Raw genomic sequence first — 57,671 nt, 5'->3', positions numbered from 1 at the left:
GCGGCAATCGCGCCATAGAATTTGAACAACGTCTTCGCGGTGCCAGCTATCTTGAAATTGCTCAGCGAGGTGGCGGCATAAAAGGCACCGTCGCCAGTACGCGAAGCGCGAGTAATGAAGAGTTACTCAAAAATGCCGTTAAACGAGCAAAAAGGCTATGCGAAGAAGGCGTCACAACGGTTGAAATAAAATCGGGATATGGACTCGATATCGACACTGAAGTACGCATGTTAAAAGTTGCCAAGCAGCTTGAACAATTACTGCCTGTTTCAGTTTGTACGACCTATTTAGGGGCACATGCGCTGCCTCACGAATTTGCTGATGATGCTGATGCCTATATCGATTTTGTATGCGAGCAGGCTATGCCACTTATGGCAACAGAGCACCTTGCCGATGCGGTAGATGTATTTTGCGAGACCATAGGGTTTTCAACGGCACAAACCGAGCGGGTGTTTAACAAAGCCCTTGAACTTGGACTACCCGTAAAAGCCCATGTAGAGCAACTTAGCGACAGCAAAGGTGCTTTACTGGCTGCGCGCTACAATGCGCTATCGGTGGATCATATTGAATACTTGGCTGACAGCGACGTCCCTGAGCTTGCCCAAAGCGGAACCGTTGCGGTGTTGTTGCCTGGGGCGTTTTATTACTTGAACGAAGTACAAAAGCCGCCTATTAACGCGCTTAGAAGCCATAATGTGCCTATGGCAGTGGCAACTGACTTTAATCCGGGAAGCTCGCCCCTTGCATCTATTTTAACGGCAATGAACATGGCCTGCGTCCAATTTCAGTTAACGCCTGAAGAGGCGCTGCGAGGTATTACCGCACATGCCGCAAAGGCACTAGGTTTAACCGACAGAGGCGTTATTGATGCAGGCAAAGTGGCGGATATCACGTTGTGGGATATAGATACCCCTGCTGAACTTGCTTATTGCATTAATGGACATCGCCCCACTGCCATTTATAAAGGAGGTGTTCATGTTTAACTGGCAAGGTCGTACTGACAGTGAAGATGGTGAAAAAGGCCTGCGATGGCATCAGCGCGTTAAGCATGACGTTGATCCTCAGGACTTCGCAAGTGATGCTGTCACCACGGATGTTGCGCTAGTAGGGTTTGCAAGCGATTTGGGCGTTAAGCATAACAAAGGCAGGCTTGGCGCCGCTGCTGGGCCTAACGCAATCCGCGGCGCCCTTGCCAATTTGCCGTGGCACTGGCCTTACGCTCAGTTGACTGATTTTGGCGATGTGGGCGTCGACCCTATTCGAACAGCTAATTCGCAACATAGCTCACATGGCAATTCAGATATCGATAACACGTCGCGTACCGCGCAAGAGGCAATACCACAATGTGCACTCTCCCAAGCGCAGAACCAATATGCAAACGCTATCAGTTATGCCCTTGCAGCCGATTTGCACACGAAGGCTAAGGGTACGACTAACAAGGAGCCTACCGACAATCAACGACTTGTGATTGGTTTAGGCGGCGGTCATGAGATAGCCTGGGGAAGCTACTTAGGGCTTTTTAATGCCCATGCTAACCATGCTGAACAGGCAACTGTCGCAGGTAAACGTTCAGGTAAGCGCATAGGTATTATCAATTTTGATGCGCACTTTGACTTACGTAAACCTGCCCCGAACACCAGTTCAGGCACACCATTCAGGCAAGTGTATGAACACTGCCAACTGCACAATGTGCCTTTTCGTTACGCCTGTGTCGGTGTTTCGAAAGCGGCGAATACTTCTGCGCTTTTTGAATTTGCTGACGCTTCTAATACGCGTTACGTTTTGGATACTCAGTGTAACTTTTCTACCATTTGCGACACCTTAGCGCCCATGTTGCAAGACATTGACTTGCTTTATGTCACCGTGTGTTTAGATGCGTTTCCAGCATCTGCAGCACCTGGCGTGAGTGCGCCAAGTGCACTGGGTATAGACCCACTTTTGGTTATTCGCGTGTTACGTTACTTGGCAGAAAAACAACAGGCCATGCAATACCAGTGGCAACTTTGCGATATTGCCGAAATGAACCCGCAGTTTGATATAGACAGTCGCACAGCCAAGCTGGCTGCACGACTTATTTTTGAAGTGACTGACGCGCTGGTTTAGTTTTCAGCGCGTTGACAAGCGGCTGCAGTAAACAACACATCGGTAGAGCTATTCAGCGCGGTTTCAGCAGAGTCTTGAATGACACCAACAATAAAGCCCACTGCCACTACTTGCATTGCAATTTCGTTAGGAATATTAAACAAGCTACAGGCAAGGGGTATAAGCAGTAGCGACCCACCTGCAACACCTGAACTACCACACGCCGATACAGCAGCAATAACGCTAAGCAAAACTGCCGTTGGAAAATCAACTGCTATACCTAGGGTATTCACCGCCGCGAGTGTTAACACGGTAATGGTAATGGCTGCACCGGCCATGTTAATGGTCGCACCCAGCGGGATAGACACCGAATACGTATCTTCATCAAGCTTTAAGCGTTTACATAGGGCCATATTCACCGGAATATTGGCCGCAGAACTGCGCGTAAAGAACGCCGTGATACCACTTTCTTTTAGGCACTTAAATACCAGTGGATAAGGGTTCTTTTTCGTCGCCAAGAAGACCAACAACGGGTTGGTGATAAGGGCGATAAACAGCATAGCGCCAACCAGCACAGTAATAAGTTGCCCGTATTCTACAAGCGCACTAAAACCGGTAGAGGCAATAGTGTTTGCCACTAATCCAAAGATACCAAATGGCGCAAGCTTTATTACAAAACTGACAACGCTGGTTACGCTGTCTGCCATGTTTTGAAGCAAGGCTTTAGTTGCTTCGCTGGCATGCCTAAGCCCTAATCCAAGACCTACAGCCCAGGTTAGAATGCCGATATAGTTACCATTAACCAGTGCGTTTACGGGGTTATCTACCATATTGTAAAGCAAGGTGGTAAGGACTTCTGACACGCCTTTTGGCGCAGCTTGGCTTACCTCTGACGTCACAAGGCTCAGGCTTGTTGGAAAAGCAAAGCTGGCGAGCACCGCTGTTAATGCAGCAATCAAGGTGCCTATTAAATAAAGGACAAGTACGGGCTTAATAAAGGTTTGCTCGTTTTGTTTATGGTTGGCAATTGATGCCATCACTAGAACGAAAACAAGCAGTGGTGCAATTGCTTTTAAGGCTTTGACAAACAGAGTTCCTAGTAAACCAGCCGATTGTGCTGACGAGGGCGACAAAGTCGCTATCGCAATGCCGCATACAATTCCGATGATAATTTGCAGTACCAAACTGCCGTTCATATAGCGCTGAAACAGGCTCGGGCGTGACGTTGAATCCATAAATATTGGTCCATTATTATTTTGACGACGCACCTTATAGGATTACGCGCCGCAAATGAACCTGTTTGGCCTCAGTTTCCTGCAAATTACCGTAAGCTGCCCGTTTATGAGTGTTTCCACATTGCGTATCTCGCGCACCTTCTAACAACAAATAAGCCATTGAATGTTGTAATAATTGTTTCTATTTCCTGACATGTTTCACCTGTACTTTAGTACAGCCTGCATAGAAGTAGGTCACACTAACAAAAGGAAATATAATGAAAAAATATTTAGCATTGCTGTTAGCACTAACTACGTTTAACACCCTCGCAGATAACTGTGTCTATCAATGCCCAACTGGGCTTTCTGGTCAAACGATCACAAGATCTATTTATACTCTCAACAATAACGGACAAACTAAGTTTGCTAACTGGGTAGCTTATCATGTTACACCAAGTACCATTGATGGACCTTCTCGAAGCCGCAACTGGAAAGCAGATCCTTCAATAAGTTCAGTAAACACACTTGAGCCTGGCGACTACACTAGTGCTTGGGCAACCATTGGTACGGACAGAGGACATCAAGTTCCGCTGGCATCGTTTAGCAACACAAGCGACTGGCAGTCACTGAATTATCTATCTAATATTACGCCGCAAGACTCCGACTTAAACCAAGGCCCATGGGTAGATTTAGAAAACGCAGTACGAAGCTTTGTTCGAAGTGGACAAGATGTTTACGTAGTATCAGGCCCATTGTACGAATGGTATTTTGCGACGCTTCCAGAGGCAGACGAATCTCATATTATTCCAAGCGGATACTTTAAGGTAGTCATTACAAATGTTAACGGTTGGGTAGAAGCGTCTGCATTTATTATGGAACAAAATGCATCGCGTAATGATAATTTCTGCGCTACGGAAGTAACCGTTAATGAAGTCGAATCGCGCTCTGGTCTAAACATTATGCCATCGTTACCAAGCTACAAAGAAAGTGCCGTTGAAGGCCGTTTAGGCGGCCTTACTCGTGAACTTGGCTGTTAGTCTAACGTAGCACATAGGCAAGGAAGCCTACACTTGCTTAAACAAGTAATAAACACTACGTCCAAAAGCGTCTTATTAATGACGCTGTAGCAACTGATATTTCAGTCTAAAGTGACTGCGTTTCTAATATTGATTGCGTATGCGAAATCCACTCGTATAGTGGAGTTTTATCATCGATGTAGTAATCAGGTTGTATACCCACGCCGTCTATAGCCATGTGGGGAATTCTCAGGCTTTTTGTAAGGCTGTAATGTAGTGTGAACGCACCGCTTGGCGACGTAGTTTGGTGCATGTTCGAGATATCAAGTACGCCGGCAGTAGTATGCCCAAATAGCTTCACTTTTTGGCTTTGTTTAGCGGCAAGTAAAAATTGTTCAGCGGTACTGCCGTTACTCGAATCTATGAGCACACCAATGCGCTTTGGCAGTGGGTGAACCTTGTCAAATGTCTCAACCGTCACATCTTCATCAATATTGATGTAAACACCTAAGTTCTGCTGAAGGGTTTCGTAACCCTCTCTAGCCCACTGCTTTTCTTCGTCACTAAAATGCGGATGTTCAAGAAAACCAAGCATTCGAGAGTTATTAAGCTCGGTAGATAAGTACTCCATTCCTACGGTGCGAATTGGGTTTGTATACATAATGGGTGTTAACGACGCGTAACTTACGTCGCTGCCGCCGCCGTTGCCGCGAATGTCGATAATGAGGTTTTCAGTTTTTAAGATGGTATCTAGGTTTTGCGCAACAACCGCATCGATATCATTTTTGAACACATGGTCGAACGAAGGTATACGCACTAATACAGTATCTTGCGAGACTCTTTCAAATAACGGTTTGCTAGCATCAAGCATGCGCAGATAGCGTTTGATATTAGCAGGCGACTCTGTTCGCGGCGCCTCACGAGACATTACGATAAAGTTATTTCCCAGTACCACCTCGTTTTGGCCTAAAAACGTAATAGTGTCTATTTCTCGTGGAGAATGGTCGCCCATAAAAAACGTGGCTTTATTTGCGCTTTTATCTTGAAAATCATGAATAATGAATTTCACTTGCCCTACTTTCCAAGCAGGGTTAGCGCTTTCAGTAATATAGCCTTTGTACTCACTACCTTCTTTTTTCAGCGCAACCGTATAGCTTGAGAATTGCCAAATACCTTCTAAATCTTCAATAGGTTTGTCTTTTAGATATTGCTTGAATGCGGGTATATCGACATTGTGTACCGTCGATGAGCCTGTAGCATCATTTGAGCTGTTGTTATTAATAGTTACCGCAACGTGGCCTTTGCGAAAAAACAGTACCCAATCGCGCAGCGCCTCGTGGCACTGGGCTAGGCTATTTGTGTTTTTTATCCGCGCCAATATCGCATTATTGTGTGCAGTATAGCTTTCCTGCCCTTTATTTGAGATGGCGTGATGAAAACCGGCATCGTTGTTTTCAAACGTAGTTTTCAGCCATTCAAATTCCTTTTCGCACTCAACTGCGCTGCCGTAAGAAAAGAAGGAAACGAAAAGGGGAAGAAGTGCTATTTTTTTCACTGTGCATGACATCCATATCTAGGTTTGGCCAGATAAAATAACACAAATTCAATATCTTGCTAGTAGTAACTAAGCTCCCCTATAAGCAGGGGTCTACCCCACCGCGTATTGTTTTTCTAACGCACTTAACCCAACGCCATTGCGCTTGATCACTTTTAGCTGAGTAGGAATGCGTTCTTTCATGGCTTCGATATGACTGATCACGCCGATCATTTTGCCGCTGGCGTTTAAGTTATCTAGCGCATCAAGCGCCACATCCAGCGTTTCAGCATCCAATGTGCCAAAGCCTTCATCTAAAAACAGTGAGTCGATACTGGTCTTGTGACTCACCAAATCAGAGAGCGCTAATGCAAGCGCTAAGCTCACCAAAAAGCTTTCGCCGCCTGATAAGGTTTTGGTATCACGCACAACGTCGCCCTGCCACGTATCCAACACACTTAATCCAAGCCCCTCGTTTTCCTTGCGAATAAGCTGGTAGCGACCGTGTAGTTTATCGAGCTGTTGATTCGCTAGCTGCACCAGATTGTCTAGCGTTAAGCCCTGCGCAAAGCGCCTGAATTTGTCACCGCTTGCCGAGCCAATTAACGAGTGTAAATAAGTAATGTCATCGTAGTAGGTTTCAAACGACGCCATTTCACTGACCAACTGCTGCTGCTTTTCTCGCGCTTGATTATTTGCCCTAACCTGCTGCTCTACCTGCCCTTGCTGTGAAAGCAACGTATCTTTTTGCGCCATTTTCTCTGCAAGTGCGTCTGACACCCACATGGCGCCCTTCTCATCAAGGCTTGCCTGCCACGATTTTGCATTCTCATGAGATAACAGCTTGTTTAATGCCTCTTCAGCATTGGATAAGCGCAGTTGCGCTTGACTGTGTTTTTCGACAAGTGTTTTTTCTAAACTGACAAGCCGTTTGCGTTCATCATCGTTAAGCAATGCGGCGGTAAAGGCCTTCTCATCATCAAACGGGCTTGCTGACAGCTTTTCGGTAAATTGTGCATTGGCCTGTTCAAATGCCGCTTTTTTCTCTTTTAATTGCTCGTGTAGCTGCGCAATTTCAGCTTCTAGTGTAGACACACGCGTATCGGCGGCATGCAATTGCTGCGTGGTGTCTTGCAGAGTTGATTCTGCTTTGGCTATTGCGTTACTTGCCTGGGTTCGTTGTGCATCAATGTCTTTCTCAGGAAACAGAGTGTCTCGTTTTTGTTTTAGCGCTACTATGGTTTCCGCTACTTTAACGCTCTCATCGTTCGCTTGTTTTAACTGCTTTGACACACTCTCAATATCGCGTTTCAGCTCGATAACTTTATTATTAAAGTCAGTGATATGCGGTGTTAATGCTTCGAATTGTTGTTTATTTTGCTTGTAGGTTTTAAGAGCCTCAGCCTTATCAGCCAGCCACTGCTGAAGGTTTTGTGCGCTGGGTGCTTGTACTTTTTCTTGTTCTGGCGCCTGTTCTAGCAATTCAGCTATACGTGTTAATACCGTCTGAGTGCGGCTGTCGAGATCACGCTGTTTTTTCTCTAACGCCTCGCTGTCATTGGTCATTTTTTGTTGTAGCGAAGTGACCTGTTGTTCAATCAACTGCTTTTCATTGGTTTTACTTAACAAGGTATTGTTTGTGTCCGTCACGGTAGACGTTGCGCCATTTAAGGCGGCTTCTGCATGAGCTATGCTCTCAAGCTGCGCTTTTATTGCCTCGCCTCGCGCTTTAAACTGGGCCACAAAATCTGACAGGCCCTTTTTGTTTGTAACATCAAGTGCAGGTAGCGTCTCATTAAACGACGCAAAGGCAGCGATGAGTTCCTCGGTAAGGCCACGCCATTTGGCAGTAAGCGATTCCTTAGACGCAGTAAGTTGGTCGCACTGCTTTTCAATTTGCGCAAGTGTGAGCTCTGCGTTAGTAACACTCTCTTTGGCTTTGGCACCTTCTAGCTCAATGCTTTCTAGCTTTTGCTTAAGGGCATCACGACGCGTAATAGTCTCTGGTACGTCTATCGCTACGCTTGATACAGGGTGCTCGTTTGCGCCACACACAGGGCACGGTTCACCGGCTTTAAGCTGTGCACGCAGCTGAGCCACTTCAGCATCAAGTGCGATAAGTGCTTCAATATCTTTAAGCTCAGTTCTGGTTTGCTTGTACAACTCGACAAGACGGTTTCGCTCAGCCTGCTGCTGATTAAGGGTTTCGTGATGCGCATGGTGTTGCGACGTCAATTCACTAAGCTGACCTTCAGCATCGCTATATTGTTGCTGTAAATGCTCTAGCTGAAGCAAATTGTTCCACTGCGCTAGCTTGCTATCACGCTCTTGCGTCAGTACCGCTTTATCACCGTTAACTAATAATGCATCAAGCGCTTGCTGGCATTGTGCGAGGTGTTGCTGTTCCTTTTCACACTGCGTGCTAAGCGCTGCAACAGATTGCTCAATGCGCTGCTGCTTTGCTTTAAGCTCGGCTAAACTATGGGTATCGGCTTCATGCTTTTGAGCCAACGCTGAAATTGTTTGATATTCATTGGCAATATGCCCTGCGCTTTCATGCCACCCGCTAATGTGTTCGGCCATAGCGCCTAGGCTTGCGTTCGCGTTAAGGTAGCTAGACAGCGCTTCTTGCTCACGCTTTTGACTTGCCACATCATGCTCTCGCTGCGTTTTTTGTTGCTCTAACGCGCTTAATTCACGGGTAAGCGTTTCAATAGATTCACGGTGATGACGCAGTGCTTTTTCACTGTGACCAAGTTCATTGTCTATAGGTAGAACATCGTTTGTAATGCGTTGCTCTAGTGCGCTACTTTGCGACTTGGCATTATTAAGCGCAGCATGGGCCTGTTCAACACGTTGGCCGGCTTGTTGTTTTTGTTGCTGCACATCTGGCAACAGCGCTGTTTTTTCATTCAGGCGCGTTTGATAGCTTTCTACATCTCGTTTGAGTGATTGCATACTCGCGTAAGGTACCCTAAGCGCTTCGGCAGGTTCACTGCGCCTTAAGCTATCGAGTTCATCTTTAGCTTCGCTTATTGCCGCATCAGCGTCGGCTTTGTCGTGCTTTGCCGTATTTACTGCGTTTTTGCTTTCTTGTAACGCTTGCTGCCAGTGCTTTTGTTGCTGTAAATATTCAATATCCGTATTCAGCGCCTTCACATTCACTTGTACTTCACTAAGCTGCTGCTCAAGGGCCGAAACTTGCTCTTCGCTAAGTAGGGTTACACCTTCTAATTTAAGCGAGTATTCTTTTTTAGTTTGCTTGGCCTCTGTAAATTGTTGATGCACCGCTTGTGATATTTGGCCATAAATCTCTGTACCAGTAAGCTCTTCAAGGAGCTCTGCCCTATCACCTTCATTAGCATTTAAAAATGCAGCGAAATCTCCTTGAGACAGCATCATCGATTTTGTAAAGCGCGCAAAGTTAAGCCCCGTTAAGCGCTCAATCTCGTCACTTTTAGGTCGCACTTGTGTGGCCAGCACTTTACCTGATTCAACTTCGGCAAGTTCTACATCGGCACTTTGCAAATTGCCATCAGCTTTGCCTCTTGCTCGTCGCATACTCCAAAACGCGCGGTACGCTTTGCCCTTAATATCAAATTCTACCTCAGCCAAACACTCGGCAGTACCGCGGGTCATAATGTCGTTGTTCGACACAGAAATCGCCCCTAGGCGCGGCGTTTGGTGGTAAAGGGCCAGACAGATGGCATCCAGTAATGTGGTTTTTCCCGCGCCAGTGGGCCCGGTAATAGCAAATAAACCATTGTCTACAAAAGGCGATTGTGTGAAATCAATTTTCCACTCGCCTTTGAGGGCGTTTAGGTTTTTAAGACGTAAATTGAGGATCCTCATGCTTTATCCTCCGGCTCATCAAAGAACAGCGAGGTTTGCTGTAAACTCACTGTATCTTCTGGCGGTGTATTTTCTGGCGTCTCGCCAAGCTCGCTACTTTGAACGCTCTTTTTGCCACCATCTTGAATACTCTTTTGAACACCTTGCTGACTATCGAGGTCTTCTTGATTGGTGTTGACCAACTCAACAGCGTCGGCAAATAAGTTGGATATTCGCGACATACGCTCAGGCGTGTCGTCAAAATTCTCAAGCTCAAGTCGCGCTTCGAACACCTCAGTAACTGACAGCTCACTTAGCTGCACATTCTGCTTTTCAGATAAGCGCTTTACTTGTTGTTTTCTCACCCGCTTAAGCTGCAAAATTTCAGCATGTTTACCGTCTAGCATTTGCTGAATGCGTTGCTGTAAGTCCGTCAGGTAGTCTTGAGTTTCTACTTCAATACACAGCCATACTGGCTGCGCTTCACTGGCATTAGCAATGTCGTCAGACGTAGTAATTTTTTGCTCTATGGTGGTAAGGTCGCCCTTTATAACTTGCATTGCCTGAAAACGAGGCACCGATATTGTGGTTATCTCAGGGCCATTTTCATCACCATCAAAATCCACCAGCACTACTTGTTTTTGCGTATTAAGCTCGTCAAAACTTAGGGGAATAGGCGAGCCAGAGTAACGAATGTGTGCTTTCCCGGCTACTTTCTGTGGTCGATGAATATGACCCAAAGCAATGTAATCTGCCGGCGGAAAGCCCGATGCATCAAAACCTTCTAACGTGCCAATGTAAATATCGCGAACACTTTCTGACTGACTTACGCCAAGTGCTGTCAAATGTCCCGTGGCTATGATGGGGAGCGTCTTATCACTTGCGCTTAAGCTCGCTTCACGCAGCGACACGGCCTTTTGAAACAAAGTGGCGTAATGCTGTTTTATGGCATCACCCAACGCTTGGCGTTTTTCAACAGCATCTTGCCCTGCGCTACTTATAATGACATCACGAGGACGAATAAATGGCACCGCGCACAAGATGGCACCGCAATTCCCCTGACTGTCTTCTAATGTAATGACCTGGTCGTCAGCATCGCCGAAAGTACTGGCGATAACGTGGCTATTTAAGTATTTCAGCAACGCTTTGCTTTCGTTCAGTACAGATACAGAGTCGTGATTTCCGCCCAGTACAATCAGCGTACATTTCTTTGTTTGCAGCGCACCAATAAATTCATGGTATAGCTCGCGGGCATAACTTGGCGGTGTACCCGTATCAAACACATCGCCTGCTACAATAAGCGCATCAACACTGTGTATTTCAACTTCATTAAGAAGCCATTTTAAAAAGGCAGCGTGTTCGTTCTTACGGCTTTTGGTAAAAAAGCTTTGGCCAAGGTGCCAATCTGACGTGTGCAGTATTTTCATGTAGCAGAGAAACCAGGAATGTAGTGTAGAGAATTAGCGCATCAAGACGGTTAATGCCTTGTCTGTATGAACTATAGAGATTTTCTATTTGTGTGACAACGACCTAATGACATTAAGGTGTATGGTTTTGGGTTTGAGTTTGGGTATTGAGGTGAGGGTTTGAGCTTTGAAGTTTGGGTTTTAGAATTTGGGAGCTTAAAGGCATTTACACTTTTTTGAGAACGGTGTGCGCTATATTGAGCAAGCCATTGCCCATTCACGATGACTGCTGGTGAATGGGCAAGGTTACGAAACGCCAACTTATTTGCTGTAAGAAACGTTAGCAATAGCCTGGCTTTCAATATTTAGGTACTTTTTAATTGCTTCACTGTTTGCACCGTATTGGTCAACAAATTCAGCAACAGACATGCCGTTACACGTCATTTCGCTGGCAACATACTGCTTATCAACAGCAGACAGTTTAAGCTCTTTATGCAATTTCCATTTATTACCCGTAGCTGCAGCAACACAAAGATTTGAAGTAACAGAGTCATCTGCTGCCTCAATTTGTGTAGAGGCCATAGCAGCACCAGTGAACATAGTAGCAATTGCAACAGTAGCGATAGATTTTACAAGCGTTTTCATAGCACGATTTCCTTATTGGATGACATTGAGTAATGTTTAGTGAATGCACTTGTGTGCAATTTGCTAAACTTACCTAGTCTATTTCAATGACCGCGCCAACTTTTAATTACTCAATAATTTCAAAAACTTAAACAAAAAACACCAAAAACAAAGCCAACCTCACTCTGTGCCAAAAACCATCAAAATACGCTATTGACTAACATTTGGCTATTTTGACCACTACGATTTTTTCGCCTTTGCAATGAACGTGAACTTGCTACGCACTTTGATAGATATTATCCCAATAATCGTCGAGTATTGCGCAAGCCTCATGCAATGGTTTTGCTTTAAATACGTCGTTTGATTGCGAAATAATGTTCATACGCACAAGTTTGTTAAGGGCATCGGCCACGTCGAAATCGAGTACGCATTGGTGCTGCTGCATAAACCAGTGCTCAATTTTCTCGTCGAGTTCCTCTGCGCTAATGCCCGCGCTACCGAAGTTAAGCAAAAAGGAATATGCCAATAGCGCCTCTTTGCAATCCTCTTCTTCTGCAGCATCGATAAGGGTATGAAAAACACCCGCGTAATTATCAAGGTTTTTAAAATAGAGATTGTCAGACAAGGCTTTCATAAAGCGAATTTTTCTGTTTTTAAACTTTGTCCATTCTTTGAAAACAAAGCTTCCGAACACGCCCATACCAATACCAAAGGTCATTAAACTTTGCGTGGTAAGCTTCACTTCTTCATCTCTTAACCCTAGCCAAAACGCCACTACTGACGCCATTAAAATAAGCGATGCGCCAAGCTTAGTAACCAATACTACCGTGCCTCCTACTGCCGCCGACGCGCCAATAATCAGCTTATCGAGTGGTCTCATGCGCACTTCGCTGTTGGGAAACAGCATTTCCAAATCGGCTTTTGGGACGTTCTGAAAAAGCTTCACTATGGTTGAGCCGGGCGTAAAAGTGAGTGATTTTCGGTTATTTTGATTAAAGTAATCTGCGTCTTTAAACGTAATATATACGGCTACGCGATCGTAGTGCGTAAACTCAATTTTTCTTTTTCTTAGCCCCCACCACTGACGAAGTGTTTCGGTTTTAACTGACTCTCCACGACGGTAAAACACAACATCTTCAAAATCGTCAAACTGTACTTCTAAGCGCACTTTAAATAACGACTCTTCATTAAGCGCTTCTCTTAGGTCCTCATCAGTGACTTTCTCGAAATTTGCAGCGTCGAGCAGTTCGGCAAAGCCCGACGAAAATGCCTGTTTGCTTGTCTGTAAGTCAGTATGAGTTATCTGACCTATCACCCGTGTATCACGGTTAGGATCAAACAACGCATAGTTATCTTTGAGGTGTTCTAATCGATTGTGATAATCGTAATGAATACGGCTCACCAAAAGCTTTGCGAACGTGTCAAATTGATTGGCATTCTCTGTATCTGGCCAATTAATCAGGTCTTCGCACAATGTAATAACGTCTTGCTTTCTAAAAGGAATGTAGCGTTCTCGCGTCATTGTATTTTTCTTATTCCCGAGCATTAACAAATGAGGTTATAGCAATGTGGTACAGCAAAGCTAGACTGAACTCAAGTTTCAGTTCCCAGTTTACATCTAAGGTATAAACGTCATCACTTCATAGATATTCATCATTTTATGTGCATCACGATTTGGTATACTGCGCCAATGAGTTATCCCGTTCCCGCCAATCAGGTTGAAACCCTGTACGAAATTAAAAAAAGCAAGTTTATTGCTTTTGCTGCCTTTGCGAATTCTCGCGAAAGTGCCATGGCGCTGTTAGACAGCGTTAAGCAACAATACCCGGACGCACGCCACCATTGTTGGGCCTATGTATTTGGCAGCCCTAGTATGCCCACTAGTGCAGCGATGGCCGATGACGGTGAACCGAGCGGCACTGCGGGGAAACCTATTCTTAATGTGCTACAACACAAAGACATTGGTGACATCATGATTATTGTCACACGTTACTTTGGTGGTATTAAGCTGGGTGCTGGCGGATTAGTACGAGCCTATTCAGCGGCTGCACAGCAAGCAATTGACGAATTAGAGATACGCCAAGAAATAAGCTTAGAAGATGTGTTTGTAGAGGTCGATTTTAAGCATGAACAATTTGTGCGCCACTTGGTAGAACAAGCTTCAGGCGATATAGCACAGTGCGATTATTCCCACTGTGTAGATATGCACATAAAGCTACCTGCCACCGAAGTGGCAGGATTTAAAGCGCACATGGCACCTGTCGCGATGAGTGTAAAGTCGTCGCGTTAGCTAGAGTGTTAAAACTGACTCACGCTATGCCTTATACGTGCCACGGATGGGGTAATTGTTGTCTGGATTTCTTATAAACTCTAACCCTGAAACCAATTGCTCTAGATCGGGGCGTACAAATGGTGCGTTGGCTATTTCAGCAATATGAATCTCGTTATTCTCGTTGAGCACAAATAACGCGGGTTCAGCAAAATTATGATCCGTTTCTTTTTCTGAACGAGGCGTTGAGATGTAAAGTCCTAGTGTCTCCATGTCTTGCTGAGTTAGGCCGTAAGCAATAGGAAAACTGATGGAGAGATCTTTCAGATGCGCTTCAAGTTGCGCTTTGCTGTCTCCACTAACAGCAACTAAGTCGACGTTTAATTCTCGTAGCCGACCTTTGAATTCTTCAAGCTTGTTGAGATATTTAGTACAGATTGGACAGTGCTTTCCCCGAAACACTACAACCATTTTCCAGTCACATCCTTCTTGCTTGTCAGCAAGTGCGACAACCTCATCTGAAGACGATTTAACCGTAATATCGGGAAATTGAGTAGCGGGGTGCAATTTCTGTGTATACATATCGAGTTCCTTAGCAATAATAATTCGTAAATCCTTCACAAAAGCGATGAATGCTTCACTTTTATTTTGAAGTATCATTTATTGCTACGCTGATTCGTCATAATAGATCGACACAATGAAGTAGCACCTACGAAAAGTGTGGAAAAACAGCGTGATATTTAAGTACTGTTTACGCCGTTTACTAGTGTGATTGAAAGCGCTGCGCAACACGATTCAGGTAAGTGCAGCCGGTATGTTTATCACTATACCGGTTAAAATACAGCGGCCAAAAGCCCGTATTTAGTCTGCATCACTGATTTGTTTTAGACGTGTAGCGCTGTTATCACACCAAAAGCAATTTTCTGCAGGCTTACGTTTAATCGCTTGGGTAAAAGCCTGCTTAGCCGGTGCATACTGCCCCTTTATAAAATACGCTTCCCCCAGACTGTCCCATAAATTACCGTCGTCGCTGTAGAGTTCGACATTCAGCAGCAACAGGGCTATTGCGTCGTTATATCGTTCATGATCCACTAACCGCAAACCGGCACGATTCAGAATACGCTTGTTATCAATCTTGCTGGCAAAATTTTTCTGTAACACTGCCTTTTTGTGCTCAGGGCTACCGGTTGTGTTTAGCGATAGTCCTACAATTTGGCTGGTGATGCCGGTCTCATAGACTGGTAACGGTTCCTTTTCAAAAAGGTACTGCTCGATGTTATAAGGCAAGGCCATGGTACTTTCCACCAATGCATTTGAGGCAAACAGGATTAATATTTTTTCATCTGGTAACCATCGAAAGTCAAAGTAGTAGGTACCATTTGAGCCATTGTGACCAATAAAAGTGGTTTCCCGTGGGGTTGGCATGACTGCCCAACCATAACCATAGTGGCTGGTGCCCTCCTCGTTTTCTGCTACATGGGGCTCAAAGAGCTGATCGCGGTATTTTGCAGACAACACCGATTCACTCTGTAGCGCTTGTGCCCACAGATACATATCATTCATGGTGGACAGCATGCCGCCATTTCCTTTCAGTGGCCAGGCGATAGCTGCATCCTCAAAGTACTTATCCCGGGTACTACCCGTCTCTACTTCGCCAAACAAATACCCTGCAGCCGCAGGGAGTTCCGCCAATACCGGATTAAGATAACCGGTATGGTACATACCGGCTGGCTCAAACAAGGCCTTTTGAAGGTACTCTTCGTAAGACACCCCGCTTACCAGCTCAATGATCCGCGCCAGAATACTGTAACCAGCATTTGAATAGGCATAGCCTTCACCTGGTGCAAAATAAAGCGGTAAAGCAAACAGCCGGTTAAAAAACTCATTGGTCGGGACGTGTGTAAAATCACTCGCTCCAATGCCATTGGCAATACCGGCTGAATGGGTAAGGAGCTGATGTAGAGTGATAGCTTGTTTATCTTCGGGCAGGCTGTTAAAAAACCGGCTAATTGGCGTTGCAGTGCTTAGTTTGCCCTGTTGTACAAGATGCATCACTGCAGCGGCGGTAAACTGCTTGGTTACAGAACCGGTATCAAACAAGGTATCGGCGGTAATAGGCGTACTCCCTTGTCGCTCTGTTTTTCCGTAACCTTTATTTAAACGAAGCTTACCGTCTTCAGCAATTAATACGGCGCCGCTGAAACCGTTGTTCTCAGCAGTCGTTAAATACTGATCGAGCTTATTTAAGTCGGATGCATCGGCGGCGGACACCATGGGGCTGATCGTTATCACCAGGGCAATCAGGACTATTTTGAGTAAACGCATACCAACTCCGTTTCAGTGCTTATTAATAGAGCCGCAGACGCAGACCAAAAAGTTTTTATTGTTGTTGCTTTTCTTTAATCAACTGCCACTGATTAATCGTCTGCCACTAAGAAACATAACAGTTGTATAGTGTCTGGTCGAATAGGTAAAAATCAATCTTAAGTGTGGATGCAAATTGTAAACAAGCATTAATGGCTACGCTTGCCGCTCAAACACGAAAAAGCTAAAAGCATCTGCCGGAACATTTATGAAACTTTATACCGACAGGATCTGTCAGCTATGGTTGGGATTAACTCTTGGAAATGTTGCTCTTTCTGAAAGTAAAAAAGCAGCCCTAAGGCTGCTTTTATTTTTTGTCTTTCGCAATTACTACTGAGAGAATTATTACTGAACGTAACCCTCGTTAGCTTTCACCGTCAGTGGGTGATAGCCCGGCTTCGCTTCTTCAAACGCACGTTTCGCAAAGGCTTTGCCTTCTGGCGTTTTAGACAATTCGCGATAAAGCGGCTTAACCAGCTTATTACGACCAATAGTGACTAAGTAGCTATATAAACGTTCAAAGGCAGGTTGGTAGTTGTTCTCAACTGCAATCATTAGCCAGCTGTGCGCTATTTCATTGTTTTGCGTTGACGTTAATGAGAATGCAGCATCAAGCTCTGCAAGCTGCTCTGCACTTAGCGACTCTGGCATGTTGTTAAGGAAGTATAACCACTCATGCACTGTCCACTGTGCAGTATCGATATCAGCCGCTTTCACTTCACCGGCTAGCCATGCATTGCGCGTAGTGTCTATTTTTGCAAAAGCATCTGATTCAGGCTTAGGGGCACCTTCTGGAATACCCGGTTCGAATATCCAAGTGTTAATACGCTTGGCATCTAGCTTGTCAGGATACTGTTTTAGTAATGTATCTTCTAAGTAAGTGATAAAGGTGTCGGTTGTAATGCTCTTGAACGCGAAGTCTTTAAAGTATTGCATTAAGAATGCATCAAAGTTTTCACGACCAATCTTGTGCTCAATTTCGCGTAAAAACAACGCGCCTTTTTCGTAAGGGATATTTGAAAATACGTCGTCTGGATTGCGGCCGCGTAGGTCGATTGCCAGTATCTCATCGTTGGCGTCTAGCGCAGCAACATCATTTTGTAAGTCTTGATATCCCAGCACCGTTTCTTTTTTAAAGCGATCATGACCGTAGATCATTTCCATAATGCGGTAGGTCAGATAGGTGGTGAAGCCTTCGTTTAACCACAGGTCGCGCCACGTTGCATTGGTTACGGTATTGCCAGACCAGCTGTGTGCAAGTTCATGCGCAATTAACGACACTAAGCTCTTATCACCCGCGATAACCGTTGGGGTGATGAACGATAAACGCGGGTTTTCCATACCGCCAAAAGGGAAAGAAGGAGGAAGAATTAACAAATCGTAGCGATCCCATTGGTATGGACCATATGTTTCTTCGGTCACTTCTAGCATGGCTTCCGTGTCTTCGAACTCTTTTGCCGCGCTTTCTAACAATGCAGGTTCAGCATATACGCCCGTGCGCTCGCCCATTGCTTTAAACTCTAGGTCGCCAATAGCTAACGCAATAAGGTATGACGGAATAGGCTGAGGCATAGTGAATTCGTACTCACCGTCGCGCTCTGTTGTTGGATCATTCGAAGCACTCATTACAGCCAATAACGATTTCGGTGTTTTAATCGTGGCATCATAAGTAACGCGCACTTGAGGCGAGTCTTGAAGTGGAATGAAACTACGCGCATGCACAGCTTGTGCTTGGGTAAACAAGAAAGGGTGTTGTTTACCGGCTGTTTGCGCGGGAGTTAACCACTGTACGCCCGACGCTTCTGGCGACGTTGAATAAGCTACCGTTACACTGTTTACGCCTTCTGGTAGTGTGATTGAAAGCGGTGTACCTAAATCATCATCAACCTTACCCATTTCAAATGCGATATCACTACCTTGCGCCGTTACACTCTTGATATCGAGTGCACGTGTATCAAGCACAAGCGTGTTGTTTTCAGGAGCAGTGCGTTCAACGTCTAAGGTCACTTCACCAATAAGCTGTTTGGTATCGAAGTCTGCTGTAAGGTCGATAGTTAAATGCTTTACTCGAACTTCGCCTGGATTAGCAAAGGAGTGATAATCAACACCAGAGGCAATCTCAGCGTGTGAGTTCAACGCTTGATCTGTACCCTGTGTTGTATCTCGCGTGGTATTTTGAACAGCGCTATCTTTGGCGCCTTGCGCTTGAGAGGCGACGTCGCTACTTTCGCTGCAAGCAAAAAGTACTGGCATGCTTATACATGCTGCCAGTAATCCATATTTATTCATGTGACTTCCTAAAGGTAGTGATAACACGGTTTATGTTATCAAGCCTTTAGGAATCACGCGAATATTAAGCGACCATTACACGAATAGTACGATGTATTTACTTAACTGAAATCTCTACTTCAATGTTGCCGCGAGTAGCGTTTGAGTAAGGGCAAACCTGATGCGCAGTGTCAACGAGTGCCTGTGCTTGCGCCTTGTCCATGTCGCCTAAATCAACCGTAAGTTTAACCGCAATAGCAAAGCCTTGCTCGATAGGACCAATGGCTACATCACCCGTTACATTAATGTCGTCGGCCAATTTAATTTTCTGTGCCGCCGCCACGTGCTTAAGCGCACCAATAAAACACGCAGAGTAACCCGCTGCGAACATTTGCTCAGGGTTAGTACCCTCTCCGCCTGCACCGCCCAGTTCTTTTGGTGTAGACAGTTGAAGTGATAGCTTGCCGTCACTTGATTTTGCCGTACCTTCTCGACCACCCGTCGCAGTTGCTGTGCCGGTATAAACCACTTGTTGAAGCTTGTGCATAATGCTCTCCTTTCGTTCATTAATTTGGTGCGCTTGGCATACTAAAACTTACCTTACCAAACCCACATACTTTGCATGCAAAATAAATTAACACTATCCCATCTTGCAGATCAAGTACTTTGCATGCAAAATATAAAATCATTTTTTAACGAGGCCGTACCATGTCTGAACTCCTAAAATTAGAAAATCAGTTATGTCATCGGTTTTATACATTGTCGAATGCCTTTACACGGGCATACCGGCCCTTGCTGAAAACCCTTGATATAACCTACCCTCAGTACGTCACGTTAATGGCGCTTTGGGAAAACGACGATATCACTATCGCGAACCTATTAGAGGTCACTGATATTGACGGTGGTGCCATGTCGCTTATCTTAAAGAAGCTTGAAGCAAAGGGCTTTTTAACCGTCATTAAAGACGACAACGACAAACGCGTGCGACGGGTAAAACTTACGACCGAAGGTATAGAGAAAAAAGCGGTTGCTGAAGAAGTTCCCACACAGATGCTATGTAAACTACAGGGGATGACGAAAGAGGAAAGCCACATGCTAAGAGACTTACTTGATAAGCTCGGTGGATGTTTTTCGCAATCAGCCTCTGACGATAACCTGTAAAATGTCACTGCATTGTCATCACATTTTGCGCTCAGTTTGCTATTATCAACGTATTGAGCGAACAAGTGTTCGCCTAAAAAGCGTGTTTTTTCTGACGTTATGTTGCGATTAGATGTATCAACGCACGCGACAAGGCAATACAGCACTTAGCAATATTAGTAATGTCATTAGCAATATCAGTGGAGCCAGCATGACGACTTCAAATGCGATTACGCAAACTGCCAATGCCGCAAAAGAGAAAGCGAAGCAAATTCCCGCCAAAGCGTATTCTGTTGTGGAAGAATGGCTCAATAGCATCAGCCACGGTGCGGGATTGATTGCGGCCATTGTTGGTTTGGTTTTTATGCTCTATCGAGCCGACAATACACTAGAGTTGACTACCGCTGCCATATACGGTTCTACGCTGATATTAATGTTTCTAAGCTCTACCTTGTATCACGCCATTTCACATCACAAAGCCAAAAGCTGGCTCAAGCTCTTTGACCATAGTGCAATCTATTTGTTGATAGCAGGTACTTACACACCTTTATTACTTGTATCCATAGGTGGTGTGCTGGGAATCACTATGACAGCCATTATTTGGTGCTTAGCCATTGCGGGTGTTGCCTTTAAACTTGTGGCACAGCATCGCTTTCCTAAAGTGTCGGTAATGACCTATCTATTAATGGGATGGATAGCATTAGGGCTTATTTATCCGCTCTACATGGCACTACCCGGCGCAGGGCTATGGCTATTGGTAGCAGGCGGTTTGTGCTTTAGCGTAGGCGTATGTTTTTACGTTGCCAAAAAAGTAAAGTACACTCACGCCATATGGCATGTGTTTGTCATTGGTGGTTGTAGTTGTCACTACTTCTCTATCTACTATTTTGTGGTATGACTACACAGTAAAGTCAATTGTTGTAAACCTTAAAAGGCGAGTATTACTTCGTGGAATCGACGCAAGATACATCAGAAAAGCAACCCAGTATTGCTTGGTTTTCCCTTGGTGCAGGCAAGATCTGTCTTGGAAAGAAACCCACTGATGATGTATACCCTCGTCTAAAAAGTTTAGGGGTTACACACCTTGCCACAGTACAAACCAGTGAAGAAGATGCGCCTAGAATACGAGATGGTGCTTTAGCAGCGGGTCTTGAATGGCTATGGGTGCCGTTCCTTCACCCTTCTGCAAAGTCGCCTACTGAAGATGTTCACCTGCATCAGTACCTTCATGAACTATCTCAAATGTTAAGTGAAGGTGCGCGTATTTATTTACATTGTGATGGTTCGCAGCACCGCTGCAGCCTGCTTTTCTACGCGCTTTGTCACTACCGCCGAGTACCTTCTAACAGTGCTTATGGCGCGCTTCATAGTTTTGGTGCAAATGCCGCTAACGGTTTGTTGCGCTCTGAATTAGCGTGGGCAGCGGAACTTGGTCACACTGCGCCACGCATTTAGATTACTGCATTAAAAGCTATACACATCGGCATTAGCGAGTAATTTATTCGCATCTATTTTTTCTTGTACGCACTTCACAATATCCGTGCGCGTGAACACATAAATTCTGTCTTTGCGCTGGTTATTTTCACTGGTATCAAAGTCTTTTAAAACCATACTAATGTGTTCATTGTCTGGCAAGCCGCGAAGTCCCGAGCCAAAGCGACAAAGGGTATCGCTCATGCCCACTTCAAACCCGGCTAAGAAGCGCTTATAGGCTTGCTGCTGCTTTTCTTTGCGCTCAGCAAGTTGTTTCTCCTGTTGTTTCTCTAACGCTTTTAATTCTTCTTTCATTGACTTCGCTTTAGCCTCAACTTTTGCAAGTTTTTGCTGAGACATTTCTTTTTCAGCTAATAGTTCCTTTTTTCTTTCCTCATCAGCATGACGAAGTTCAAACGTAATGTCGCGAAGCTGACGTTCAGCTTCTCTTGATTCCCATGCCATCTCTCGTTGCATAGCGCGCAAATCTCTCACTCGCTCATGGCTTTCAGAGAAGGCCTCGGCAAAACGCATACTCGTTGCATCAGCATAAGCCTCCCATTCCCGCGTGGCTTCAAACACAATATCATCAATGTTTTCAAGCGAGCCTGTTAAGTTGGGTGTTGGTGGCTCTGGCGGTGCTGGTGGCGTCATTACTACCAGTCCTTCAACCATGGTTTCAATATCTCGTATCCAAGAGCTGCTTTGACCGCGAACATTCAACGTAAATACCGCCCCCTGTCCAGCTAAATAGCTCGTTTCTATGTTACTTACGCGCCAATTATCTGAAGATACATTTTGACGTAGCGACGTTTTTAGCACGCCGGACATAATTTCTAGTTCGTTAGCTAACTCATCATACTTTGCTGTGTTTTGAGCAAAGGCCAAACTACCTGTGGTGCATAGCACTAATGCGGTTAATAAACGTTTCATAATTCCACCTACCTGTCTAATCTTTAGGTTTAGTCTTCTAACGAAGGCTGCGTGTTGTTTACTGGATAAGAAGATGCTCCTGCGCCACTTGCACCACTTGGCGTAAGCACAGCACTGTACCCCATCTCCATATCATCAATTTCATCTTGAAGTCTGCTGAACTGTCGTGCATAAAAACGCTGATCGTCTATGCGCTGATCGTTAATAAACTTCAATAGTTCTGCAAAATCTTGCTTGCGCTCTTCGCGGCTAGAAGCCAGCAGATATTTGGTCAACTCCGCGCTATTTTGCTGTTGCTGACTAGACAATGCTTGAGCGTACTCTTTAAACAAAGACTGATTAGCCTGCTGATAGAATTCTCGCTGTTCGCCCAATGCTTCAGCGACTTTTTTAGCAACAAGTTCATCAATGTCATTTTGACCCATAGGCGCCTGTGAAGGTTGATTTGCGCTTTGCGAGAAGGTAAGCGCAATACCACTATCGTTAAATGATAATTGCGCTCCACTTAGCACCACTACCATTGCACAGGCAGACATTGCCATTGCAATGCCCGGTAGCGAGAACCACGGGCTTTTATCAGCACGAGGATTGCTACCGAAATACGTTGCCTCTTTATTCCACTGTGGCACAGGTGGGGCAGCAAAATTGTCTGCAAAGTTGTTAAGCATTTCGCTGGTTTCAACTCGGGCAGCAAATTCACTGTCTGTTTCAACAAGCTCATTAAATACAGCTTGTTGCTCTTTGCTTAGTTCGCCGTCAATAAACGCAGCGAATAGCACTTCTTTTTCTTGTAAAGTCATTGCTCTAACTCCAACTTTAACTTAGCCAATGCAGCGTAAAGTCTAGATTTCGCCGTATTGGTAGAGATGTCCATTTGCTCGGCTATTTCTTCAAACGTGAAGTGCCCAAAAAACTTTAATTCGACCACGGCTTTTTGACTTAAACTCAATTGCTGCATTGCTTGCGTCAATGCGCGACTCTCTCTGTTACTGTTGAGTTGCATTTCAGGGCACGGCGCTTCGCTTATTGGCGTGGCTACATCGTCAATGTCGGTATGTGGACGGCGTTTTCGATATAGCTCAACACAGCGACAATGGGCAATGCGATACAACCAACTCTTAAAGCTACCCTCGCCCTTAAAGCAAGCGAGACTGCGAAACACAGAGATAAATATCTCTTGCATTAAATCTGCGGCGTCGTGGCTATTTCCTGTCATGCGAAGCCCGTATTGATACATGGCTGATTCGTAGCGAGAAATAAGCGTAAACCACGCTTTTTTGTTTCCTTTTAATGCCTGTTCCACGAGTTTTTCATCTCGTTTCGTAAACACGGCGTTCCCCGTTTTGTTGTTGATCTCTTTAACTTAATCATTAAGTCGAGGGCGTGGGTAAAAAAGTTTGTACTTTTTTGCTTTTTTTTGGAAAAAAGAACGAATTGGGCAAAGACGTGGATGGCGTGTCAGCATTAACACGCCGTAAAAATGATTGGCTAGGGTGTGCTATTTAAGCGTTGGAATGGGGAGTAATGGAGAAATGATTTCACCAATGCGACGGAAAAGCTGCATACGTGTTGTACCCGAACGCCATACTAAACCAATTTCTCTATATCCCTGTTCTTCTGCAGGAAAGCTCTTTAGGCCCGTGTGCTCTAAGATAGATTGGTTTAATGCAAGCTCTGGCAAAAAGGTATACCCCATTTTACTGTTGGCTAACTGCACTAACGTGTAAAGGCTACTTGCAGCTACTTTACTGATTTGATCGCTATGCTGCAGGTTACATGCACTCACCGCATGTCCTGTCATACAGTGCTCTTGCTGTAATAAAAATATGCTTTTCTTTGGCAGTGTTGAAATATCAACTGGGTTTGGCAGCTTTTCAGCCATTTCCTCATGGGCTATTAAGTGAAATGGGTCATGACCAAGAATCATTTGCTTACATCCAGGCGTTTCCATTGGAAGTGCAAGAATAAGTAAGTCTAAACGTCCATCGGTAAGCTGCTGTAATAGCTTCTCGGTAGTATCTTCTTGCATTTCCAGGTTAATTTCAGGCAAGAACGCACTGAACGCGCCCATCATACCTTCAAACAAAAATGGTGCGATTGTAGGTATAACACCTAACTTCAGTGTGCCACGCTGCCAATTGCCAGCATTTTGCGCATATTCCACCAATTCACCGGCTTCTTGAAGCAGTACTTTACTGCGTTCGACAATGTCTAAACCCAACGAAGTGAATACGAATGTTTTATGCTCACGCTCTAGTAATTGACTACCAAAATGCTCTTCTAGGTTTTGAATTGCGGTGCTTAGTGTCGACTGGCTCACATTACAGCGTTGCGCTGCTCTGTGAAAATGCTGTTCTTGGTGAAGCGTAACTAAGTAATGTAGGTGCTTAAGATTCGGCCACTTCATAGGCTTCTCACAGTAAAATAAAAATGAATTAAAATAGAAAGGTTTAATCTAACATAAAGATTATAAACAACCCAACTCTAACTCGCGCCCCATGCACACGGTAACAATCTTTACCGTTTTAAGAATTCGTCAAGCGGTGGCTGGAAAGTGCAGAAAAGTAGGGTTAGGATAAATACAGTCAGTGTATTCTCGCTTCAAGCAAGCTCGTAGTGGATTGATGTTCTACTACTTAATCTTTTTGCCACAGAGGACGCCATGAAAGGCCATTATAAGAATATTCTATGTGTCTTAACCGACTCCCATCGTCAAGATGATACCGTGGCACAAGCCATTCATATCGCAAAGGCCCACCAAGCCAATCTTACTATTATGCTTTCTCTGGAAGCATTACCGCCTAATGCCAGTATGGTAATGGAATCTTTTTCCTATATTGATTCGCAGCAAACTATGGAGACGCAGGCAAATCATTGGCTTAGCGAACAAGCCGAAAGTTGGGGTAAGCAATACCATGTATCGACTCAAGTGACCGTCGGCCAGCCCCTTATCGATGTAGTGAGCTATGTGCTTGAACACAAAATCGATTTAGTGATTAAGCGCGCAGAGGAAAGTTTTTTGGACAAGCTGTTTGGCAGCTTAGATATGCGCTTATTTAGAAAATGTCCATGTCCAGTATGGATTATCAACCATCAGCCGCGCAGCCAGTACAAAAATGTTGTTGCGGCACTCGATTTAAACTACCACTATCCCGAACATGAAGTGGCGATACGACGCGATCTAAACCGCGATATTTTGCGTCATGCAAGCCAAATAGCGCTGTTGGAGTTTGCACAACTTCACATCGTACACGTGTTCGATGCGGTGCCAGAAAATATTGCAAGAGATGGTTTTATTACCGTAGATAACGATCGCATGGAAACCGACCTTGCTAAAATCCATTCAGAGCGTGAAGAAGAACTCGATAGCCTGCTCACGGAACTTGGCGAAGAATTAGATGACGATGTACTTGATTATCTTAAACCTCAAAAACACATTGTGCATGGTTACCCGCGAAGAGAAATAGCCGCCACTACAACGTCACTTGATACCGACATTATTGTTATGGGGACCGTTGCACGCTTAGGCGTTCCAGGCTTTATTATGGGCGGAACTGCTGAGGAAACGATTCATCAGCTAAAATGCGCTGTAGTAGGCGTTAAACCGCGCGGTTTTGAAACGCCAATTGCAGTGAAAAAATAAACGCGTTGTATGCTTGTTCGTGTTTAGTAGCAATGCGAGAAGGCTAATACACCACAAATAAAAATGCCGCCAAGGTTCCCCTTAGCGGCATTTTTGTATTATCGGCTATCCGATGGATTGCGTTTATTACGATTATTCTACGCCAAACGCGGCTTTCAAAATGAAGAAGAAAATAATCGACAATATTGCTCCAGCCGGAAGCGTAACTATCCAAGACACCACGATATTTCTCACAATACCCAGATTCAGTGCCGAAACGCCTCGCGCTAAACCTACACCCAATACTGCACCAACCAAGGTTTGTGTTGTTGAGATAGGTAAGCCAGTACCTGATGCGATAACAACTGTACATGCAGCAGCAAGCTCTGCGGCAAAACCTCTACTTGGCGTTAAATGCGTAATACCTTGACCAATAGTTTTGATAACGCGATGGCCAAACAGCGCCAGACCGGCCACAATGCCCAGACCGCCTAACGGTAATATCCAAGGAGCAAGTGTTGCACTTGAGTTTATTTCACCACCGCTGCTAACCACACTTACTACTGCAGCTAATGGCCCGATAGCGTTGGCCACATCGTTTGAGCCATGCGCAAATGCCATACAGCACGCGGTAACCACCATAAGAAGTGCAAACACTTTTTCCACATTGGCTGCTTGTAAGTCAGCATCCTCTGAACCACTGAATTTCATACGGCCAATAAACCATTTTCCAAGAAACGCCAGCAATACAGCAATGCCAATAGCAAGCAAGTATCCGTTAGTTGCGCTTAGTTCCAGGCCTACGTGCTTCAGACCTTTCTTGATGGTAACAAGCGACATTACAAAGCCTGCCAACGCCATATAGAAAGGCACATATCGCTTTGCATTCTCAAAAGGCGATTGAGTCTGGAAAATGAGTTTGTGTGCACTCATAAAAATAAGATACGCAATGACACCAGATATCGCAGGAGTGACTACCCAGCTCCCCACGATACCGCCCACTTTATCCCATGAAACGGCATCCATGCTTACGCCTGTTGCCGTAAACCCGATAATTGCCCCAATAATAGAATGGGTAGTAGACACTGGCCAACCCAACCATGACGCCACAGCAAGCCAAATACCGGCTGCAAACAATGACGAGATCATACCCAACACTAAATATTCAGGTATATCTATGAAATAAGTAGAGTCGATAATCCCTTTTCGAATTGTCGAGGTTACTTCCCCACCAGCAAGGTAGGCACCAGCAAACTCGAATATCATCGCGATGATAATTGCTTGTTTTATAGTTAAAGCTTTAGAACCTACTGACGTACCCATTGCGTTAGCAACGTCATTCGCTCCAATACCCCAAGCCATGACGAAACCAACGCCAGCGGCAAGAAGAATAAGAATTAGGCCGTAACTTTCAAAAAATTCCACGGATAATCGCTCCCGATCTAAACGCGATTTAGGCTGGATGCTACATGATTACGTAGCATGGTCTCTGGGCCACAAAGGCTAGAGACAAAAGTTAAAGACAAATTGTGTTTTATCATAAGGTTCGATTAAATTTTGCACGATCTGTTCTTGGCTGCGGCGCATGATAACGTAATCGTCTTCGAAGCCATAGTGAAAATCACTGAAAAACGATAAAAGAGTACTGAATTATTACTATGCGATGATAAAACAACCAAATATTGCAGTTTTATGACATATAAATTTCACTGCAGATTGAATTTAGACTATTCAACGCAAAATTGCGTTGACCAATTGGACAAGATTACGTCAAATCTTCTATCTTTTGCTGAATATTTTCCAGTGGTGTGTGACGAACATCGGTGCCTCTTGTTAAGTAGATAACGTACTCGCACACGTTTTTACACCTATCACCAATACGTTCTAATGAGCGCAATGCCCAAAGCACATCAAGCCAGTCTTGCATGTCTTCGGTACTTTTTTCCATCTCGTGCGTGGTGTAAGTCAATAGCTTCTTGTACTCACTGTCGATTCGGTTATCTTGATCGTATACCGCTAATGCGGCGTCTTCGTCTTGCCGTGCAAACGCATCAAACGTACCGCGCATCATTGCTGCGACACGCTCACCTATTAGTAGCATGCTGCTTCTGATAGTGTCTGAAGAAGGTAGTTTGTTTCGTGTAACCAGTTTGGCAATGCGTTCAATTTCATCACCCATTCTTTCTATATCAGTAATGGCTTTAGAAATCGTCATGATTAGACGTAAGTCACTGGCAGTAGGATGGCGTTTGGCAATAATACGCAAGCATTCTTCGTCAATTTGCACTTCCATTGAGTTGATTTTTAAATCGTTGAGTACAACTTTTTCTGCTAAGCCTGCGTGATTATGTTTAACCGCTTTAAGCGTATCTACGAGCTGCTGCTCTACTTCGCCACCCATAGTAAGTACTGAATTACGCAAGTTTTCCAGTTCTATGTTAAACGTACCAGAGATGTGAGTATTTAAAGCAACTTGGCGCATTTCACTGCCTCTTGTGACTGTTTAGACCCAACGCGCTTGCGTTGAGTACACTTTTCCCATGACCACTTGTAAGATGACTTACCAAGTAACTAGCCATAGCGTCCGGTAATATAATCTTCTGTTTGTTTCTTATCAGGCATCGTAAACAACGTATCGCTATCAGCGTATTCCACTAATCTTCCCTGATGGAAAAACGCGGTGTAATCACTTACACGCGCTGCTTGTTGCATATTGTGCGTCACAATAATAATAGTGCACTGCTTTTTTAATGAATCCATCAATTCTTCAATAAACAAGGTGGTGAGTGGATCCAACGCTGATGTAGGTTCATCTAAAAGCAAAATATCGGGTTTAAGTGCTAACGCTCTGGCGATAACAAGGCGTTGCTGCTGTCCCCCCGAAAGTACGTGGGCAGATTCGAACAGCCTGTCTTTTACCTCGTTCCAAAGGGCCGCCTGTTTAAGTGCACCTTCAACAGCATCATCTAAATGACGTCGTACTTTAATGCCTTGAAGCTTTAATCCATAACATACGTTTTCGTAAATGCTCATAGGGAACGGGTTTGGTCGCTGAAATACCATACCCACTTTGGTTCGAAGGCGCGACACATTTACTTTTCGACTGTTGATATCTCTACCATCAATGATGATTTCTCCGCTGTATTTACAGCCGTCGTACAAGTCATTCAAACGGTTAAAACAGCTGATCAACGTCGACTTTCCGCAACCACTTTGCCCAATTAAAGCCGTGATCTTATTTTTTGGTATTCGCATGCTGATATCATCCAGCACATGCTTGTTACCAAACCATAAGTTGAGATTTTTAACCTCAACTGCGGTTTGCTCTTCGTTTATATCATTGACGTTGAGCGTATGGTGTTCAAACAACTTAAGCATGATTATCCTTTGAGATAGCGTCTGCGTAAGCGGGTTCTGAGAATGACCGCCAGTATATTCAGTACAAAAACAACCAGTAAAAGCAATAGACACGCAGCAAACATCATGCTGGCACTTTTACCATCGGTTTGACTGTGAAAAGCACCGTCGTAAATAAGCACGCCTAGGTGCATAAACTGCCTATCTAAATGCAAATAGGGAAACTCGCCATCAATAGGTAAACTTGGTGCAAATTTGACAGCCCCTACCAACATAAGTGGTGCCACTTCGCCAGCAGCCCGTGCGATTGCCAGTATTACGCCAGTCATGATCCCCGGTGATGCAATAGGCAGTATGGTTCGTACAATCGTTTCCATTTTTGTAGCGCCCAAGGCATAACTTCCCGCTTTTAACCCTTCGGGCACCCGTCGTAAACCTTCTTCTGTCGCCACAATAACCACTGGCAATGTCAAAATAGCCATGGTTAACGCCGCCCAAAACACACCGGGACTCCCCATGGTCGGTGCAGGTAGTTTGTCGCTAAACAATAGCTCATCAATACTGCCACCTAAGGTGTAGACAAAGAAGCCTAGACCGAATACGCCATAAACGATTGAGGGTACGCCAGCCATGTTACTAACACTTACCCGTATTACGGTAGTGAGCGCATTGTGAGGCGCATACTCGCTTAAATATATTGCCGCGAGCACGCCAAATGGCGTTACGATAATGGTCATCAAAAACACCATTAACACCGTACCAAACAACGCCGGAAACACACCGCCTGACGTATTCGCTTGCTTCGGCGAGTCCGTTAGAAAAACCCCAATTTCACTTAAGACCACCTTCCACTTTTCAAACGTGCTCAGTCGGCTTACAAAATCTACGTCTTGAATGCGGGATATGGGCAGCGAGAAGCTGCTGCCACCAGCAAAGGTAACCTGAAGCTGATATTCATTGCGCCTTGCCTCATACCCTAACACTTCAGTTTGGTAATACTTAAACGTAGCGACCAATTTTTCTCTGGCTGGCGCATCGTCATCAACATTGCGAATATCAAATTCAGAGAGTGCCTCGTGAATGGGCGCTAAATGCTGTGTATTTATCGTTTCTATCTGTTCGGTAATCAGCGCGACTTCATCTGCAATAGCATCAAGTGTCGAAAGCGGTGCGCGGTCGTTCTCTGGTGTAATAATGTATTGGGGTATCGCAAGCACTCTTCGGCCATCGTTGAGTTTGATTTCAGCACTGTTAAATGCCAATACCATTTCATCCATATCGCTTCTTTCAATTCGCATTTGCGAACCATATGGGAAACGCTCATTTGAGTACTTTAGAGTAACTTCAGAGTCTGATACATCGTCGTACACATTGGCCAATACTGAATACTGTCCTTCTTCGCCGGTCATCGTGATTCGATAAATAGGCTCTGGCCAAAAATACGCGGTCCCTCGATAAGTGATGAGGATCAGTACGCTAACTAATGCGATCAGCAACAAACTCGTAAAGAATGCCGTTAAACTGATGACGAGTGATTGTCGCTGAACTGGATTTAAGCCTGTAAGAGAAGGATTAGCCAATGAAGACCCTCCCTTTAATGCGTTGACGCATTAGCTCGGCAGCAGTATTTACCAAAAAGGTAAATGCAAACAAAATACAAGCCGTAAAAAAGAGAATTTGATAGTGTGCTGACGACACATCCGCCTCAGGAAGCTCAATGGCTAAGTTCGCAGTAAGTGCTCGCAAACCTTCAATTAATCCCCAGCTAGATATTGGCGTGTTTCCCGTCACCATAAGTACTATCATTGTTTCGCCAAATGCACGCCCAAACCCCAACATGATTGCCGCCACTATGCCCGGTAGCGCTACATGAATAACCACATGCAACAAGGTTTGTAATCGGGTAGCCCCTAGGGCAAACGACGCGTATTTAAGGTCATTAGGAACACCATTAATTGCATCTTCGGCCAGAGAATAAATACTCGGAGAGATAGCCACACCAAGGGCAAGAGCAACAACAATTGTCGTTTTACCTATTGGACTTTCTGATTCAGCAGCAAGCAAGGTAAAACCATCAACGCCTAACAATGAGAAAATTAACGAGGGTGCTAATTCAACGCTTATGTAACCTAAAACAAACACGCCGCCCACCGCAAAGAGTAACTCTGCTCCATGTCTAAAGCGTTTTGGAAGCAGTTCAGCCACAGGACGTTGAACTACCGCTACACCGATAAGCACGAATGGTATGACGACAAGGAAGAAGCCGAATGAAAACAAAAATTGCTCAGCTTTAGGCGATAGCCAAATAGCGGCAATAAAACCGATTAAAACACTTGGGATCGCTTCTAAAAGTTCGATGGCGGGCTTAAGTACATTGCGCAACTTGCTCTTAGCGAAAAATGCCGTGTAAATAGCCGCGCCAATCGCAACAGGAATGGCGATAAGTAAGGCCAATAACGACGCTTTAATGCTGCCAATTAATAACGGCGTAAGACTAAATTTAGCCTCTTGATAGTCAGATGCACTGGTAGTTTGCCAAACCGTTTCATCGTCATGATACCCCTCGTAGTGCTGAGGGCTAAATAGTGAAGACCACGTTGTAATGCCACTTAAGTCATTTCCCTGCCAGATAGTAAGTGAGTTATCGGTATTGCCATAAAGCTTATCGCCATACCACGCCAATGCATTGGCCTGCGTTTTTATCTTCTGTGCCGTTACCACTTCTCCAGACACGCGATTAATAAGCAAAATACGATGCTTGTTGGTAAGAATGGCAATCAAGTTCATGCTGGCGTGCTCAGCTACATCAAGCACGTTTTCATTTTTGTTAAGCACAAGTTCGTAAGTCTTCTCGAAACGGCTGCCTAGTTCGTCTCTCACTACTACCCAACGCGATACCGTTTGGTTAAGGGGATTGGCGAGAAAAAACGTTCTCTGCTTTTCTAAACCAAATAACCTCATATCACTGTTAAACGCAACAACACCTCTGGTAGCGTTGCTCAGTGTACTGCCTTCATCGCGCAAACGATTTATCATTAATGCGCTACCTGATTGAATTAATACGCTTTCGCTACCAGGCATCAATAGATAGCGGGGGGAGCTTGCAAAGCTGCGGTCTATGACATTGGTAGGTTGCTGACGATTTATCCATCTAACCCACAGTCCGTCAGCATGCTCGATAGCAACCACAACCCACTTGGCAGACAGTGCAATACGCCATGCGCTTCGCTGCTCCCATCGCTTTTTAGGAAGTGCAAACGCAATAAAATTTGTCATCAGAGACTGCGATAAATCCGCAATATCATTTTGCCCTGTCGCACTTTTTCCCGTATTAAAATAGCGAACAGGCATGATCCTGACCTGTGCGTTAGGCGATACGTCTACAATAAAGTTTTCACCCATTAAGCTTAATGTTGCCAGCTCGTACTCACAGGGTCTGATGTAGTCGTGTTGGCTTAAAAGCGTATTGTTTGAAAGCGTACTTAGACCTAATCGACAATCCTGTTTTCTGACTAAGATGGGCTGCCCGTTAACCACATCGCCAGCGCGCAAAATACGCTGACCGTTGTCTACAGAATGAGTAGCAATAGGAGTAAGGCTTGGAATGTACGCTAAGGGTAACGCTTGGCTTATAAGATGGGTAATAAGAATAACCAGAGTAAGCAGCACTAGGCCACCAAACCCAGTAACAACATAACGTGACCATTTGTCGTTACGTTGGCGCTTTTTGTTAATGCTGTCGCTGTCGAAACTCATTAATAATTCTTATTTATTGAAATTCTTCTTTTAAAAGAGAATTCGGCGAAAATTGCACTGGTGAGCAGTGTAAGTTTTGTTATGCTAATAGCAAGTGAAAGTTTATCACATACCCTATGCGCACTTTCTGATGCGCTATGGTATTACCCTGCAAGAAGACGATCAAAGTTTTTCTTATTTAACCCGCTAAGGAGCGCCGCATGCAATCATTAGTTATAAGCATTATGGGTAAAGACAAGCCTGGCTTGGTAGATTCGCTGGCAAAGTGTGTTTATAAGCATCAGGGCAACTGGCAAGGCTCCAGCTTTGCTCACATGGCTGGCATGTTTACTGGCTTTGTGGAAGTGCACGTATCTGAAGATGAAAAGCAAAACCTCATCGACGCTTTAGATTCAATTAAGGATCTTTCTGTTCAATCTGTTGCAGTAGCAACGAGTGGCGAAACCAACTCGACCAAACTCACTGTTGATGTCATGGGTAACGACAAGACAGGTATCGTTCAAGAGCTCACATCGGTACTCAATCAGTTTAATTTGAACATAGTGACGTTTTCCTCTCATTGCGAAAGCGCACCGAACTGGGGAAGCTTAATCTTTAAAGCAAAAGCCGAAATAGCCGTACCAGCAGATTTTGATGACGACGCGCTACAAGATGCGCTTGAAGCGCTCGCAAATGACTTGGTAGTTGATATAACCGCTAAGCGCTAAGAGTGAGTTAACTGCTGCACATCGCGCCAAATATGTGCGCGCTGTCACAGTAGTGTCACTGACTGATGGCAGTCTTTGACCATTTTTATGAACGTAAATTGAGACATTATGGATAGCGACGTTTTATATTATCCCAAAGAATTGAGTTGGCTGGCGTTTAACGAACGCGTATTGCAAGAAGCCGCTGATAAAAATAACCCTGCTGTTGAGCGCATTCGCTTTTTAGGAATCTATTCAAATAATCTCGATGAGTTTTATCGTGTTCGTGCCGCCGACGTTAAACGTCAAATTACCATTGCACAAAATGACGGTAATGAAGAAGAAGCACAACGCCAAACTGAGCTAATGGCCCAAATTCAGAAAAAAGTGGTGCAACTTTCTGAAAAATTCGACCAGATCCACAAAGATGTTGTACGCGCACTCGCACGATACAATATTCATATTCTGCGCAAAGACGATTTAGACGATTATCAAAAGCAGTGGGTGCGCAACTTTTTCGTAAACAAAGTGCTTCGCCATATCGCGCGCCTATTCTCATTGACAAAAAAACTGACTTACTGAGCCGCTTAAACGGTAACTCGGTGTATTTATATGTGGCACTGAGACGAGTAGAACGCAATCCAAAGTTTGCCGTTATTCAGGTACCTACATCTGAAATGTCGCGCTTTATGCTTATTCCTCCTCAGAAAAGCCGTAAGAAGAAAAGTATTATCATGCTTGATGACATGATTCAGCTTTGTATTGAAGATATTTTTCGCGGTTTCGTGAAGTTTGACGAAATAGAAGCTTTTTCATTCAAGATGACACGAGACGCAGAATATTCCATTAACGAAGAAATCGACGAAAGCTTCGTTGAAAAGATGTCAGAAAGTATGAAGCAGCGACTTATCGCTGAGCCTGTTCGTGTCATTTACGACAATGATATGCCACAAGATATGCAGCAAGATTTGCGTAAACGTTTGAAAATCACCAAGCTGGATACCATGCATGCGGCTGGTCACTACCGCAACTTTAAAGACTTTATTGGCTTTCCTAACGTTGGTCGAGAATATTTAGAGCATGCGCCACTCCCGGCTATCGACAGTAATGCATTTTCAAAATACAACACCGTATTTGACGCCATTACCGCGCATGATATTTTACTGCATTACCCTTATCACAGGTTCTTGCACTTCACTGAATTCGTGCGTCAGGCCGCATTTGACCCTAATGTGAAAGCCATTCGCATCAATATCTACCGTGTTGCCAGTAACTCGCGCATCATCAACTCACTGATTGACGCTGTTGATAATGGTAAGAAAGTAACCGTAGTTGTTGAACTTCGTGCGCGTTTTGACGAAGAAGCCAATATTGAATGGTCTAAACGCATGACCGACGCAGGAATTCGCGTTGTACTTGGCGTACCCACTCTGAAAATTCACTCTAAGCTATGTATAGTAACCCGTGAAGAGCGCGGTAGCATGGTGAATTACGCCCACTTTGGTACAGGTAACTTCAACGAGAAAACTGCCAAAATTTACACCGACTACAGTCTATTTACGCGCAATCAAGAGTTGGCTGACGAGGGCGTAGCCGTATTTGACCTTATTCAATACCCTTACCGACGCTACAAATTTCAGCACCTACAAATATCGCCATTGAATGCGCGCACCAAAATTCAGTCGTTAATTCGTCAGGAAATTCAGCACCTTAACCAAGGTCACAAAGCGCAAATTACGTTCAAGATTAATAACCTTGTTGATAATGAGCTTATTGATGATTTATATCGCGCAAGCCAAGCCGGTGTGAAAATTCGAGGGATTGTACGTGGTATGTGCTCACTTAACCCGGGGATTAAAGGTATAAGTGACAACATTGAAATTATATCTATTGTTGACCGATTCTTAGAGCACCCACGTGTGATGATATTTGAAGGTGGTGGCGACAGAAAAGTGTATATCTCTTCCGCTGACTGGATGACGCGTAACATGGATAACCGCATTGAAGTTGGTTGCCCGGTATACGATAAGGGACTTCAACAGCGCATTGTTGATATAATGGAGCTACAATTTAAAGATACCCTTAAAGCCCGTGTGATTGACAAGGATCAGAGCAACAAGTACGTTCGCAGGGGTAACCGTAAAAAGCTTCGTTCACAATTAGAGATTTACGACTATTTGAAGAAGCTCGAAGAAAAACTTTAGGAAGTACATGACCCAGCACGAATCTGTTTTTAATGCCGTGGAAACGCGAGAAGTAAATAAAGTCGCCGCTTTAGATATCGGCTCGAACAGTTTTCATTTAGTGGTAGCGCGTATTGTCGCTGGGTCAGTTCAAATTCTCCACCGCGTTAAACAGAAAGTGAGACTGGCAGAGGGCTTGAACGACGACGATGTCTTGTCAGACGAGGCCATGGAACGCGGGCTCTCTATGCTAAAAGTGGTCGCAGAGAGCCTAAGAGGCTTTGAACCGGACTCTGTGCGCATTGTGGCCACTCACACGCTGAGAAAGGCGCGTAACGCCCGTGACTTTATTAACTCGGCGAAAACCATTCTTCCCTACCCCATCGAAGTTATTTCAGGTGTCGAAGAAGCGCGACTTATTTATTCTGGTGTCGCTCATACTAATCATGCAGACGGTCAACAGCTGGTGATTGACATTGGCGGTGGCTCGACAGAGTTTGTTATTGGTGAAGGGTTTACCCCACTACTTTGTCGCAGTCTACAGATGGGCTGTGTTAGTTACACTAAACGCTTTTTTGCCGATGGCGAGTTAAAAAACAAAGCTTTTGAGCGGGCAATAACTGCTGCACAGCAAGAACTTGAGATGATTGATAACAAGTATCGTCGCTTAGGCTGGGTACAGTGTATCGGGACTTCAGGCACAATACGCTCACTGTTCACCTTATGTCAGCAAGACCGTCCCAATGGCCATGACATTCCGGTTACACTAAAAAGCCTACGCACACTGATGAAACAATTTGTCAGTGCCGGTCACATCGACAAGCTCAATTACCCTGATTTAAGTGAAGATAGACGGGTTGTTATTGCAGGTGGTCTAGCAATTTTAATTGCGGTATTTAAGGCGCTTGAAATTGATGGTTTAGTGTATTCGCCCGCAGCGCTTCGCGAAGGTGTGCTTTATCAAATGGAAGACGAATTGCACCATGCGGATATTCGAGGGCGTACGGCAAGCAGTTTAGCCACCCGCTACGACGTAGACACATCGCAAGCCACCATGGTGCTAAACACAACACTGTCATTGTTTAACAGCGTTGAGAAAGCGTGGAAGTTGAAAGGCCGAGACTTTAAAAGCATGTTAGGTTGGGCTGCACTGCTACATGAAGTCGGTATGCAGATTAATTCTCGAGGCATTCAAAAGCACAGCGCGTACATTTTAGCAAATGTCGATATGCCCGGATTTACGCAAGAGCAGCAACTGTTGCTAGCCACGCTTGTTCGCTTTCATAGAAAGAAGATTCGCACCAACGAATTTCCGACGTTTAACTTATTTGATGAACTCGCCGTAAAACGTTTAATTGCCTTATTGCGGTTAGGAGTACTGCTTAATATTAAACGCCAAGAAGGTTTTCTTCCCGACTTTACCGTTGAATCTGATAAAAGCAGTATGACTATCACCTTCCCAGATGGATGGTTAGACGAAAAGCCAATTATTTCAGCTGATCTAGTTAGAGAAAGTCAGTACTGGAAGTTATTGGATTTACAGCTAAATATTTATCCCGATATTGCTCAGCTGCATCAGTTGCCAGATTAACGCTTAATTTGTTTGTTTAATAGACTAAATAGTGAGAGCATAAAGGGCAGATGAGGTCACTCATCTTATTCGTTATGTTTTGTAGAGCTACAGGTAATTATATTGCAGTTCGGTATAGTAAGGCGTCTATTAACACTTCTTTTGCTTGCCTGTGTGAGTACATCGGTTAATGCCTCTTCCAAACACATTTGCTTTTTAAGCGAAGTGACACCGCCTTTTTACTGGATAGATGATTCAGGACAAACGAAAGGGGCTAGCGTTGACCTTGCTAAGGCCATTGCTCCACTGTTGCCGTTCTCGACTTCGTTAGAACACATGCCTTGGGCGCGAGCTTATCAAGAAACACTCACCAAACCCGATATGGTGCTACTTACCCTTCTTAAAACTCCCAAGCGTGAGCCACAATTTGAGTGGCTAGGCACAATAAGTCATGTCAACGCATCGCTTATTCGCCTCAAAAGCCGTGAAGATCTTGTAGTGTCTGATATTGACCAAGCAAAAGCGTTTCGCGTAGGCACTATTCGAGGCTATGGTTCGGCGACGTATTTAGCGCAACAAGGCTTTGAAGAAAATAAGAATCTTGTTTTGGTGAGTGAGCCACATCACTTATGGAAACTGCTGTTTCACGGACGTATCGATTTTGTGGTCTCAGCTATAGATACAGGCAGCTATGAAATTGAGGCCGCGGGTTTCAACCCTAATGATGTGAGTAGCGCGTTGACTATAGCACCATTGAGCGCCGAGCTACACGTTGCTACTGGCATGAAAACAGGGGAAAGCGAAGCCAATGCCATTAAGCACGCGATTGCTACACTGAAAGAGAACGGTGAATATCAACGCATTATGCAAAAATGGGGGCTTCAACCTGTTGGTAGCGCCCCCTTTGCATCAACGCACTAAATGCTGTTTTGCCAAAATAGTTAGTTTTTGACTTCTTGCTCATCAGGCGCTTGGCTTGGGTCGTATTTTTTGAACCACGCCAAAATATTTTCCACCTTTCCAATCATGCGCGACGGTTTTGCTGCGATGCCATGAGATGATTCAGGCACTTTGACTAAAACCGTTTCTACCTTTTGAAGTTTTAAAGCTTGGTAGAACTGCTCAGTTTCAGACATTGGCGTGCGTTTATCTTCGACACCCGTAATTAGCATAGTGGGAGTTGTAACATTACCAACAAGAGAAAGTGGCGAGCGCTGCCAATAATGCTCTACGTTTTCCCATGGCTTGCCCGGAAATTGGAAAGGAATTTGATACAGACCCGAGTCGGCGGTAAGTACTTTAGATAGCCAATTGATGACCGGTTTTGCTACAACTGCGGCTTTGAATCTATCCGTTAAGCCAATAGCGTAAGCTGATGCGATGCCACCTGCAGAGCCCCCCGTAATAAACAACCGGTTTGGATCAACTATCCCCTTTTCAATTAAGGCGTCCACACCAGACATGTGATCCGCAAAATCATACTTAGAGCTATATTTACCCTGCAGCAATAACGCAAAGCGTTCGCCATATCCCGTACTGCCGCGGTGGTTATCATAAAATACAATATAACCTTCGGCTGCCATACGCTGGAGTTCAGCGGTAAACACAGGTCCATAAGCTAAGTTAGGTCCACCATGAATTTCTAAAATCAGCGGATATTGCTTTGAACTATCGTAATCAGGCGGGAGAATATACCAGCCTTGAATGGTTTCGCCATCGATAGACGATGTATAGGTTATCTCTTTGACTTCGCCTAATGTCTTGTGTCCAAGTACATCTTCATTTAGTGCGGTAAGCTGCTTTTCTTTGCTGGTTTTAATGTACAGATCTGCAGGACGATCGGTGCGTCCTTTGGTGTACGCAACAACATTATCGTGTGCGTGGAAAGTACCAAACACATAAGGCCTGCCCAAAGTAGTGCCACCTAGCCCTTTGGCAACACTTTTCACCTTGCCAGACAATGACACTAGATCAACTTGTGCTAGACCTCTTACCGACTGCTGAAAATAGATATGCTTGTTATCTTTCCACTGAAAATTAGATACGGTGTTATCTATTTGTTCAGTCAGGTTTTTATGTTCAGAACCATCGGCATTCATGACATACAGATAACTATTTTTGTACATCACCTTTTCATCACTTCGGCGTGCATATGCAACGTGCTTGCCGTCAGGTGAAACTACTGGCGACGCTTCAAGCCCTTTGAAGTTGGTTATTTGCGTAATATCACCACGCATATTCACCGTATAAATGTCTGCTTCAACTGGCTCATATTCCCAGTTGTCACTGCGGTTAGCAGAAAAGTAAATGGTGCTTGAGTCAGGTGAGAAACTTAAGCTTCCACTGTGATGATAGTTTCCAGAAGTTAACTGTCGCGCGGTACCTCCGTCAGCAGGTACAACAAAAATATGTGTATACGCAGGTTCTAATACACCCCGTCCATCAGCTTGATAGCGCGCTTTGGTAATATACTCAAACGACGGAGACCACTTTGCCCCTTTGGGTTTTTTAGGCATATTAACGCTTAACGGCTTTTCCTTAGCATCCACACTCATTGTAAACGCAATATGTTTACCGTCTGGCGACCAGGTAATATTGCCAAGTGAAGAGGTAACATTGGTAACCAAAGCGGTTTGCCCGGTATCCATCCAGCGAATATAAAGCTGCGGTTTCCCTTCTTCATTTGATAAGTAGGCCAAGCGTGAACCATCTGGTGACCACCGCGGCGAGTAGTAGCTTTTTTTAGAGGACAAAAGCGGACGATGGTATTTTCCGTCAACTGAGGCTAGCCAAAGGTTTGAGCGCGTGCTGTCTGTCATTATGTCATTAGAACGACGGACATAAACCACGTGCTCACCATTAGGTGATACGCGCGCCTCGCTAACGTACTCAAGATTGAAAATATCTTCAGATTGGAAGTAATGCTTTGTTACCACATTACTCTCATCTGCACGTATTGCATCATCACTGGCAAAAGCCAGTGTTGTGGATAATGCGCATGTACTAAGTGCGATGCCCGCAATATAGTTGGCCAAAACTGAAGACAAATTTCGATGTGCCTCAGTGCGTTTATTTACTATCGAGCTCATAAAAACCCTATTTGTTATTATTGTTCAAGACTTGTTGTATCAGTACATATATTAATGAATAAATTAATGAGGTTAGCAATAAGCGGTGAGCTTACAGAGAAAGACGATAGAAGGTTTATTAGCCCAATGGATAGTTGCGCAGTTGATTGCACATGCTAACGTTTTAGTATGATCAGAAAGCGAAGTAAGCTGAATGAACAATCAACATGGTGAGTTCGAAACTTGTGTCACACGCCAACTGTTACTTTTCTCTGGAAGAGGTCCATGGAACGACGAAACCATGCGAAACGGCGTAGTACGAATGGCGGCTAACATATCTCAAATTGATGAAAGTACACCTTGGGCACAACTAAGCTGCTTATACGGTGAAAGTATTATGCCACCATCTACTTTCGACATTTTTGTAAAACAAACTCGCATAAGAAAACGTCGCGGCCTATCGTTTTTGGCTGTGGTGATCCTTGATACCGATATTATGCTTACCATTAAGCAGCAAATAAGCATGTGTTACGAACTAGCTGAAGTTCCTTTCGCCTTTTTTGACAATGTGAAGGACGCGCTTTGCGCTATAGAAGAGAGGGAGATTAGTTTTGATAAAGAAGAGGCTATCGGCTTTTTTGAACAATTTGATTTTACTGCTCAGTGACTGCGCCGCTAAAAGCCTAACTATAAGCTAAAGAGAAGAGTGTTTCTCTTCCCTTTAGCGACAACTATGAGTGTTAAGACTTAGACGCTTGGTAAATACCTTCAATAGCGTCATCTAATGTGGCTTCAAACTCTTCCTGTGTCTGTTGTGCTGAAACACCTTGTGTAAGCGCACGAGAAAAGCTCGCAATCATACCTTGGTTTTCAGACAATTTAGCGTTTGCTTCTTCTCGGCTATATCCGCCAGAAAGTGCAACCACTTTAAGCACTCGAGGGTGATCTACAAGCTCTTTGTAGAAGTTCGCTTCTGTTGGCAGCGTCAGTTTCAACATAACCTCTTGGCCTTCGTTCAAAAGGTTAAGCTGCGTAAGGATTTCAAGTTTAAGCAGTGCTTCTGCTTCTGCTTTTTGTGGGCTGTGAATATCGACTTCTGGTTCGATAATGGGCACCAATCCAGCAGCTAGAATTTGTTTACCTACTTCAAATTGCTGTGCAACAACGTCTTTAATGCCTTGATGGTTAGCAAGTTTCACAACGCTGCGCATTTTAGTACCAAATACATCCTGTGCTACTGCTTTTGCCAACAATGCATCTAAGCCAGGCATTGGTTTCATAACCTGTACGCCGTTACTCTCTTCTGCTAACCCCTTATCCACTTTCAAAAACGGAATCACACGCTTTTTCTGCCATAAGTAATGTGCAGTAGACATGCCTTCAATTTCTCTGTCGAGGGTATTTTCAAACAAGATAGCGCCAAGTACGCGTTCGCCGCTAAAAGGGGTGCTGGTGATAATGCGAGTACGCATTTCGTGAACAAGGTTAAACATCTCTTCATCTGAGCTGTATTCAGATTCTTCGATGCCGTAAAGACGTAGTGCTTTTGGTGTACTGCCACCGCTTTGATCTAACGCTGCAATAAAACCGGTTTGCGTCTTTAATTTATCCAGCATTGCCTGCTGAGCTTGTGATGCCATTGCAACACTCCTTTCGTATTGTATCTGCCACTATGGGCAGGTGTAGGGTTTATAATTATGTGCCGACGTACGTCACTGTATCGTCAGTAAAATCGTTGCCGATCTAAAAGGCTGCGCTTATGATTGCTGTTAAAAGCGCAGCTCATTTTGTTTTTATGGCGATAACTTTACCTGCTATGCATGTAAGTAATGGTTATACCGCCAAATTAAGCCATTTTTATTATTATTCGCGCTTAATCTATTTATTTTTTTCTTCAAGTACCGCGACAGCGGGTAACGTCTTGCCTTCAAGAAACTCAAGGAACGCACCACCACCGGTTGAAATATAAGACACTTTGTCTGCAATTTCGTACTTATCTACTGCGGCAAGTGTATCACCACCACCAGCGATAGAGAAAGCATCGCTCGCGGCAATCGCCTCAGATAACGCCTTAGTACCTGCGCTAAACTGTTCAAATTCAAATACACCTACTGGACCATTCCACACAATGGTTCCGGCATTTTTGATGATGTCTTCGAGCGCTCTTGATGAGTCTGGGCCGATGTCGAAAATCATGTCGTCGTCAGCGACGTCAGACACTACTTTAAGCGTAGCTTCTGTATTTTCATCAAACGCTTTACCCACTACAACATCGGTCGGTACAGGAATATTGCCGCCGTTTGCCTGCGCTTCGCTCATCAATTGCGTGGCCTGTTCAACCAAGTCCATTTCAACGAGTGATTTACCGACATTGTGGCCTTGCGCTGCAATGAAGGTATTAGCAATACCACCACCTACAATCAACTGGTCAACTTTTTCAGCAAGTGATTTAAGTACAGTTAGCTTAGTTGATACCTTAGAACCACCTACAATTGCTACCATAGGACGCTTAGGGTTATCTAGCGCTTTACCTAATGCATCTAATTCTGCAGCAAGTAGCGGGCCAGCACACGCTTTCGGTGCAAACTTTGCTACGCCGTGAGTCGACGCCTGCGCACGGTGCGCCGTACCGAATGCATCCATAACGAAGATATCGCAAAGGGCTGCATACTGCTTCGCTAGGGTTTCGTCGTCTTTCTTTTCACCTTTGTTAAAACGCACGTTTTCAAGAATAACTAACTCGCCATCGTTTAGCTGTACGCCATCAAGGTAGTCTTTCACAAGCTTTACAGGTACGTCTAACGCGGCGTTCAGGTAATCCACTACGGGTTGAAGAGAGAATTCGTCGGCGGGTTCGCCTTCAGTTGGACGCCCTAGGTGAGACATCACCATTACTGCCGCGCCCGCTTCTAGCGCCGCCTTAATAGTAGGAATCGATGCTTTGATACGCGCATCAGAAGTCACTTTACCGTCTTTTACTGGTACGTTTAGATCTTGTCTAATAAGAACGCGTTGACCGTTAAGTGCCATATCGTTCATGCTTGGAATTGCCATTGTCTTTCCTTGTTAATTTAAAATTTAGGTGAGCGTGCGAACCATTATGGTGCATGAGACTATTCATGCCCTAGTGGTGTACACACTCTAATTAACTGTGAAAGCTGCGCGGGCTGGTGCTACCAACCCGTGGCAGCATCAATGCTTATTTTGCGTCGAACATTACTTTAGCTGTGTCGAGCATACGGTTTGCAAAACCCCATTCGTTGTCACACCACACCAGTGTTTTAACCAGTTGCTTGTGACTGACCCTTGTCTGCGTACCATCTACGATACACGAGTGCGGGTCATGATTAAAATCTACTGATACTAACGGTTCTTCAGTGTAGTCCAAAATACCGTGTAAACGACCGTCTTTTGCTTGCCTTAATGCGCGATTTACGTCTTCAATCGTAACCTTACTTCTCAATGTAACGCTCAAGTCCATAGCCGTTACATTAATGGTTGGGACGCGCACGGCAATAGCTTCGAATTTACCGGCAAACTTAGGCAGAATGCGCTCTATACCCGCAGCAAGGCGTGTATCAACCGGAATAATTGACTGACTCGCCGCGCGAGTTCGGCGTAAATCTTCATGGTATGCATCGATGACTTGCTGGTCATGCATAGAGGCATGGATAGTAGTGATCGTACCACTCTCAACGCCAAAGGCTGCATCAAGTGCTTGGATGACGGGCACAATGCAATTAGTGGTACAGGAACCATTAGAGACTAATTTTTGTTCACTGGTCAATGTGTCTTCGTTTGTACCGAAGATGACGGTATTGTCTAAATCGGGGGAGCCCGGAGAGGAGAACAACACTTTGCCGGCACCTGCATCTAGATGGGCTTGCCCCGATGCTCTGTCATCAAACTTGCCCGTACACTCAAGCACAATATCAACGCCCAAGTCTTTCCAGGGTAGGTCTTTAATATCGCTTATCGCGAGCAGTGTAATATCGTCGCCTGCGACATTTAGCGTGTTATTTTCTAAGGCCACATCAAAACGGAACCGCCCGTGGGCGGTATCGTATTTAAGTAAATGTGCAATGCCTTCTGGCTTGGCAATGTCGTTAATGGCCACAACATTAAATTCGTTATTGCGCCCACTTTCATAAAGTGCACGCAATACATTGCGACCAATACGACCAAACCCATTAATGGCAATATTTACCATAGGCTTATTTGTTTACCTCTTACAGAGACAGTGCAGCCTCTACTACAGCGTCAGTGGTAATGTTGAAGTGCTTGAACAAATCACCTGCAGGTGCAGACTCACCAAAGGTGTCCATACCTATAATCGCGCCATTAAAGCCAACATACTTGTACCAGCTGTCTTTCGACAACGCTTCTACCGCAACGCGTTTAACAACACTTGATGGCAATACGCTTTCACGGTAGTCAGCAGACTGACGATCAAATACGTCAGTAGATGGCATAGACACTACGCGTACCGCTTTACCTTGCTCAGTAAGTTTAGCTGCAGCTTCTACTGCAAGTTGAACCTCTGAACCCGTACCAATAAGAATAAGTTCAGGCGTACCTTCACAATCTTTAAGTACATAGCCGCCTTTCGCAATATCAGCGACTTGTTGAGCATTTCTTTCTTGCTGTGCAAGGCCTTGACGCGTAAAGATTAGCGTTGTTGGGCCGTCTGTACGCTCAATTGCTGACTTCCACGACACCGCCGATTCAACTTGGTCACACGGACGCCAGTTATCAAGATTAGGCGTAGCTCGTAGTGCAACTACCTGCTCTACCGGCTGGTGCGTTGGGCCATCTTCACCCAAACCAATTGAGTCGTGAGTGTAAACGAAAATAGCAGGCTGCTTCATTAGTGCTGCCATACGTACCGCGTTACGCGCATATTCCATAAACATTAGGAAGGTTGCACCGTATGCTTTAAAACCGCCGTGAAGAGCAATACCGTTCATCATGGCAGACATACCAAATTCGCGTACGCCGTAGTAAATATAATTACCTGATGCATCGTTTGCTTCAACACCCTTGCTACCTTCCCAAATGGTCAGGTTAGAACCTGCAAGGTCGGCTGAGCCGCCTAATAGTTCTGGTAGTAATGGGCCAAATGCGTTCAGTGCATTTTGTGATGCTTTACGTGAAGCAATGTTTTGTGGGTTTGCTTGAAGTTCAGCAATGATTGCATCAGCTTTATCGCTGAAGTCTGCTGGCAGTTCGCCATTAACACGGCGTTTGAATTCTGCAGCAAGTTCTGGATAAGCAGCTTCATAGGCAGCGAAGGCATCGTTCCATGCGCTTTCTGCTTTTGAACCTTTGTCTTTACCATCCCAGCCCGCATAGATATCGTCTGGGATTTCGAACGCACCGTGGCTCCAGCCAAGCTTTTCACGAGTAGCAACAATTTCATCTTCACCTAGTGGTGCTCCGTGACAAGACTCGGTACCTTCTTTGTTAGGCGAACCGAAACCAATGGTGGTTTTACAACAAATTAGCGTAGGCTGAGCAGTATTCGCTTGCGCCTTTTCAATAGCCGCTTTAACTTGCTCAGCATCGTGACCGTCAACACCTTCAATCACATCCCAACCGTAGCTCTTAAAGCGTGCTGGTGTATCGTCAGTGAACCAGCCTTCTACTTCACCGTCAATTGAAATGCCGTTGTCATCCCAAAACGCGATGAGTTTGCCAAGGCCTAGTGTGCCAGCCAATGAACAGGTTTCGTGTGAAATACCTTCCATCAGGCAGCCGTCGCCCATAAATGCATAAGTGTAGTGATCAACAATGTCGTGACCGTCACGGTTAAATTGTGCTGCAAGTACTTTTTCAGCAAGCGCCATACCTACTGCGTTGCTTATACCTTGACCCAACGGGCCTGTGGTCGTTTCTACACCTGGCGCATAACCGTATTCTGGGTGACCTGGTGTTTTTGAGTGTAGCTGACGGAAGTTTTTCAACTCTTCAATTGGCAGTTCGTAACCTGACAAATGAAGCAAAGAGTACAACAGCATCGAGCCGTGGCCGTTTGAAAGAACAAAGCGGTCGCGATTTGCCCATGACGGGTTTGCAGGGTTATGTGATAAGAAATCACCCCATAGTACCTGCGCAATATCAGCCATCCCCATTGGGGCGCCTGGGTGACCAGATTTAGCTTGTTGAACGGCATCCATGCTTAATGCACGGATAGCATTGGCGAGTTCACGACGAGAGGGCATGTTGTCTCCTGATTTATTTTGTATCTTTAAGTACCGCAGTAGTAAGTTGGTTTGAGCACCAAGGCACACCAATTAACTGCTATTGCTTTACTTCTAGGCACTTTTGAATGTGGGGGTATTCTTACCCATGCCACCTTTCAGTTCAATGGATTTTCATTGCCATTGTCGAAAGTAAATCCAAAAACATCTATTTGGCTTATAAAGCGCTGGACACTGCCGATTACCTTAAATACTACAATCTCTTTGTTCTGTATCGAAATAACCCCAAAAGTGATCGGGTTATGTCAACAATTCGTAACGAAGAGACTTTTAGACGTCTAGAAGTAAAGACTGGTATTTATAACTTGTTTTAGTACAATATACGACTATTTTGATAATTTAACGCTTACGGAGCATTTATGGCCACGCATTTATTCACATCCGAGTCAGTGTCTGAAGGACATCCGGACAAGATTGCTGATCAGATCTCAGATGCCGTTCTTGACGCTATTTTAGAACAAGATCCGCGCGCTCGGGTGGCCTGCGAAACGTATGTAAAAACCGGTATGGTTTTAGTAGGTGGTGAAGTGACCACCTCAGCATGGGTAGACATTGAAGAGCTTACCCGTAACACAGTAAAAGAAATTGGTTACACGCATTCTGATATGGGTTTTGATGCAGACTCGTGTGCTGTATTGAATGCTATTGGTAAACAGTCACCTGATATCAATCAAGGTGTTGATCGCGAGAGTTTAGAAGAACAAGGTGCAGGTGACCAAGGCCTAATGTTCGGTTACGCCAGTGACGAAACTGACGTATTAATGCCGGCACCAATCACATATTCTCACCGTCTTGTTCAAAAACAGGCCGAAGTGCGCAAATCTGGCAAACTCGACTTTTTGCGTCCAGATGCGAAAAGCCAAATTACATTTAAATATGAAAACGACAAACCTGTTGGTATTGATGCGGTAGTGCTTTCAACCCAACACTGCGACTCAGTCACAACCGAGCAGGTTCGTGAAGCGGTAATGGAAGAAATCATCAAGCCTGTTCTGCCAAGCGAATGGATTGATGCCAATACGCGTTTTCACATTAACCCTACTGGTCGCTTTGTTATCGGCGGCCCAATGGGCGACTGTGGTCTAACAGGTCGTAAAATTATCGTTGATACCTACGGCGGCATGGCTCGTCACGGCGGTGGTGCGTTCTCTGGTAAAGATCCATCAAAAGTAGACCGCAGCGCAGCGTACGCAGGCCGTTACGTTGCTAAGAATATTGTTGCAGCAGGTCTTGCTAAGCGTTGTGAAATTCAGGTGTCTTACGCTATTGGCGTTGCAGAGCCAACGTCTATCAGCATTGATACTTTTGGCACTGGCGTGGTTGATGAAAAAACGCTAGTTGCTTTAGTTCGCGAGCACTTCGACCTGCGCCCTTACGGCCTAATTCAAATGCTTGATCTTGAGCGCCCTATTTACCGTCCTACTGCAGCGTACGGCCACTTTGGTCGCGACGAGTTCCCGTGGGAAGCAACAGACAAAGCAGAAGCATTGAAAGCGTCACTATAATTTGTTGTCGTTTAAAGAGAAAAGCAGCCAACTGGCTGCTTTTTTTATGGCTGTGTTTTATCGCTACACTTTTATCACTTAGCTACACTTTTATCACTTAATTTTGCAAAGGCTTATACTGACAGTCGATAGCTTTCATTAAAACTAGGGGAAATGATTCTGTCTGGTAGACCAAAGCGCGCTAGCGCAATGTTCTGGAACTCCTTGCGGTGCGTAACTTCTATATCAGCAAAATCAGGAGGTAAAAACTGACGACTGCTAATTTCACTATCAAACTCGACTTCAACCAACTTAAGTGGCGCTAGCGTTCCTGTGAATACATCTATCACCAATTGCGCGCCGTAGAAGTCTATGCGATAGCGCTGCTTTTCTACACGCATTTTTTGAGTGAGTGGCCACAAATCATTAAATTGAGACGCCGACAGGTCAATACGCGTGTCCCTGTGCTTTAATCCAATACCCTGCGTCACTGCCATACTGAATTTACCACCTTCATCTCGTAAACATATGTGTTTATCGGGTTCACATGATAGGTAGCCTTGGCGTATGTCGACAGGAGTTCGTGTATCCAATAGTCCCTCTGGTACAAAAGTGACCATAAACTTTCTTTCGAATTCCCATTCCGTTTGCATTTCAAAAGACCTCCGTTCAATGATGGCGGGCTTATTTAAAACAATAAAAATAACCCTGTATCTTTAAAACTAGTTCACGAATGAAAAATTCATCAAGTTTATTTTTATGATCTATTTTTTACAGCTATGCTTATACAGTGTGATAGTACATTGCGATAAGTTGTGGCGCGGTGGCTCTAGCATCAATTACAAAAATGGTTCCGACAGGGTGGTCAGAAATAACGCTGGACACATAAACAAGCACTCACTAAACAACTTGGGTCGCATGCCATGAAAGCAGCTATAAGCTTCACATGTTTGTCATTATTGTTGTCGAATCTGTACTCTTCAAACGCAGTCGCAGACGTGTCTAATGCGTCTTACAGTCCTATTTATTTTAAAAGTGAAAAAGTAGCCAAGTGGCAGCTTCAGACCCAATATCGGGTCCGCTCTACCACTGAGGCACATTACTATGACAATAGCTTCACCTACCCTACAGGTTCGCAAAGTACCCTTAGCGCAAGCAGGCGTTTTGATACCCACCTCCCCCAATCGGTATATGCCACTTACAAAACCAATAACACGGCCTTTCAGCATTATGCGGAATGGCTCTATTTGCCCAATGATGTAGGCACATTTACGCGATTAGGATGGCTATTGGGTCACAATCAGGGGCTAAATATGGCGGTAGAAATAGAACACAGACAAGTGGGCGAAGAAGAGAACATGGCCTTATCACTTGGCGTGCACTATCTTTTTTAAAACGGCATTGTGGCTAACCGTTTGAATATTCACGTGTTTCAGCATAGGTCTGCTGGATAAGAAACGCATCTGCGCTTGCCCTGTGTCGTCTAGTGTCGAGTTTTTGTGCAAGTTCAGATTTTACTTCATGCCACTTTTCCATTTGCGTTTGGCTAAGTATATACTCCAGTGCGCGGCACGAGAACGTCATTTCTACTTGCGCCGCCGAGAAGAGCTTTATCAACCATGGGTTGTCTACTACCCAGCCGTCACTGTACACCATCGTATTTCCCAAGAAGTGATTTAACTCGTGACAGACTTTGACTGGGTCTACGCCTTTGGTAAGTAACATCGCCTGTGAGATGCCGTGTAAGGCTTCAGCCTCTTTATCCCAATGAACCCATGAGTCAAAAGGACGAATTAACTTACACCACTTTGCACCATCATAGCGCACAATGCCAATCTCAATAGGATAACTCACTGCGCCAAAACCGCTTGCTTCAACATCGACAATTGACGGCAGACTCTTTTTTCCCACACCTTCTCCCAGTGATACCCATTGCTGTGAGCCACCCACTATTCTCAACAGCTTTGAACGTAATACTTAGTGTATGTAAACAGCTTATTCTTGCACATTTCATATCGCATGATGGTCATGACAATGGGTAATAAAGAATGACCTTCTTCACACAACGAAGATATAAGCGAATGGTAGAATCATGCCACTTTTTACACCTAATACGTCAAAACCTTTAACAGCTCTTTAAAAAACCGTTAATTGTATGAATAAACATCCAAAACTTTAGGCTAAGTCTATACTAAAGGATGATGTAACTTATTAAACACGCACAAACCAATGCTATACACTTGGGGAAGGTTTTTTGGATAGCAATATTATGCGCTCGACGTCACTTATCATTTTCTTACTTACATTTTTTATTGTAGCGACTTCCCCTCACGCGAAATCGCAATCAGAGCCGTTAGTCATTGCTATCGATGCAGATTTTACTGCCGTTGCCGTTGAGGGTGGTATTGCGATTAAGCGTGGCGTGGAATTAGCGGTTGATGAAATAAACGCCCGTGGCGGTGTATTGGGAAGACATTTGACCGTTGTCACCAAAGATCATCGAGGTAATCCAGCTAGAGGCTTACACAATATTGAAACAGTAAGCAAAGACCCTAACTTGCTTGCGGTTATTGGCGGCGTGCACACACCTGTGGTTCTTGCTGAAGTAGAAGCAATACACAGAAATAATGTGCTGATGTTGGTTCCATGGGCAGCGGGTACACCTATTATTGACAACGGTTATAGCCCTAACAATATTTTTCGCGTATCGGTAAGAGATTCTGAGGCGGCCTCAGTACTCATCCAGCACGCGAAGCAAAAAAGTATAAAGCACGTTGCTTTGGTTTTAGAGCGAACGGGTTGGGGGCGTTCTAACTTAGCATCGCTTAAGAAAGCTGCTGCACAGCAAGGCATTACAATAACGTCAATTCATTGGATTAACTGGCAACAAAAAAGCTTTGCCGAAGATATTTCTGCCATAAAGAATAGTGAGGCCCAAGCAATTTTATTGGTTACCAATGTACCTGAAGGCGTCGTAGTGCTAGATGAAATGGCGCAGCAAGGCATTGCCTCTATGCCAGTAATATCCCATTGGGGTATTGCTTCTGGGCAGCTTGCTGAGAAGCTTAATACACCTATAGGAAGTTTTGATATTTCAGTGCTTCAAACATTTCATTTCAGTAAGCCTAAAACGGAAAAAGCCAAACAGCTTCTCGATGCCTATTATAAGAAATACGGCATAGTTGATAAGACGACTATTAACGGTGCAACTGGGCTTGCTCACGCTTTTGACCTAACGCATTTAATTGCTGCCGCGGCTGAGAAAGCTGCTAGTATAAGAGTAGATAAACTGCGAGAGGCACTTGAGTCTCTTGAAAACGTAGAAGGCGCGGTAAAAGTTTACACCCCGCCATTTACTCAAGAAAAACATGATGCGCTTTGGTCAGACGACTATTTCATGACGAAATTCAACGAACAGGGCCATCTAGAAATAATGGATTAATACATGCAGCAACAGCGACCGAGGTTAAGGACACTCCTTCTCTCGAGCATGCTCCCACGGCTGATTGCCCTAGTGTTATTTGCTTCTTTGGTGTTGTTTGCCATTTCGTTCCATTACGTGGTTACTCAAGCAGAGCAATTGCAGCAAGAATCAGTCGATGGACTAGAGCAAGACCTTACTTTCATAGTCAATGACACCACACGTCAGCTAGCTGATTTGGCTGCCAACGACATTATCATCAACGCATTTGTCGATTTACAGCAGCGTGACAATTACTTGCCAATGTTTTTTCGCTCGCTGAACCTAACCCAAGCGAAAACCGTCGAATTTGCGTTGTACGATTTTGCTGGCAATAAAATTATTGATAAGAACTGGGATGCGGTGTTACCGAGCACACTAGACACTGCCTGGCGTCAGCAAACACTTGGCTCCTCTATACCTTATTCATCTATTTCCCAATATGGCGTACTGATTAGTGTGCCGGTATTGCTTGGCGGTGTCGCTGAAGGCGCACTGGTTATGTATGTCGATAGTTTACAGTCGTTATTGGCGCCTTACCCTCGGTTGACTAATCAGTTGGTCAGCGATAGCGACGGTAGAGTGTTATTTAGTAGCCAGCCCACTGTAATAATGCCTAACTCTTTGCTTAGCGAATTTGACTCAAATGGGTATTCGTTAAAGCAAGCCAAATGGCGTAATTTAACACTGTATAGTGTAAAACCTACGATAACGGTCTACAAAGAAGTTGCTGGCATCAGCGTTGTGTTACTTTCAATGATCGTGGGCTTCGTTTTCATCATTATCCATATGCTAAAAGTCACCGCCGCACTGGCAGAGTCCACCTTGTCGGCACTGTATCGTGACATCAAAGGCAGATTGAAGCACGACAATATTGCGCCCCAAACTCAAACTACTATAGAGGCACAGGAGCTTGCAGACATACGGGAAGCTTTTGATAAGCTAATCTGGGATCTTTCTGAAGTATCATTATCTAATGAACAATTCTCCAATGTACTCGAATCGATGGGCGACATGCTTGTTGTTATCGATCAAGAAGGGCAGATCATGCTATCGAACAAGCGCTTTGATAGCTTTTGTGACGGCCAGCGGGAAACTAAGCCCGAGCTCATAGAGCGCATTGATCTCGCCTTAAGTTCTTCTCAGGCCATTGAATTAACACATTTATCTGAAAGTAATGGACAGCTATTTGTGAGATGGACCAAAACATCATTAGTTGATGTTAATGGTATAAACAGGGGGACAATTTACGTAGGTGGAGACGAAACCAAGCAACGCTCTCTTGAAAGTAATGTTCAAATTCTTAGCCACGCCATCGATGAAGCAACGGTCTCAATAATCATCTCTGACATTCGTCAGCCCGGCCAACCCGTCATTTACGTCAATAGCGCATTTGAGGAGTTAACGGGCTATAACAAAGATGAAATCATAGGCAATAACTGCCGAGCAATGCAGGGGCTAGATACTGATGCCCTCAATATTGACGCTGTTCGTCAAGCAGTAGCCAAAAGAGAGCCAATAGAAATTACTTTGTTGAATTATAAGAAAAATGGAGAAGCGTTCTACAATAGGCTCAACCTGACGCCAGTAACCATAAATGGAGAAGTGACCCATTATATTGGTTTCCAGCAGGACGTAACGCAGCAGCGTCAGACTGAACAATATCTGCAAGAAGCAAGAGAAAAAGCAGAAGAATCGGTACGTTTAAAATCAAGCTTTCTAGCAAGTATGAGTCATGAAATCAGAACACCAATTCACGGTATTTCCGGGGTCCTGCAGTTACTTGAATCATCAGAGCTAAACAGTGAACAACAACATTACCTGTCGCTGGCTAATTTTAGTATTCAAAGCTTATTGCATATCGTTAACGACATACTGGATTTTTCGAAAATAGAGGCAGGTCAACTTCAGATTGAGCACTCCCCTTTTGATATAGAGGCGTCGCTTGAAAGTATTCACAGCCAGTATGCCATTTTGTGTCAAGAAAAGGGGCTAGACCTACATTTTCAATTTAACCTACTGAATCATCATGTGGTCCTAGGCGATGAAGTAAGGCTAAGACAAGTATTAACTAACTTAATTGGTAATGCGGTTAAATTCACTGAAAACGGCAATATCTCAGTGACGGCTAACCTAGAGTCTCGACCTGACGGCAAACTGTCTTTCTTGTGTAGCGTAAGCGACACGGGTATTGGTATTGCAAAAGAAAAACAACAAACTATTTTTGACGTCTTTACTCAAGAAGATCTCTCTACCACACGAAAATTTGGTGGTACAGGCCTTGGTCTATCAATTAGCAGGCAGTTATGTGAACTCATGGGCGGCAATATTGATGTGCATAGCGAGAAAGGTAAAGGCAGTACCTTCAGTTTTTGCGTAGTGCTAGAAGAGGCAACTGAAGAAGCTATTGCACCGGCGCGCACTAAGACTATAGCCACATATGACAAAGCCCTAAAGCGCAAAATACTTATTGTGGAAGATAATGACATTAACCAGATTATTGTTAAGCAACATCTAAATCACCACACAACGTTAAGCGCAAAATCAGGTCGCGAGGCCTTAGAAGCACTTATAAAAATGAAGCCCACATTCGACGTTATATTAATGGACTGCCAAATGCCAGAAATGGACGGTTTCGAAGCCACCCAACGTATAAGACAAGGTGAAGCGGGAGAGCGTTACAAACACGTTCCAATAATAGCGTTAACGGCAAACGCAATGAAAGGGGATAAGGAGCGCTGTGAAGCAGCAGGCATGAATGATTACCTTAGCAAACCCTTTGAGGCAGGCGATCTTGTAGAAAAAGTAGAGTATTGGGCAAGCGCACCTGATTCAGGTCAAGAAACTCAAGATACGGGCGTAACATAGCATTATGATTTTGAAGGCGGTTCTAGTTGCATTGGCGTTATACCTTGTTGCTTTCAGCACAGCCGGTGAAGAAGCTGTGCTGAAGTATAATTTGGGTACCTCAGGCAGTTCCGTCCCTTATGAAAACGCAGTAGACGCTGCAAGAAAAGGCATATTGGTTGAAATCTTACCGCTAATTATGGAACGTGCTGGCATTAAAACTGAAAAAGTGATGTTGTCGACAAAACGCGCTATGGTGGCGTTTAATACTGGTAAGCTAGATTTCGATTTCTTTAGCCCGGGATGGTTGCCTGAAGGAGAGCCACAAGGTGACTTTACGTTCTCTCATTCTATACTCACCGTCACAGAGTACTTTATTACTTTGCCAGAAAAGCAGAACCTGTATGCGGATACTGAACGTATTTATGGCAACCCTGTTGGCACGATATCAGGCTACGTCTATTTCAATGACAAACACTTCGACCGCCTCGATTTCCAGTCTGAAAGCACATTAATGCAAGCCTTAGGCAAAAAGCGTATAGATGTAATCATTATGGAAGAAGCGGCGGCTCGCTATTGGTCGGCAAAACACAAAGTTAAGATTGCGTTGGGCCCAATACATACCCAAGGTTCGTTAGCGTTGAGAGTTCATAACCGTCATAAAGACAAACTAAGCCGCATTAATAACGCAATAGACTATTTACAGGAAACAGGCCAAATACAAGCCATACTTGATAAATACGCCGACTTTTCAATATAGCGGCCTTTAGTTTGCAACTGTACTACTAAGGCTGAAGCGCTGCGGAAACCTGATTGTTTGTATGACGAGGCACAGGCACACCATTGCCATCCCCAGCCACCCAAGCACAGAGAAGGTTTCGCCAATAAGAAAAATCGCGAATAACGTTGCAACAACAGGTTCAATGAGCGTAATTAATGTAGCTTGACTGACTTCGATGAAACGCAACCCGAAGCCAAAGAGTACATACCCAAAAAACATGGGTACGACCGCCATGTAAAGCGCGACACTAGTATTGATAGGTGTGGCAAATAAGCGCTCACCAGTGAAATACAAAGAGGGCAATAGCAGTAAAGCGGCACAGCCAAAAAGACTCGCCATAGCAGATTTAGAGTGCCCTCCAGCATTAATGAGTTGCTTGGCTGCCCACGAGTACCCTGCATAAGTCACTCCCGCTACCAGCCCCAGTACTATCCCCGCATGTTGTTTGTATTCTGTCTCTGGTAGCATCACTACACTTGGCGATTTACTCGTACTTAGCAACACAATTCCCACCGCGCCTAAAACGAAGCTGACCACCCATTTAAAAGACACCTTTTTTTTGCCGAATAGGTATTCGAAAACAGCGGCAAAGAGAGGGGCACTGGCAATAGAAACAACCGTGCCAATTGCCACACCTGAGAGTCGCATTGAGGCGTAAAACGCCAGAGGATATAAGGCAACACAGCAGCTTCCTGCAATTACTACCAAAGGGTTAGCGCGCAAGACAGCGCTGTCTTTCTTCAGTGTTTTCCATGCAGTTAAGCATAAGAGTACACCACCAACCCCCATAGCAAATGCGCCAATGGCAAACGGGCTTATCGTTGGTGCGTATTGCGCTGCCGTCCCGGTGGTCCCCCAAAGAAAACTGGCAACCACGACAGCCAAGACCCCCTTTGTACTCGCTTGAACAATCATATCTGCATCTCTACGTCATATCAGTTGAATACATAAATAGTACAGATATACATGATAATGTATTGAAGTAGCTAGGCGCTTTTATTTGCAGATTAGACGGTTTTGAGTCGTATAGGATTAAAAAAACAGCCTGAGTTTTGGCTATAGAAAAGAGTGGAGTTGGCCGATAAGTCAACCACAGCTAAAAATGAAAACCAGCAAAAGCAATTAGTTACAATCCAACCAAATATACATTGGCACACCTTTTGTCACAAAACTTATCAGGATAGTTAACGTTAATTGAATTAATGCGAATTCGACAGCTCTTTATGACCACTGTAAGATTGCAATAGATACAGGTATTAGGCCCTTATAGAGATAGAAAAGTAGTCTACAATCAGGACGCTGTAGACATATTAATTAGGCATCCATATCTCTTCCCATTGCGCACGCTTAACCAAAAACTATTGTTGTTGGCGAACGGTGAGTCGACACCACAGCTGGGAAAAGCATTTGAAAAAGCACTACAAAGCTCCGGGCTCAAAGATTCGCCCAGAGGCCCTAAGACACTTTATTCACTGAGGCATACCTAGATCACTTGGCAGATACTTGCTGGAACCAGCATGGACGTTATCGCACGACAATGTGGAACGAGTGCAGCAATGATTGAGCAGCATTACAGTCACGTTAAACCCGAAATGTTTGCAGATACATTATCTGGTGTTACGTTTGATCAAGAAAAGCCTCAGCCTAAATCTAAGAAAAGACAAGCTGTAGATGTCCAAAATATGGAACGTGACGAGAAACGGTTTAAGGAATGGGCAGATGAATATAAGAATCGTGGATGCATTTGACACGCGTTTTCTTTCGCCAAAAAATTAGATGGAGACCCAGTCGTAAGAAAATAGGGTATAGTACAAAGATAAAATTATACGAAAAGTCTCTGTGAAGTGCGTAAGCGACAGTTTTTTAATGTGAGAAATTTTGCATCTCGTTGTTATTAAAAATGAATATGAAAGACAACATTATCAATGTATGTTACAACCTTAACAGTGCTACTGTTGCTTATGCGACCAGACACCTTCATGTTAGCTGTTTTCATCGACTCTATAGGTCTAGAGCTGATTATAATTTTGATAGGCTTGCAGACCAAAGTTATTTTTTACTATTGCTGGGGATATATTCAGCCATCGTTCGCCAAATTAGAACGCTTCCTTATTAATGAACACCTCTTCTATTTTCGTCCGTCCATACTCGCGGCTAAAACCTATCCGAGTCTTCTGTGCCATGCGATACCTGGTTATGGACAAGCAATTAATATCATTGCCTATATCCGTGGGCAGAGTCGCTTTCTTTAAATTCAGTGATAAGACGTCTACGCTCCCAAGGTAAAAATTGACAGGCCGCTAACTATTCATTTTGAGTATTTACGTACCAGAATTTCATTCAGGATAAAGTGAGCATATAAATTCTGTATTCTGCACCCAGTGAATACAGGTTATAAGGCAACAAATTGCGTTCAACTGACATTGGCAGCTACAAAGCCTGA

45 protein-coding genes and 1 pseudogene (1 of these 46 cut by a window edge) are annotated in these 57,671 nt (G+C 44.5%); 19 read left to right on the top strand and 27 right to left on the bottom strand.

The features are described 5' to 3' along the window. A protein-coding gene (gene hutI / locus OZ660_RS04170; RefSeq protein WP_274742658.1) for an imidazolonepropionase crosses the window boundary here: on the top strand, window positions 1-983 show its 3' portion. Its footprint begins 247 nt before the window's first position; only the last 983 of its 1,230 coding nucleotides appear in the window; its start codon lies off the left edge, out of view; the stop codon is at window positions 981-983. Continuing rightward, window positions 976-2,103 carry a formimidoylglutamase gene (locus OZ660_RS04165; RefSeq protein WP_274742657.1) on the top strand — a complete coding sequence of 376 codons (1,128 nt, stop codon included), beginning with the start codon at window positions 976-978 and terminating at the stop codon, window positions 2,101-2,103. Before hutI ends, OZ660_RS04165 begins: the two co-directional genes overlap by 8 nt. Here the strand turns inward: OZ660_RS04165 and sstT are convergent. Beyond that, the gene (gene sstT, locus OZ660_RS04160; protein WP_274742656.1) at window positions 2,100-3,317 is read right to left on the bottom strand and encodes a serine/threonine transporter SstT; all 1,218 of its coding nucleotides are present in this window, start codon (window positions 3,315-3,317) and stop codon (window positions 2,100-2,102) included. The genes OZ660_RS04165 and sstT overlap by 4 nt on opposite strands. Window positions 3,318-3,574: 257 nt before the next feature. Here sstT and OZ660_RS04155 point away from each other — a divergent pair, with 257 nt between their 5' ends. Next, window positions 3,575-4,333: a DNA/RNA non-specific endonuclease gene (locus tag OZ660_RS04155; protein ID WP_274742655.1), complete on the top strand. Its 759-nt coding sequence runs from the start codon at window positions 3,575-3,577 to the stop codon at window positions 4,331-4,333. 106 nt (window positions 4,334-4,439) lie between these two features. On the opposite strand, the gene OZ660_RS04150 is transcribed toward OZ660_RS04155, so the two are convergent. The 5 genes from OZ660_RS04150 to OZ660_RS04130 form a co-directional block, all read right to left on the bottom strand. Continuing rightward, complete coding sequence (locus tag OZ660_RS04150) at window positions 4,440-5,867, bottom strand: S41 family peptidase (protein ID WP_274742654.1); 1,428 nt, start codon at window positions 5,865-5,867, stop codon at window positions 4,440-4,442. A gap of 93 nt (window positions 5,868-5,960) precedes the next feature. Continuing rightward, a complete protein-coding gene (locus OZ660_RS04145; protein WP_274742653.1) occupies window positions 5,961-9,698 on the bottom strand; it encodes an AAA family ATPase in 3,738 nt (1,245 codons plus the stop codon). After that, on the bottom strand, window positions 9,695-11,104 hold the full coding sequence (gene sbcD / locus OZ660_RS04140) for an exonuclease subunit SbcD (RefSeq protein ID WP_274742652.1): 1,410 nt from the start codon (window positions 11,102-11,104) through the stop codon (window positions 9,695-9,697). The genes OZ660_RS04145 and sbcD overlap by 4 nt, the downstream gene beginning before the upstream one ends. Window positions 11,105-11,404: 300 nt before the next feature. Continuing rightward, a complete protein-coding gene (locus OZ660_RS04135; protein WP_159623839.1) occupies window positions 11,405-11,728 on the bottom strand; it encodes a DUF3718 domain-containing protein in 324 nt (107 codons plus the stop codon). A 256-nt stretch (window positions 11,729-11,984) separates the two neighbouring features. Beyond that, window positions 11,985-13,229 carry a TMEM143 family protein gene (locus OZ660_RS04130; protein ID WP_274742651.1) on the bottom strand — a complete coding sequence of 415 codons (1,245 nt, stop codon included), beginning with the start codon at window positions 13,227-13,229 and terminating at the stop codon, window positions 11,985-11,987. 168 nt (window positions 13,230-13,397) lie between these two features. On the opposite strand from OZ660_RS04130, the gene OZ660_RS04125 reads away from it, so the two are divergent. Then, the gene (locus OZ660_RS04125) at window positions 13,398-13,997 is read left to right on the top strand and encodes a YigZ family protein (RefSeq protein WP_274742650.1); all 600 of its coding nucleotides are present in this window, start codon (window positions 13,398-13,400) and stop codon (window positions 13,995-13,997) included. A gap of 24 nt (window positions 13,998-14,021) precedes the next feature. Here OZ660_RS04125 and OZ660_RS04120 read toward each other — a convergent pair whose 3' ends face one another. The 4 genes from OZ660_RS04120 to OZ660_RS04105 form a co-directional block, all read right to left on the bottom strand. Beyond that, window positions 14,022-14,558 (bottom strand): peroxiredoxin-like family protein, encoded by a 537-nt coding sequence (locus OZ660_RS04120; RefSeq protein ID WP_274742649.1) that lies wholly within the window; start codon window positions 14,556-14,558, stop codon window positions 14,022-14,024. A gap of 279 nt (window positions 14,559-14,837) precedes the next feature. Then, window positions 14,838-16,301, bottom strand: a complete 1,464-nt coding sequence (locus OZ660_RS04115; RefSeq protein WP_274742648.1) for a serine hydrolase — start codon at window positions 16,299-16,301, stop codon at window positions 14,838-14,840. A gap of 384 nt (window positions 16,302-16,685) precedes the next feature. Then, window positions 16,686-18,629, bottom strand: coding sequence for a M1 family metallopeptidase (locus OZ660_RS04110; RefSeq protein WP_274742647.1), 1,944 nt, complete (start codon window positions 18,627-18,629; stop codon window positions 16,686-16,688). Window positions 18,630-18,726: 97 nt separating this feature from the next. Next, complete coding sequence (locus OZ660_RS04105) at window positions 18,727-19,155, bottom strand: organic hydroperoxide resistance protein (RefSeq protein WP_274742646.1); 429 nt, start codon at window positions 19,153-19,155, stop codon at window positions 18,727-18,729. Between the two features lie 161 nt (window positions 19,156-19,316). On the opposite strand from OZ660_RS04105, the gene OZ660_RS04100 reads away from it, so the two are divergent. The 3 genes from OZ660_RS04100 to OZ660_RS04090 all read left to right on the top strand — a co-directional run bounded on the left by OZ660_RS04100 (window position 19,317) and on the right by OZ660_RS04090 (window position 21,203). Then, window positions 19,317-19,769 carry a MarR family winged helix-turn-helix transcriptional regulator gene (locus tag OZ660_RS04100; protein WP_274742645.1) on the top strand — a complete coding sequence of 151 codons (453 nt, stop codon included), beginning with the start codon at window positions 19,317-19,319 and terminating at the stop codon, window positions 19,767-19,769. A gap of 190 nt (window positions 19,770-19,959) precedes the next feature. Then, a complete protein-coding gene (trhA, locus tag OZ660_RS04095) occupies window positions 19,960-20,646 on the top strand; it encodes a PAQR family membrane homeostasis protein TrhA (RefSeq protein ID WP_274742644.1) in 687 nt (228 codons plus the stop codon). Between the two features lie 50 nt (window positions 20,647-20,696). Next, window positions 20,697-21,203, top strand: a complete 507-nt coding sequence (locus OZ660_RS04090) for a hypothetical protein (protein WP_159623850.1) — start codon at window positions 20,697-20,699, stop codon at window positions 21,201-21,203. A gap of 9 nt (window positions 21,204-21,212) precedes the next feature. Here OZ660_RS04090 and OZ660_RS04085 read toward each other — a convergent pair whose 3' ends face one another. The 4 genes from OZ660_RS04085 to OZ660_RS04070 all read right to left on the bottom strand — a co-directional run bounded on the left by OZ660_RS04085 (window position 21,213) and on the right by OZ660_RS04070 (window position 24,561). Beyond that, entirely contained in the window at window positions 21,213-22,154 is a 942-nt protein-coding gene (locus tag OZ660_RS04085; RefSeq protein ID WP_274742643.1) for a cell envelope integrity protein TolA, read from the bottom strand. Window positions 22,155-22,183: 29 nt separating this feature from the next. Then, window positions 22,184-22,954 carry an anti-sigma factor family protein gene (locus OZ660_RS04080; RefSeq protein ID WP_274742642.1) on the bottom strand — a complete coding sequence of 257 codons (771 nt, stop codon included), beginning with the start codon at window positions 22,952-22,954 and terminating at the stop codon, window positions 22,184-22,186. Then, the gene (locus OZ660_RS04075; protein ID WP_202263895.1) at window positions 22,951-23,484 is read right to left on the bottom strand and encodes an RNA polymerase sigma factor; all 534 of its coding nucleotides are present in this window, start codon (window positions 23,482-23,484) and stop codon (window positions 22,951-22,953) included. The genes OZ660_RS04080 and OZ660_RS04075 overlap by 4 nt, the downstream gene beginning before the upstream one ends. Window positions 23,485-23,652: 168 nt before the next feature. Continuing rightward, window positions 23,653-24,561: a hydrogen peroxide-inducible genes activator gene (locus OZ660_RS04070; RefSeq protein WP_159623854.1), complete on the bottom strand. Its 909-nt coding sequence runs from the start codon at window positions 24,559-24,561 to the stop codon at window positions 23,653-23,655. 255 nt (window positions 24,562-24,816) lie between these two features. Between OZ660_RS04070 and OZ660_RS04065 the strand changes: the two genes are divergently transcribed. Continuing rightward, window positions 24,817-25,797 carry a universal stress protein gene (locus OZ660_RS04065; RefSeq protein ID WP_274742641.1) on the top strand — a complete coding sequence of 327 codons (981 nt, stop codon included), beginning with the start codon at window positions 24,817-24,819 and terminating at the stop codon, window positions 25,795-25,797. A gap of 132 nt (window positions 25,798-25,929) precedes the next feature. On the opposite strand, the gene OZ660_RS04060 is transcribed toward OZ660_RS04065, so the two are convergent. From OZ660_RS04060 to OZ660_RS04040, 5 genes are all read right to left on the bottom strand, one after another. Then, a complete protein-coding gene (locus OZ660_RS04060) occupies window positions 25,930-27,201 on the bottom strand; it encodes an inorganic phosphate transporter (RefSeq protein WP_202263887.1) in 1,272 nt (423 codons plus the stop codon). 340 nt (window positions 27,202-27,541) lie between these two features. Then, complete coding sequence (gene phoU, locus OZ660_RS04055; protein ID WP_159623857.1) at window positions 27,542-28,258, bottom strand: phosphate signaling complex protein PhoU; 717 nt, start codon at window positions 28,256-28,258, stop codon at window positions 27,542-27,544. 89 nt (window positions 28,259-28,347) lie between these two features. Further along, complete coding sequence (pstB, locus tag OZ660_RS04050; RefSeq protein WP_274742640.1) at window positions 28,348-29,154, bottom strand: phosphate ABC transporter ATP-binding protein PstB; 807 nt, start codon at window positions 29,152-29,154, stop codon at window positions 28,348-28,350. A gap of 2 nt (window positions 29,155-29,156) precedes the next feature. Then, entirely contained in the window at window positions 29,157-30,713 is a 1,557-nt protein-coding gene (pstA, locus tag OZ660_RS04045; RefSeq protein WP_274742639.1) for a phosphate ABC transporter permease PstA, read from the bottom strand. Next, on the bottom strand, window positions 30,706-32,889 hold the full coding sequence (locus tag OZ660_RS04040) for an ABC transporter permease subunit (RefSeq protein WP_274742638.1): 2,184 nt from the start codon (window positions 32,887-32,889) through the stop codon (window positions 30,706-30,708). The genes pstA and OZ660_RS04040 overlap by 8 nt, the downstream gene beginning before the upstream one ends. Before the next feature lie 200 nt (window positions 32,890-33,089). Here OZ660_RS04040 and OZ660_RS04035 point away from each other — a divergent pair, with 200 nt between their 5' ends. The 4 genes and pseudogenes from OZ660_RS04035 (at window position 33,090) to OZ660_RS04020 (ending at window position 38,249) form a co-directional block, all read left to right on the top strand. Next, entirely contained in the window at window positions 33,090-33,596 is a 507-nt protein-coding gene (locus tag OZ660_RS04035; RefSeq protein ID WP_159623861.1) for a glycine cleavage system protein R, read from the top strand. 108 nt (window positions 33,597-33,704) lie between these two features. Next, window positions 33,705-35,779, top strand: a pseudogene (ppk1, locus tag OZ660_RS04030) (polyphosphate kinase 1). 7 nt (window positions 35,780-35,786) lie between these two features. After that, a complete protein-coding gene (gene ppx, locus OZ660_RS04025) occupies window positions 35,787-37,349 on the top strand; it encodes an exopolyphosphatase (RefSeq protein ID WP_274742637.1) in 1,563 nt (520 codons plus the stop codon). Window positions 37,350-37,451: 102 nt separating this feature from the next. Then, entirely contained in the window at window positions 37,452-38,249 is a 798-nt protein-coding gene (locus OZ660_RS04020; protein ID WP_274742636.1) for a substrate-binding periplasmic protein, read from the top strand. A 20-nt stretch (window positions 38,250-38,269) separates the two neighbouring features. On the opposite strand, the gene OZ660_RS04015 is transcribed toward OZ660_RS04020, so the two are convergent. Then, window positions 38,270-40,417, bottom strand: coding sequence for an alpha/beta hydrolase family protein (locus tag OZ660_RS04015; protein WP_274742635.1), 2,148 nt, complete (start codon window positions 40,415-40,417; stop codon window positions 38,270-38,272). Between the two features lie 193 nt (window positions 40,418-40,610). Between OZ660_RS04015 and OZ660_RS04010 the strand changes: the two genes are divergently transcribed. Then, a complete protein-coding gene (locus tag OZ660_RS04010; protein ID WP_274742634.1) occupies window positions 40,611-41,063 on the top strand; it encodes a hypothetical protein in 453 nt (150 codons plus the stop codon). 73 nt (window positions 41,064-41,136) lie between these two features. Here OZ660_RS04010 and OZ660_RS04005 read toward each other — a convergent pair whose 3' ends face one another. The 4 genes from OZ660_RS04005 to tkt all read right to left on the bottom strand — a co-directional run bounded on the left by OZ660_RS04005 (window position 41,137) and on the right by tkt (window position 46,617). Beyond that, window positions 41,137-42,036, bottom strand: coding sequence for a fructose bisphosphate aldolase (locus tag OZ660_RS04005; RefSeq protein WP_202263866.1), 900 nt, complete (start codon window positions 42,034-42,036; stop codon window positions 41,137-41,139). Between the two features lie 238 nt (window positions 42,037-42,274). Beyond that, window positions 42,275-43,450, bottom strand: a complete 1,176-nt coding sequence (locus OZ660_RS04000; RefSeq protein WP_274742633.1) for a phosphoglycerate kinase — start codon at window positions 43,448-43,450, stop codon at window positions 42,275-42,277. Between the two features lie 145 nt (window positions 43,451-43,595). After that, entirely contained in the window at window positions 43,596-44,606 is a 1,011-nt protein-coding gene (gene epd, locus OZ660_RS03995; protein WP_274742632.1) for an erythrose-4-phosphate dehydrogenase, read from the bottom strand. 19 nt (window positions 44,607-44,625) lie between these two features. Next, window positions 44,626-46,617 carry a transketolase gene (tkt, locus tag OZ660_RS03990; RefSeq protein ID WP_274742631.1) on the bottom strand — a complete coding sequence of 664 codons (1,992 nt, stop codon included), beginning with the start codon at window positions 46,615-46,617 and terminating at the stop codon, window positions 44,626-44,628. 398 nt (window positions 46,618-47,015) lie between these two features. On the opposite strand from tkt, the gene metK reads away from it, so the two are divergent. Continuing rightward, window positions 47,016-48,161, top strand: a complete 1,146-nt coding sequence (gene metK / locus OZ660_RS03985) for a methionine adenosyltransferase (protein WP_159623878.1) — start codon at window positions 47,016-47,018, stop codon at window positions 48,159-48,161. 113 nt (window positions 48,162-48,274) lie between these two features. Here the strand turns inward: metK and OZ660_RS03980 are convergent, their stop codons facing one another. Next, window positions 48,275-48,793, bottom strand: coding sequence for a hypothetical protein (locus OZ660_RS03980; protein WP_274742630.1), 519 nt, complete (start codon window positions 48,791-48,793; stop codon window positions 48,275-48,277). A gap of 270 nt (window positions 48,794-49,063) precedes the next feature. On the opposite strand from OZ660_RS03980, the gene OZ660_RS03975 reads away from it, so the two are divergent. After that, complete coding sequence (locus OZ660_RS03975) at window positions 49,064-49,534, top strand: hypothetical protein (protein ID WP_202263852.1); 471 nt, start codon at window positions 49,064-49,066, stop codon at window positions 49,532-49,534. A 13-nt stretch (window positions 49,535-49,547) separates the two neighbouring features. Here the strand turns inward: OZ660_RS03975 and OZ660_RS03970 are convergent, their stop codons facing one another. Further along, window positions 49,548-50,051, bottom strand: a complete 504-nt coding sequence (locus tag OZ660_RS03970) for a 3'-5' exonuclease (RefSeq protein ID WP_202263849.1) — start codon at window positions 50,049-50,051, stop codon at window positions 49,548-49,550. 343 nt (window positions 50,052-50,394) lie between these two features. Between OZ660_RS03970 and OZ660_RS03965 the strand changes: the two genes are divergently transcribed. The 3 genes from OZ660_RS03965 to OZ660_RS03955 are packed head-to-tail and all read left to right on the top strand — an operon-like array spanning window position 50,395 to window position 55,207. After that, window positions 50,395-51,582: an ABC transporter substrate-binding protein gene (locus tag OZ660_RS03965; protein ID WP_274742629.1), complete on the top strand. Its 1,188-nt coding sequence runs from the start codon at window positions 50,395-50,397 to the stop codon at window positions 51,580-51,582. A gap of 3 nt (window positions 51,583-51,585) precedes the next feature. Further along, window positions 51,586-54,468, top strand: a complete 2,883-nt coding sequence (locus OZ660_RS03960) for an ATP-binding protein (protein ID WP_274742628.1) — start codon at window positions 51,586-51,588, stop codon at window positions 54,466-54,468. Window positions 54,469-54,472: 4 nt separating this feature from the next. Next, entirely contained in the window at window positions 54,473-55,207 is a 735-nt protein-coding gene (locus OZ660_RS03955) for a substrate-binding periplasmic protein (RefSeq protein WP_274742627.1), read from the top strand. A gap of 6 nt (window positions 55,208-55,213) precedes the next feature. On the opposite strand, the gene OZ660_RS03950 is transcribed toward OZ660_RS03955, so the two are convergent. Beyond that, window positions 55,214-56,143 (bottom strand): DMT family transporter, encoded by a 930-nt coding sequence (locus OZ660_RS03950; RefSeq protein WP_274742626.1) that lies wholly within the window; start codon window positions 56,141-56,143, stop codon window positions 55,214-55,216. Window positions 56,144-56,745: 602 nt separating this feature from the next. Between OZ660_RS03950 and OZ660_RS03945 the strand changes: the two genes are divergently transcribed. Continuing rightward, window positions 56,746-56,976: a hypothetical protein gene (locus tag OZ660_RS03945; protein ID WP_274742625.1), complete on the top strand. Its 231-nt coding sequence runs from the start codon at window positions 56,746-56,748 to the stop codon at window positions 56,974-56,976. The last annotated feature ends 695 nt before the right edge of the window (window positions 56,977-57,671 follow it).

Origin of the sequence: Alteromonas sp. 009811495 (genome assembly GCF_028865455.1) — a bacterium.
In the GTDB taxonomy this organism is placed as follows: Bacteria; Pseudomonadota; Gammaproteobacteria; order Enterobacterales; family Alteromonadaceae; genus Alteromonas.
Note: the sequence above shows the minus strand (reverse complement) of the source record. Positions and strands in the feature narration are given on the sequence as shown.

Bases quoted from the DNA above. Each gene is read 5' to 3' on its own strand.
- OZ660_RS04165 (WP_274742657.1), top strand. From the start codon at position 976: ATGTTTAACTGGCAAGGTCGTACTGACAGTGAAGATGGTGAAAAAGGC.
- sstT (WP_274742656.1), bottom strand. From the start codon at position 3,317: ATGGATTCAACGTCACGCCCGAGCCTGTTTCAGCGCTATATGAACGGC.
- OZ660_RS04155 (WP_274742655.1), top strand. From the start codon at position 3,575: ATGAAAAAATATTTAGCATTGCTGTTAGCACTAACTACGTTTAACACC.
- OZ660_RS04145 (WP_274742653.1), bottom strand. From the start codon at position 9,698: ATGAGGATCCTCAATTTACGTCTTAAAAACCTAAACGCCCTCAAAGGC.
- sbcD (WP_274742652.1), bottom strand. From the start codon at position 11,104: ATGAAAATACTGCACACGTCAGATTGGCACCTTGGCCAAAGCTTTTTT.
- OZ660_RS04135 (WP_159623839.1), bottom strand. From the start codon at position 11,728: ATGAAAACGCTTGTAAAATCTATCGCTACTGTTGCAATTGCTACTATG.
- OZ660_RS04130 (WP_274742651.1), bottom strand. From the start codon at position 13,229: ATGACGCGAGAACGCTACATTCCTTTTAGAAAGCAAGACGTTATTACA.
- OZ660_RS04125 (WP_274742650.1), top strand. From the start codon at position 13,398: ATGAGTTATCCCGTTCCCGCCAATCAGGTTGAAACCCTGTACGAAATT.
- OZ660_RS04120 (WP_274742649.1), bottom strand. From the start codon at position 14,558: ATGTATACACAGAAATTGCACCCCGCTACTCAATTTCCCGATATTACG.
- OZ660_RS04115 (WP_274742648.1), bottom strand. From the start codon at position 16,301: ATGCGTTTACTCAAAATAGTCCTGATTGCCCTGGTGATAACGATCAGC.
- OZ660_RS04110 (WP_274742647.1), bottom strand. From the start codon at position 18,629: ATGAATAAATATGGATTACTGGCAGCATGTATAAGCATGCCAGTACTT.
- OZ660_RS04105 (WP_274742646.1), bottom strand. From the start codon at position 19,155: ATGCACAAGCTTCAACAAGTGGTTTATACCGGCACAGCAACTGCGACG.
- OZ660_RS04100 (WP_274742645.1), top strand. From the start codon at position 19,317: ATGTCTGAACTCCTAAAATTAGAAAATCAGTTATGTCATCGGTTTTAT.
- trhA (WP_274742644.1), top strand. From the start codon at position 19,960: ATGACGACTTCAAATGCGATTACGCAAACTGCCAATGCCGCAAAAGAG.
- OZ660_RS04085 (WP_274742643.1), bottom strand. From the start codon at position 22,154: ATGAAACGTTTATTAACCGCATTAGTGCTATGCACCACAGGTAGTTTG.
- OZ660_RS04080 (WP_274742642.1), bottom strand. From the start codon at position 22,954: ATGACTTTACAAGAAAAAGAAGTGCTATTCGCTGCGTTTATTGACGGC.
- OZ660_RS04070 (WP_159623854.1), bottom strand. From the start codon at position 24,561: ATGAAGTGGCCGAATCTTAAGCACCTACATTACTTAGTTACGCTTCAC.
- OZ660_RS04065 (WP_274742641.1), top strand. From the start codon at position 24,817: ATGAAAGGCCATTATAAGAATATTCTATGTGTCTTAACCGACTCCCAT.
- phoU (WP_159623857.1), bottom strand. From the start codon at position 28,258: ATGCGCCAAGTTGCTTTAAATACTCACATCTCTGGTACGTTTAACATA.
- pstB (WP_274742640.1), bottom strand. From the start codon at position 29,154: ATGCTTAAGTTGTTTGAACACCATACGCTCAACGTCAATGATATAAAC.
- OZ660_RS04040 (WP_274742638.1), bottom strand. From the start codon at position 32,889: ATGAGTTTCGACAGCGACAGCATTAACAAAAAGCGCCAACGTAACGAC.
- OZ660_RS04035 (WP_159623861.1), top strand. From the start codon at position 33,090: ATGCAATCATTAGTTATAAGCATTATGGGTAAAGACAAGCCTGGCTTG.
- ppx (WP_274742637.1), top strand. From the start codon at position 35,787: ATGACCCAGCACGAATCTGTTTTTAATGCCGTGGAAACGCGAGAAGTA.
- OZ660_RS04015 (WP_274742635.1), bottom strand. From the start codon at position 40,417: ATGAGCTCGATAGTAAATAAACGCACTGAGGCACATCGAAATTTGTCT.
- OZ660_RS04010 (WP_274742634.1), top strand. From the start codon at position 40,611: ATGAACAATCAACATGGTGAGTTCGAAACTTGTGTCACACGCCAACTG.
- OZ660_RS04005 (WP_202263866.1), bottom strand. From the start codon at position 42,036: ATGGCATCACAAGCTCAGCAGGCAATGCTGGATAAATTAAAGACGCAA.
- OZ660_RS04000 (WP_274742633.1), bottom strand. From the start codon at position 43,450: ATGGCAATTCCAAGCATGAACGATATGGCACTTAACGGTCAACGCGTT.
- epd (WP_274742632.1), bottom strand. From the start codon at position 44,606: ATGGTAAATATTGCCATTAATGGGTTTGGTCGTATTGGTCGCAATGTA.
- tkt (WP_274742631.1), bottom strand. From the start codon at position 46,617: ATGCCCTCTCGTCGTGAACTCGCCAATGCTATCCGTGCATTAAGCATG.
- metK (WP_159623878.1), top strand. From the start codon at position 47,016: ATGGCCACGCATTTATTCACATCCGAGTCAGTGTCTGAAGGACATCCG.
- OZ660_RS03980 (WP_274742630.1), bottom strand. From the start codon at position 48,793: ATGCAAACGGAATGGGAATTCGAAAGAAAGTTTATGGTCACTTTTGTA.
- OZ660_RS03975 (WP_202263852.1), top strand. From the start codon at position 49,064: ATGAAAGCAGCTATAAGCTTCACATGTTTGTCATTATTGTTGTCGAAT.
- OZ660_RS03960 (WP_274742628.1), top strand. From the start codon at position 51,586: ATGCAGCAACAGCGACCGAGGTTAAGGACACTCCTTCTCTCGAGCATG.
- OZ660_RS03955 (WP_274742627.1), top strand. From the start codon at position 54,473: ATGATTTTGAAGGCGGTTCTAGTTGCATTGGCGTTATACCTTGTTGCT.
- OZ660_RS03950 (WP_274742626.1), bottom strand. From the start codon at position 56,143: ATGATTGTTCAAGCGAGTACAAAGGGGGTCTTGGCTGTCGTGGTTGCC.
- OZ660_RS03945 (WP_274742625.1), top strand. From the start codon at position 56,746: ATGGACGTTATCGCACGACAATGTGGAACGAGTGCAGCAATGATTGAG.